This is a genomic window from Streptomyces katrae (genome assembly GCF_000717655.1).
Lineage (GTDB): Bacteria > Actinomycetota > Actinomycetes > Streptomycetales > Streptomycetaceae > Streptomyces > Streptomyces katrae_B.
In genome coordinates this window covers 1-55998 of record NZ_JNZY01000023.1, presented here as the reverse complement: position 1 = coordinate 55998, position 55998 = coordinate 1, and the positions used below count along the sequence as shown (strand labels likewise).

Below are 55998 nucleotides of genomic sequence, written 5' to 3'. Positions count from 1 at the left end.
GAGGAGTCGTACCGCGTGGAGGAGATGTTCGGGAGCCCCCTGGACCCGCAGACGGGCAGGGGCATGACGGACCACCCAGGTGGTGAGTTCCACCCGTGCCTTCTCCTTGTCCTCTTCCTCCCAGTAATCGGTATGCAGGGGAAGTGTGTCCTGCAGCAGGTCGTACTCCCAGAAGTCCAGTGCCGTGGCCAGGTGCTGGTTGGCCGTGGGATCGTCCTGCTGTTCCCATACAGCGAGCCATGGGGTCACCGTGCCCGAGGCTCCGGTGCACACTTCGAGAACCTCGTGGGCCGGGAAGGCGGGGCACGCGTCGGCGAGGGTGTGGGCCCACCAGGCGTGCAGGAACTCCCCCACCGCTTCTGACTGCTGGGCAGGCCACTCCTGCCAAGTCCCCTCAGCGAACAGGGATCCGGCCTTCCCCAGCGTTCCAACGGGCTCGACTGAGCCGCTGACGAGGGCTCTGGCGAACTGGGGAAGGATGCGGCGCAAGACGGAGGCGCGGTCCCGCCAGTCGGTTTCCCGCCAGGTGCGGTTGAGGAGGTCGGGGTCCAGCTCCACATCCGCGGTCTTCAACAGTGCGAGCTCCTCCGCGCTGCCCCAGTGGCAGTCGCACTGGACCTCGTCCGGATCAACGACACTCCCGCGGAAGGTCACGGCCAAGCGGTGCAGTGCGGCATCGAGACGCAAGCCGGTTCCACGAACGACCGTCGCCGGTCCAGCCTCCGGGACATCGGCACGGCTATGACTCAAGGGCGATCTCCAGTCCAGCGGCTGGTACACGTCCCCGTGGACCGGCATCTCTCACGCTGATTGCGCGCTCGCTGGGAAGACTGTCACAAGAGCTGCGACAGAGCCGCATTTCCTGGCCGCCGGCCTCGGGCCGGACCCACGCGCGCCGGGCCCAGCGTCGGCGGGTGTGGGTGGCGGCCCCTTCGCGGACGACTGCTACCAGCTTGCCCTCGGTGCTCGAAGGACGCCGCAGACCCGGCGGCCCAGCAACGGGTTCGAAACCAAGGTCTGCGACAAGGTTCCAAGCCCTTAGGCGCCGCCTTGTGCCGTGCCGGACGGCGCCGGGCTGGGGCCGACGGCACCGACGCCTGGAGGGGCCCAGAACGTCCAGAAACCTGGGTGTGCGCGCCTACAGGTGGGCCAACTGCTCGCGCACGCCGGTCCCGCCGCCGACCCACGTCTCTCCGGCGGGATCTGTCAAGGCGGCAAGGGGTCCACTACTCCGTCTGGGGGATATGGGTATATTCACCCGCAGCGAAGATGACGTCCCCCCGAGAGGGCGCCAGAGTGGTGGTGAGCGGGCCGCGACCCGCTCCGTATTCGGGCCGCGGCCACTTCCGACCATCACGGAGGCGGCACATGTCCGAAAATCAGCGGGAAGACCGTCCCGGCACCCTGCCCAGCCCCGACTGCGGCGACGCAACTGACGGCGACCGGCTCTATCTTTGGCTCAAGGTCAAGAACTGGTCGAAACAGCCACTCGTTCCCTGCAACCCCGTCATGAGGCTCTACGAGAATCCGGAGTGCGCCGTAATGAGCGGCGGCCCGGGCAAGGGCCTCCTGTTGGTCCCCACCGCGCGCGTCAAGGGAATCGAGTGCCACGATGTATGGAGCAATCCCGCCCTGCACTATTGGAACACCGCGTGGGGTTATGTGGATCTCAAGATGAACACCACCCGGACGGGGCTCGGCATCAACTCGGCACTCAAACGAAGCGAGGACCAGCTGCACATCCACATGGCCGACTTCAACCCGCCCGTGCAGGCCTACCTGGATGCGAACGTGGGAAAACTCGCCACCAGCCCGGACGACTGGGCGAAGAAAGTCCTCATCGTTCCAGGCCATGACTCGACGGAAGACCGCACCTATCGGGGGCTCTACGCCAAGGAGCCCACCCTCGAAAAGGTAAACCTCTTCTACCTCGTGGCGAAATACACAGCGTTTGCCTCCTCCGACCGCATGGCCAATCAAACAATAATCGTAGTTCCGGCGGGGAAGTATCCAGGATTCTACATTTTGAACAGCGAGCCGACTCTGAGTCCCAGCCCCGGCACCGGCACTTGCGATTTCATCCTCAACTGCACATAGCCTGACCGTGCCGGCCTGCGCATGCGCTCCTGGCTGGAGTATCTCCGCAGGTGTCGAGGCCGAGACGAGAGCCCTGGGCCGGGACTGTGACGTCACGGTCCAGAGGTCGAGTCCGATGTGGAGCCGATTCTTTTGGTGTCGGTGGTCGGGGCCTCGAGTTCTCCGTTTAGTCGGCGGAGCTCTCGTTGAGGAGTGTGGCGAGGCCGTCGAGGAGGCGCTGGAGGCCGAACTCGAAGAGGGCGTCGAGGTCGAGGTCGTAACCGGCCTTGGCAAGGCGTGAGAGCTCGGGGAACCGGCCGGTGGCCAGGATCGCCAGGAGCGCGGGCTCCTGAGTGTCCATCCACTCCTCGCTGTCCAGGCCGCTGTGCGCCTCGGCCTCCTGCTCCGACTCCAGGTGGACTGCGACACCACGGGCGTAATTGAGCATCATGAGGTGCGCGGTGAAGGCGGACTGCAAGTCGAGGCCGTGGGCGTGCAAGGTGGCAAGCATCCACTCGCTGTACGGCAGCGCCGAGGTGATCATCTGAGGGCGGGTCACCGACAGGGCCGGCGCGAACCACGGGTGACGCCGGAACAGGTCCCAGAGCTGCCGGGCCGCCAGCTCGACGGCCTCGCGCCAGCCGTCCGGCGGGTCGGCGGGCAACGGGTACTCCGCGATGGCCGTGTCCATCATCCGCGTCAGCAGATCGTCCTTGTCGGCCACGTGCCGGTATAGCGACATGGTCGCCACTCCGAGTTCGGAGGCCACCCGACGCATCGAGACCGCGGCCAGCCCCTCCGTGTCGGCGACCGTGACAGCGGCACCGACGATCCGTCCGAGCGTGAGCGCCGTCTGGACCGATGACGCATCAGACGGCCTGCCCGGGCGTGAGGCGGCCGCGGGGCGGGCGGCCCGCGCCGGGCGGCTCGGGGCCGCCACAACCGTCCCGACGCCGGGGACGGCACGGACCATCCCCTCGTGGCGCAGCTCGGTGAGTACCTTCGTCGCGGTCGCCATCGCGACGCCCCATTGCTTGGTGATCTCGCGGGTCGAGGGCACGCGATCGCCCGGCGCCAGTTCACCCGTCTCGATCCGCCGCCGCAGTTCGCCGACGATCTGGCTGTAGCGCGGTACCGCCTGTCCGCTCATCGACACCCCTCTGCACTAGTGCACCTGGATGGGTGCCATCCTAGCTGTCGACGCCGGACGATCCCCGCACACGAGCGCCTTCCCAGCCCCACAGCACTAGTGCACTACAGTTCAACACGCCGTATTGTAAAGGGATTTCATGCTTGTGTACTGGCTTGCGTACGGCGTACCTTCGCTTCATGTCGAACAGCGAGATACTCATCTGCGGTGCTGGCATCGCCGGGCCCGCACTGGCGTACTGGCTGCGCAAGGGCGGCTCCGGGGTCACGATCGTGGAACGCGCGCCGGAACCCCGGCCGGGCGGGCAGACCGTGGATCTGCGCGGCGCCGGCCGCACCGTGATCGAGCGGATGTGCCTGATGGACCGGGCCAGGGCGGAGAGCGTGGACCAGCGCGGCCTCGCACTCGTCGACGCCTACGGCCGGACCACCGCGCGGGTGCCCGCCGACAGCTTCGGCGGCGAGGGGATCGTCTCCGAGATCGAGATCCTCCGCGGCGATCTCGCTCACCTGCTGTACGAGGCCACTCTGCCGGACACGGAGTACCTGTTCGACGACACCGTCACCGGCATCGATCAGGACGCTGACGCGGTCACCGTCACCTTCGAGAAAGCCGCGCCGCGCCGGTTTGGGCTGGTCGTCGGCGCGGACGGACCCCACTCCGTGGTACGCGCGCTGGCCTTCGGCCCAGAGCAGGAGTTCGTCCACCCGCTCGGCCTCTACACAGCCTGGTTCACCGCCACCGACGACCTGGAGCTCGACGGCTGGTACCTGATGCACAACGCGCCCGGCGGACTGGTCGCCTCCGCACGGCCGGGCCGCCTCGCCGGCGAGATCAAGGCCGGCCTCAGCTTCCGCTCGGTACCGATCGCCTACGACCGCCGGGACGTCGCCGCCCAGCAGGAACTCGTGGCCCAGCGCTTCGCAAGCGTCGGTTGGGAGACCCCACGCCTGCTGCGGGCCATGCGCACTGCCCCGGACTTCTTCTTCGACTCAATGGGCCAAGTCCGCCTCGACCACTGGTCGCGCGGCCGTGTGGCGCTGCTCGGCGACGCCGGATACTGCGCGACCCCGCTGACCGGCCTGGGGACCAGCATGGCTCTGGTCGGCGCCTACGTGCTGGCCGGTGAACTCGCTGCCGCCGAGGGCGACCACCGCATGGCCTTCCGCCGCTACGACGAGGTGATGCGCCCGTACGTGAGCCAGGCTCAGCAGCTCCCGCCGGGCGGCGCCTCGGGATTCGCGCCTTCGGGCCGGCTCGGCATCCGCCTGCGGGACCTCTCCATGCGCCAGATGACCCGCTGGCCGATGCGGAACCTGCTCGCCGCACAGTTCGCCAAGGCCGGGGACATCGCACTGCCGGAGTACAGTCTCGCCGCGGACATGCGGTGAGCGGCCCCAGCCACGGGGCAGCGAACGTAGAGACAGGATCGGGCGCACACCAGACGGCCTCGACGAGCCTCAGTGAGCACCAGGTCAGGAACGGTGATCGTTGCCACGCGCCCACCCGCGACCACGGCAGCATGGCGAGCCAGGACTGGTCGCCTGTGGTGCCGCTGATCGTCGAGGCGGCGACGTGGCTGGTGGAGAACGTCGGATGACGACGTGGTGGGACCGGACGGACGGCAGGCTCAGCACTGAGCCCGGCCGGGTATCAGTCGGCAGGCTCAGCGCTAGCCCGCCCAGCTCGCCTCTCGGCTGTGTTCCTCCACGTCGGCTCCCTCCGGTTTCCGAGGTCCGTGAACCGACTCACGGACCTTCATCCTGGGCACGTCGGCCCGCCGTGGGCGAGGACGCGAAGTGCCAGCGTCACGGGCGTCGACATGAGGATCAGGTACGACAGCAGCCGCGATCCTCCGTTCACCGTCATGACGTCCATGCCCTGCAAGTGAGAAAGGCCCTTCGAAGATGTCCATCGACCAGGCGTCCTGGGAAGCGGCGGTACGGCACCTCTACGAGGACGCGTTCACGTTCAGCGCCACCGGTCCGCGCAAGCACGAGGACTGGCGGACCGACGTGCTCGCCGTCATGGAACGCGCCGTCCCCGACCCGCGGGGCTGGGCCGGGCTCGACGACACCGCGAACGAGCGCACGACAGAAGTGCCGGCCTTCCCCTTCCGACCGCCCCATGAGGCCGACCCCCAGCGTCCGCTCACCCCGGCCGACGTCGGGGAACGGTTGCACGAGATCGACCGTGCGAGCGCCGAGAACCTTCTCCTCGCACTCACCGACGGCGGCTGCACCCTCCGGAACCTCGAACGGTTCACCGAGAGCTTCGACGAGCTGCAGGCCATGGCCCGCACCATTCTCGCCCGCTACGGGAACACGTTCACGTGCTACACCAACGTCACCGTCGGTGCGGGCAGGAACGGCACGCTGGACTTCGGGGCGTCCCACTGGGGCTATAGCCCGATGACGTTCTACTGGGAGGACGCCGGCCTGGTCATCCTCTCCGACACTGAGGTCGGGCTGTTCTGGATGTTCGACTGCTGAGCCCGAGAGGAGGAAACCATGCCGACGCGATCCACCGAGGCCGTCACCTGGGAAGCTGCGCTGCTACGGCTCCTGGAGGACGTCTTCACCTTCGCCGGGAGCGGTCCCCGACTGCACGAGGACTGGGCCGAGGACGTCCGCGCCGTCATGGAGCGGTCGGTCGCCGACCCACGGGGCTGGTCCGCCCTGGATCCGGAGACGTTCAAGGAGGGACGGGAGGCCGGCTTCCCCTCCTACCCGTTCCGTGCGACGGCCGCCGAGGACCTGCGCGCCGGGCTCCGGCCGATCACGGCCGGCGCCGCCGTCGAGCTGCTCGCCTCGCTCGCGCAGGAGTGGTTCTTCGAGGGTTCCCCGGTCCGGTCCCGGGAGGACCGGGACGCGGTGCTCGCGGACGCCCGGACCCTGCTGGACCGCTTCGGCCCCGATGCGGCGTTCTGGACCTCCTCCGACCTCGCCCGCAGCTCCGACGCGCCCGACTTCCTGGCGCGGGACCTCGAAGGCGGCCACCCCTTCACCGACTACATGATGGACCTCGGCCTGATCGCGGTGTCGGCGGACGAGGTCGGCATCTTCTGGTCGTTCAACGCGAATTGAGACAATGATCCGAGGCTGACCCGATCCGCGACGCACTCGCACAACGGATCCGTCATCGATTCCCAGTCCGTGAAGGGGTGCAGCGGTTGCCGGTGTCCCAGCAGTCCCCGGTGTGTACCAGGCCGGAAGCCGGCCGCCTCCGATCCTGCGCTCGGCCGGCCACGCGGGCGTCTCCTTCGGCGGCCGTCCGGACGCGGCGAGGGCCTCGCGTTCCTCGCCGTGGCCAGGGCCGCCTCGGCCAGGTCGAGCTCGCCGCCCAGGTAGGTGACCAGTGTCCGCAGCCGAGGCAGGTCGGGCGGCAGGACGGACACGGTTCACCTCCCTACTGCGCCCGCCTCATCGCAAGGCGGAAGGGTGCCCCCATACTGGGCGTATTCGGGTGTTCCGAGGCAGCGAGGTGCCGTAGCCGGCGTCGTGCGCCCGCCAGGCCGGTGCTTTCTCTGGATCACCTGGTGGTCCGGGAGAAGATGGCGCGGAATGAAGTGCGGCGAGGTGCCAGCAGCCGTGGTGATCCAAGGGGGCGGCCTAAACCCTGCTGTGTCGGCCCCGGTTGAGTCTCCCGTAGGGGGAGACGAAAGGCTGGAGGCATGCACAGCGACACGCAATATTCCATCGGGGAGTTGTCCCGCCGGACCGGACTGACGGTGAAGACGATCCGGTTCTACTCCGACCGGGACATCGTCCCGCCGACCGGCCGGAGCCCGGCGGGCTACCGGCTCTACGATCCGGACGCGCTTACCCGCCTCGAGCTGGCCCGCACGATGCGCGAACTGGGGCTCGACCTGGCGACGGTGCGCAGGGTACTGGACCGGGAGGCGTCCTTGTCGGAGATCGTGCAAGCGCACGCCAACGCCTTGGACGTGCAGATCCGTACCCTGCGCCTACCCCGCGCCCTTCTTCGAGCGGTCGCCGGACGCGGCCGCGCGACTCCTCTGGAGATGGACCTCGTGCACCGACTTGCCACGCCCTCCCGGACCGAACGCCACCGCCCTGTGGCCGACGTCATCGAGGAAGCCTTCACGGGCCTCCACATCAATGCCGAGTTCGTAAGCCTGATGCAATCCGTTCTGCCTGAACTACCCGAAGACCCAACGTCCGAGCGGGTCGATGCCTGGGTGGAACTTGGCGGACTCTGCCAGACCGCGGACTTCCGTGGTGCGATCCGGCGGACAGCCGAGGACCAGGCGGAAGAGCTCTCCCGGAAGGACGGCATGGCGCTGCAAGAGTCCCTCAACCTGGCGATGCGCGAACGGATCAACGAGGCTGTGTCCGCCGGGCTGTTTCCGGCCTCCACCGCGGACGCATCCCCGGCCGACGCACTGGGAGAGCTCTACGCCCAAGCGTTCGAGCGTGCCGAGGAGAGCGATCTGGGCCGCTGGCTCCTCGCCCGCCTGCGAACGAGCACCGACCCGCTCGTGGAGCGCTACTGGCAGCTACTGGCGACGGTCAACGGATGGCCGCCGTCATCCACCCTCGCGCCGGTTCACTCCTGGTGCACGGGGGCAGCGGCATGAGGACGCGCGACCTCACGTTCGGCTTGTACGCGGATACGGAGGGGCTGGCCTGGGTCAAAACGCTTGTCGAGGACGCCGTGGGCTCCCGCGGTGCCCGGATCGTCAGTGTGAGCGAGACCTCACCCGCCGACGCGTACGACTTCCTGGCGCAGCAGTGGGCGGTGGAACATCCCGCCCGCAGCAGTGGCGCTCGACAGCCGATCGAGTTGCGTGTCCGCTTGGTGTGTTCCCTTCGGAGGCACAGAACCATCCGCAACGCGGTGATCGCGGCCCTGTGCCCGGAGGGAACGGCCTCCCACCGCTGCCGCGTCCCGTGGATGGCCCTCTGAAAGGGGAACGCAGGAGGCGCGGTGCCAGACGTCACAGCGCGCGTTATCCGCAAGACACGGGAGCGTGGAGCAGCTCGCTCCGGAATCGGAGTCACTGGCGCAGTTAACGTGCCACCGCGCGCATGACCGGTCTGCGAGGGGGACCAGGTGGCGACCTGTGGTCTCGATGTGGGGGACGGGGCGGGGGAGGTCATGGCGCTGCTCCTGGGGCGGGGATCCCTCTATTCAATCGCTAGGGTGCGCCGCAGGTCAGCGACAGGTCAGGTGGCACAGCGAGGCGACGGCGGGGCTGGTGACGCCGTAGGCCGCGCGGCACAGCTCCCTCATGTCCCCGGCTCCAGGTGCGGGCCGGGTCGGGCGGTGCGGCGGGTCAGGGAGGTTCGGCCGCACCCCTCTACCACCGCGTACGGCCCTTCCGGGCAGCGGCAATCCCGCGCGACCGAAGGCTCAGCCAGCCCAACGTGGTTTCACGGCGCCGGTACGGCACCGATCTGCTGCATCACCCCGAGGAGGTCGGGCTGGCCCCGTTCGCCGACGATCCGGCCGTCGGCCAGGTAGTAGAAGTTCATGGCCTGCACCGAGATCTTGTTGCCGCTCGCCGGGATCCCGAAGAATTCACCGTCGTGGGTTCCCCGCATGGTGAACCGCGCGGCCACGGTGTCGCCTTCGGTGACCGTCTCCTCCAGCGTCCACTGGACGTCGGGGAAGGCGCTGCGCATCATCCCGATGACTTCCATGTACCCATCGGGCCCCCGCAGTGGTTCCGGGTGGCTTGGCGCGTGGAACACCGCGTCCGGAGAAATGACCTCGCGAGCGAGATCCTCGTTGCCCGTGTTGATGAACTCGACGAAGCGGTTCATCACGGACTCGGTGGACTGCGACGGCATCTTGCTGTGCCTCTCCAGAGACGTTTCGGCGGATACCTACGAGCGTAACATCGAATCGATGTTCACATCGATTCGATGTCCGCGTGCAAAGATGGACTCATGCTGGAACTCGCGATACTCGGCTTCCTCGCCGAGGCCCTCTTGCCCGGACACGAGCTGCGCCGCCGTGTCTCACAGCTGACCGGCTATACGCGGCCGGTCAGTGACGGCAGCCTGTACCCGGCGATCAATCGTCTGACCAAGGCGGGCTTGATCGAGCGGCGCGCCGACCCGGCCGCGGGGGCGGCCCGGTACGTGCTCAGCCTGACCGCGGCCGGGCGGGCCGACATGCTTCAGCGCCTGCGCAAGCCCGCCGACCACGAGATCACCGACTTCACCCGGTTCTACATCGTCCTGGCCTTCCTCTCCCACCTGCCCGACGTGGCCGAACAGCACGCGGTGCTGCGCAGGCGGCTGGAGTTCCTGGAAGAGTCGGCGAGCTTCTTCTACGACAACCAGCGGCCCCTGCGTGCCGAGGAGGTCGCCGACCCCTACCGGCGCGGCATGCTGCTCACCGCCCGCGCCACCAGCCGCGCCGAACGGACCTGGCTGCGCGAGACCCTCGGGGAGAAGCCGCCCGTATTCGACACCGCATGCACCGACAGTGATCCGCATGCGCCCGCCGTTCCCGCGAGCTGACCGCCCACGGAGGTACTTCCATGCTTGCTTCCTGGTACGACGACCAGGGCCCCGCCGCCGATGTCCTGCACGTCGGTGAACTACCTGACCCTGTTCCCGGTCCCGGTGAGGTCCGCGTCCGTGTCACCGTCTCGGGCGTCAACCCCGGCGACACCAAGAAGCGGCGTGGCTGGCTCGGCTCGTCCATGCCCTATCCACGCGTGATCCCGCACAGCGACGCCGCCGGGGTCATCGACGCCGTGGGCGCCCAAGTCGACGCCCGCCGCGTCGGACAGCGGGTCTGGGTATACGGCGCCCAGTCCTACCGCCCTTTCGGCACAGCTGCTCAGTACACCGTCGTACCTGACCACCAAGCCGTACCTCTGCCAGATCATCTGAGTGATGAGCTGGGGGCGAGCCTCGGCATCCCCGGCATCACGGCCCACCGCACCGTCTTCGCCGACGGCCCGGTCGACGGCCAACTGGTCCTGGTCCACGGAGTCCTCGGCGGCATCGGCTCCCTGGCCGCCCAGCTCGCCCACTGGGCCGGCGCCACCGTGATCGCCACCGTCCGCCGCACCGCGGACCTCGACCGCGTCAACCCGGCCGTCGTCTCCCACGCCATCGCCCTGGACACCGGCGACCCCGCCGCGGCCATTCGCTCGCACGCGCCGCGGGGCGTCGACCGGATCATCGAGGTCGCACTGTCCGACAACGCCGACCTCGACAACGCCGTAGCCGCCAACAACGCCGTCATCGCCGCCTACGCCACCCGCAGGGACCGCACCGAGATCCCCTTCTGGCCCCTGCTGTTCAACAACGTCACTCTGCGGCTGCTCGGCAGCGACGACTTCCCGCCCGAAGCCAAGCGCCAGGCCGCCCGCGACCTCACATCCACCGCCGCCGTCGGCGCCCTCACCGTCGCCGTCGGCGACCGTCAGTCGCTGGAAGACGTCGCCAAGGCCCACGACCACGTCGACGCCGGCGGTGGCCACGGCCGCATCCTGGTCACCATCCCCCAATAGCGCAGACTCGGAACACACCGCGCAGAAGTCCGCGGTGCGACCGAGGGATGCGGTTCGCATCGACGTGGGGGAGCCTTGACGTCCTGGACGTGGTGCTGGTCCGCCTGGAGCTGGTGGCGGAGGTCAGCGCAGACCGGGCCGTGGACCGAGGCGGCGTCTTCCGGCACCGATGCGGTTCAAGCGGCTGCGCCTGGACGTCACGGCGCAGGACGTGCCGGGGTTCGGGGCGGGGCCGGTCGGCCGGTTCCGTGACCTTCGTTCCGCTGGCAGGGATGATCAGCCCGTCGGGCGCCTGTGCGTCCGGTCGCAGAACGTGATTCAAGGGAGCGGTTATGTCTGAGCGCCAGTCCGGCATGGTGAAGTGGTTCAACGATGAGAAGGGGTTCGGCTTCATCACCCCCGACAGTGGCCCTGACCTGTTCGTGCACTTCAGGGCGATCCAGGGCACCGGCTTCAAGGCCCTCAAGGAAGGCCAGAAGGTGACCTTCGTTGCGGTGCAGGGACAGAAGGGCATGCAGGCGGACGAGGTCATCGCGGAGTCCTGATTTCCTGACCACGGATCCGCGAGCCGTTCCCCACCCGGCACCACATCGGCTGCCGGGTCGGTAGAGCACGGGCGCGTGCTTGCGACGGTGGTCAAACCGCGTCGTTCAGTGGGAAGCGTCAGTGCGCACCAGACATTCGTACCCTCACAGGGTTTGCCCGTCCGCAACAGCTCTTGCCCGTCGAGCTGCAGGACGTCGAAGGCGACGAAGTAGGCCGGCCACCGGCCGACCAGACCGGCGGCGGCGCGGCCGCGAGCGGCGGCCCGGCGCTGCGACGCCTCGAAGGACAACCGGTCGGCCTCGGTGTCCCATACGACCAGTTCGCCACCGAGGACCAGGCCGCGCGGCACCTGCTGCTCGGCGGCCGCCACCAGGTCGGGCCACCGGTCCTGGAACAGCGAACCGCGCCGGGTCTGCACCAGCACCCGCCCGCCGGGCGCGTGTCCGACAGGCGTGGTGGCTGTTCGCCTGCGAGGATCGTTCGGCTGGAGTCGGGGGATCCGCTGTGAAGTGAGGGCCCTTGCGACTCCGCCCGCATGCCCCCGGCTGGCCCCCCCCGCTGGCCGGGCCTGCCCCGGCCAGCCCACCCCCCCGGCTGGTCGGGGCTCTTTGGCTCGGAGCGGCCGTTCTCCCGGTTCTTCACCGTCCGCGGCCTCTTCAACGCGGCCGCGAGCCGCGCCTGCGTGACACCGGCCCGCCCCTCATGCAGCCGCGCCCGTTCCGCCGGAGACGGCAACCGCGGCTCAACCCTCCAGCAGCGCTGTGTTGCCGGGGCCGGTGTCCAACCGCGCTGGTTGTTGGGCCCTTCCTGGTGTCGGCACCCGCGCGGATGGGGCAGTCGCAGACGGGATCCGGCCGGCCTGCCGGCAGGGACGCGGGAGAGGGCGGTGTGCTGGTGGACTGGGACTGGTGGACGGTGGACTTCGGCGACGCGCACGCGGACGCGGCGGGTGTGCTCGTCGGCGGCCGCGAACCCGGTCCGGTCTACTTCGATGTCGGGAGCGGTCCGAACGTGCCGTCGACCTCGCACTGGTCGGCCTACGACGGCCGGCACGGCCGCCCGTGCGCCGAGGTCCTCCGGGCCGTGTGCGCGCGGATGGCGCAGCGCCGCCCCGTACCCCCTGGACTGGGACACGATCGGCGACCGACCCCTGTACGAAGCGGACGCCGACCTCGCGGGACCGTGCGCGGGCTGGACCGCGCACCTGTCCGTTGTCCGCGACGCCACCGTGCCGCTGCCCGAACGGCTGGCCGCGCTCCTGGTCGAGACGGCCGAGCAGCTGACCGCCACGGGTCGCGGACGCACCGTTGGCCGCGCTGCGCGCCGCGGGTGTGCTGGAGCGGATCGCCGCCTGGGTAAGCCGGGAGGCTGCCAGCAGCCTGTGCGACGACGGTTTGCCGGCCGAAGAGGTGGCCACCGCGCTCGGGACCACCCCCTCCCAGGCCCTTGGTCCTGCTCCTGACCGCGCAGGACAGGTAAGGGCACGGGCGGCACGCACTTCTATCGCCATGGCGGTGTGGGGGATCCGTCCGGGTCGAGGCCGTGCGGCCACTGCCCCTCGGACGGATCGAGCAGTCGGGCACCGGCGAGCTGGCGATAGAGGCGGCCCGCGCTCTCGTGGAGGCGGGCGGCCTTCCGTGTCTCTGCCATCTCCATCAAGGCGAAGTAGGGCATGAGCCGGGTGCTTGCCATGCCAGGGCTTCGGCACCTGCAGGATCGCCGGCCCGTTCCTTCAACAACGCCCAGAAGACCAGCGCCAGTGCCTCCTCGCCACCCTCCGGGCAGTTGGCAGCCCTGGCACCTTGCACCGTCCGGGCCCTCGCGCCTGCCCGCCGCATCCGCCGCCAGATAGGGGCCCAGTCAAGGCAAGCCGAAATCCCGTGGAGCCCACCTGCATGGCGTGGAATGATCTTGGCGACTGCTGACGAAAGGGAAGGCTGAAAACGTGTACGTACCGTCATCTGCACGAGCTCTCGATGATGACGAGCGTGAGCTCGTGGAGCTGGCACGCCGCACCATAGACGCGCATACGGACGCCGGGCCCGACGAAGACGGGGTCCACACGATGGGGGCTGCGGTCATGGCCGCCGACTACCGGATGTTCGCCGGCGTGAATCTCTACCACTTCACCGGCGGACCCTGCGCCGAACTCGTGGCTCTGGGAGCCGCACGAGCCCAGGGTGCCCGCCAGATGCGCTGCATCGTTGCCGTGGGAAACCACGGGCGGGGGGTCATCGGGCCGTGCGGGCGCGATCGGCAGGTCTTCGTGGACTACTACCCCACCATGCGCGTCATCGTGCCCACGCCCGCGGGGCCCAGGTCCGTTCTCGCCGCCGACCTGATGCCGCTGACTCAGCGATGGACCCCGGAAGGCATGAACGGTCTCGACCCATCGCTCTACCAAGACCCCGAGACGGCCGGTCCCCCGATCATCCGGTTCAACCCCCGCTACCTTGAAGACGTCCGCTCTGGCGCCAAGACCAAGACCACCCGCTTCCGGGACCCGGCCCAGCTCGGGCCGGCACGGCTGGTGTTTGAAAGCGACCCCGAAGTCGTCCTGCCGGCAGAGGTGACCGGCATCAGGCACTGCCTGGTCAGCGACCTCACCAACCAGGACGCCCAAGCCGAGGGGCTGACGACCGCAACCGAACTCCGGGAAGGCCTCAAGGGCCACTACCCAGATCTGGCGGGAACCGACGAAGTCGACGTAATCACCTTCCAGATCAACGACAAGACAGGCGCCGCCTAAACCGCGGAGGCACCAGCGACGACTGGGACGACCGCGGCAGCGAAGAAGACGGCGCCAGCCAAGAAGACGAAGAGGACTCTGAAGCTGGTCGACGCATGATGACGCCCGACCGGTCGGGGTGGGATGCGGCCGGTCTCTGCCAGCAATGCGGCCGCTCGCCCGCACCGGCGCCGGACGCCTCCGCGATCCGCTCCGCCGCGGCCCGCATCCAGCACGTCGGTGATCCGGTGCTGCGCGGGATCTGCGTACCGGACCGCGTTCGTCAGCACCGCACGGGCACCGAGCTGATCGGCGAGGCCGACGGTACAGGCGGCAAGCCGCAGCGAGCCAGGCCCTGTGCCGGGCACGCCCCAGCACAGCCGGCCGCACCGGCATGAGCAGCCGACACCAGACGGCAGAGCCGCGCCCACCCCGCGGCGTTCCGCGCGAGCAGCGTGACCCGCAGCGGCGGCCAGACCACGTGTGCTCCACCGCGTACCGGCGTGCGGGGTCGGATGGCGGATCCAGGGCGGGCGGGGGCGTGGGGAGCGACTGCGACGTCTACGCCGAAGACGGGGCGGATGCCGGCGGCGGTGGCCTCGTTCGCGAAGCGCACGGCGCCGGTCACGGTGTCGCGGTCGGTCAGCGCGAGCGGGGCTGCGGCGAACGGCCCGCAGTCCCGCAGCAGGAGGCCGATGCCTCAGCGCCGGATACGGACGGTCACCTGGATGCCGCCAGCGGCGCTCACCCCGCCACCGATGACCCCGACTGTGGTGGCTGCGGCAGCGTGACCGGTCAAGGTCAGGATGGCCACGGCAACGATGGACACCAGCCCGGTCACAGCGGTCAGCCAACCGAGATGACCGGCAGGGGGCTGAGATCGGGTTGCAGGATCAAGTGACGTCATGGTTCTGCTTCTCCTCACAGGAACGCGTGCTGACAACCAGCGCGGACATTTGCTGCTCAGTCGCCTTCAGGCGATCGACCCTCGCCGAGGTCCTTCATCGACCCGTCCAGGCGCCTTGCCGCATCGGCGAGATCGTGCTTCACCCCGGCCGTGACGACCAACAGCTTCCGGGACAGCGCCGTCCTTACGCCCTCCGGGACTTGCAGTGTGCGCACCTTTGTGTGCGCTTCCGTCAGCCGATCAGCAGGCCTCACTTCGGCGAGCTGCCACGGAAGGTGTCGCCGAACCGGGAACGGATGACCGTTTTGAACCATTGGCTCTGTAGGGCCCAGACGGCGTACTCGTGCGAGGAGCCGGGCCTCCGGGCCTTTGCGCCAGGCCTCGAAGAGTCCGTCCTCGACCCCGTCACGGCCTCAGACTCCCGCGGTCGCGTTGGCGTCGGACTGGGAGTCGGGTGAGGTCAAGTGGCGCCACGGTGGCGGCGCCACTCTTCAGGGAGGCCAAGTGAGTACCGCCGCCCTTGCCCTGGCGGCCCTCGAAGTTGCGGTGCAGAACCGTTCGCAGACGGACGTTCAGCCGTCCCCGCACCGCCCATGCCCACGACCTGGGCCCGGCTGGCGCCACCATTACCCTCCACGACGAGGGGCTCCGCCGGGGCTGCTTGCCCCACGAGATCCCGCTGTGGGCACGGCCCTTGCTGATGGCGGCCCGCCGCGTCTGGGATATCGCCACTGGTACCAGCGGTCCTCTGCATGGGGAAATGCCACGATGCTGTAGGCGAACCGTCGCGACCAGGAGCCCTGGACGGCTGCCGCGGCGCTGCGCACACATCCAGAGCCGGCCCACCGGTTGTTCGGCGCCGAGGTGCGACGGCTGACCCCATCTCTCCGACGACAGTGACGAGGACGCGTTCGCCGGCCTCGCCCTGGACCTCTTCACCGACTGGTCGGCCAGGGAAGCGGACTTCGCCGTGCTTGCCGAGGTGCTGGTCGCGCGCGGAGAGCACGCCGCGCCGGAGGCCTCTTCCGCTCTCAGCGCCAGGAGGGATGCCCCTCGGCACCGCCGCCGGTGGTGAGCGTACGCTCTCCGGTCTTGTCCGCGCGCACGGCCCAGATCACGGGCTTCTCGTACGGGCCGCGGACGAAGGCAACCCACGTGCCGTCGACGGACCAGACGGGGTCCATCTCGTGGGCGCCGGTGGTGACCAGTTCACGATCGTTACTGCCGTCGGCGTCCACGAGGCGGATGTCGCCCTGAGTGCCCGTGCCGTAGGTCCCCGCCGTGTAGGCGAAGGTGGAGCCGTCGGGTGACCACACCGGGTCGAGTGCCGGATGGGGCAGCCGGGTCACCTGCTGTGGGGCGCGGCTCGGGGCGGCGGGGTCGACCAGGTGGATCTGCCAGTTCTCGGGAGCCGTCTGGAGACAGACCGCGATGCTCTTGCCGTCCGGCGACCACGAGGGATCCTCGACCTGGCTCCCGCCCGAGGTGAGCTGGCGGGCCGTGCCGTCGGCGACGCCGACCACGAAGAGCTGCTGGACACCGTCCTTCTTGCGGAGCACGGCGAGCTGGCTGCCGTCCGGCGACCAGGACACCCTGCCGCCGGCGATGGAGGTGATCCGCCGAGCGTTCGAACCGTCGGCATTGGCGGTCCAGACGGCCGTGCCCTCGGGTGTGCTGCGGGTGAACGCGAACGACCCGCGGTCAGGGGACCACTGGGGCAGGGTGTCGCATGTGCCTGCGCCCCCTGCGATGAGCCCCACGGGCTTCTCCGTCGCGGCGTCCCGGCGGGCGATGACGCTGTGGCAGGTCCCGGGCCAGCCCGGGGCGGTGTCCTGCCGGATCAGCAAGGGATCGGCCGGGAACGGGGCAGGGGCGAGGGCGGATCCGGTGGGCGTGGCGGCGCCGGGCTTGGAATTGTCCTGGGTGGAGTCGCTCCAGGGCTGCCACGCGTACAGGCCGCCGACGACCGCGAGAGAAGCCACGAGCACCGCCGCCACCACCGCGCGGCGCCGCCGGGGCCTCTCTGTATCCGCCTGCGGCACCTGCGCAGGGGCGGGGGCGGGGGCGGGGGAGAGCCGCGCCGCGGGTCCCGTGACGGTGCGCGGCTGTTCCGTACGGGGCTCCGCGACGACGGGCGGGACGGCGTCCGGTACCGCGAGGTCCTGCGCCGTGTCCGACGGGCCGTCCGGCACGGTGGGACGCACCGCCGGTTCCGGGGGCGGGAGCAGTTGCGTTGCCGCCTCCGGCAGCCAGGAGCCACCGTCCGGGTGGCGGACGGTGAGAGTGTCGAGGAAGGCGGCCGGGGTGGGCCGCACCGCCGGGTCCTTGGCCAGGCAGGCGCCGATGGCTTCGCGGAGTTCACCGGGCACCGCGGTCAGGTCCGGCTCCTCGTAGACCACCTTGAAGTGCCTGGCCGCGGAGGGGCCGTCACCGAAGGGGGCGCCGCCCGCCGCCTGGGTGAGCACCACCCCCAGAGCGAACATGTCGACCGCAGGGGTGACCGCGCCACCACCGGTGAGCTGCTCGGGTGCCAGGAATCCCGGCGTGCCGACCTGCAGCCCGGTCTGTGTCAGGGACGTTCCGTCCAGGGCGCGCGCGATGCCGAAATCGATGACACGCGGCCCGTCCTCCGCGACGATGATGTTCGCGGGCTTGAGATCGCGGTGGATGACCCCCGCTCGGTGGATCGCCTCGAGTGCCTCGGCCAGGCCGGCCGCCAGGACGGTGAGCGTGTCCAGAGGCAGCGATCCGACGCGCGCGAGTACCGCTTGCAGGGTGGGACCGGGCACGAAGGCCGTCACCAGCCAGGCCGGCTCCCCGTCTGGGTCGGCGTCGACCACCGGCGCGGTGTGGAAGCCGCCGACCCGCCGCGCGGCCGCGACCTCGTCGGCGAACCTGCGCTTGAACCCGGGCTCGGTGCTCAACTCGGGACGTACGACCTTGACGGCGACCGCACGGCCGGACTGGGAACGGCCCAGGTAGACCACGCCCATGCCCCCCTGGCCGAGCCGTCCCACCAGCCGGTAGCGGCCCTCGCCGAGCGAGGTGGGATCGCCCGTTTCGAGCGGCTTCATATGTCCCCCGTTTCACACCTTGCGCAATGAACAGCCTCTCCCTACCCGTCGCGCCGTCCATCAGTCAAGCGAGGCCCATGCGGGGACCCGACACGGGTGCCCTTGGCAACCAGTGCTCCTGGGCCCCGTACCCGGCCGCCCGCACGGCGTCCGGGGCCGGGGCGGAGGACGGTCGTCCTGTCCGTCACCGACTGCCGCACGAGCTCGTCGAGGCCCTCCGCAATATGTACGGCCACCCGTTTTGGACTACGCCCGGCACATCCCCGACAGGCACGGACGAGATCCGCCGCCAGGCCCGCGCCCGCCTGTGGGTGCCGGCCGCGTAGGGGGCAATTCCCCGTGGCAGCCCCTCGCCCAGGAACCGCGACACCGGCCGCCCCCGGAGCGACCGGCCCGCCGACTTCACCCCGCCCCCTGCAGATGAAAGGGAGGACGGCCCGGGAACTGCTGCCTGACGGAACGATCGGGCGAACGGTATCCCCAGAGGAGATCCGTCCCGACCCGCAGCCCTTCAGGCGCCCGCTGATCTGTGACCTCTGCATGACCGGAGTCCCCCCGTCCGCGGCTACAAGACCGTGCCCAGCCTCTTCCGCTCGGGCCCGGGCCCCAGCACGAAGCCGGGTGCGACCTCAACCCGACCGAGGTCATCGACTCCATCGCCCCCGACTTCCACGGCCTGGCCCACGTCGACCAGCCGCCCACCAGTACATCGGCGAGATTATGCACGATGTCCACCAGCGGTGGGAGATGCCGGCGGAGGAGACCATCCGCACCCTCCGCACGGCCGTCTCCATGGACGGCAAGATGAGTGTCGAGGACCGCATGACCTTCTTCGCCCTCCTCGCCCCGCCGGCGCAAACCGCCTGCCCGTACAGACCCACGTAAAGCAGGGGCCCGGAGCCGCTTGCACTGGCTCCGGGCCCCGCCCGTGACTGTAGCCGGAACGCGCCGCAGGCCGCCCTGCTCCCTATCAGACGCGGCCTCGGTGTGGACTTCGGGGGGCGAGCCGGGTCTGCACTGCCCATCTGGCGCTGGGCGTATGGGGTCCGACAGGTCTACCGGGGCCCCGATCACAAGCTGCACTTCGTTCCGCAGCTGCTGGCGCTCGGTCTGATTTTCGGTGGTGCCGACCGCGGCGCCGTAGTCGAGCAGGGGAAGTCGAGCAGGGGATAGTAGCGGGAGATCGCGGCCTCGGAGACGAGGCGGCCCGGGCCGGCCGCTTCGGCCAGGGTCGACAGCCGGTCAGCCGTGCGTAGCCATGGTCGGCGACAACAACATCCCTGACGACTCCAACTGGGTAAGGAGCACCGCCGTGCCCCTGGTTTCTGTGGTGATGCCGGTACACAATTCGGCGGCCACGCTCGGGCCCGCAGTCCGGTTGGTGCTGGCGCAGACCCACCCCGATCTCGAACTGCTGATCACCGACGACGCGTCCTCGGACGACTCGATGGATCTGCTGAGGGAGCTGGCCCGGCAGGACGAGCGGGTCCTGCCAGAGGCAGCGGCCCAGCAGGGCGGCGCGGCCCGGGCCCGCAACCTGGCCATCGCGCGGGCCAGGGGTGACTACATCGCCTTCCTCGACAGCGACGACATGTGGCTTCCGACGAAGCTGGAGAAACAGCTCGCCTTCGCCGCGGCGGCCGGGACGCCCCTCACGTTCACCTCCTACTACAAGATCGATGCCTTGTACGCGGGCGAGGCCGCCGACTTCGTCCCGAACGGGCGTGTGGTGTGGGCGCCGGAGCGCGTGGACTACAGCGCGATGCTGGTCCAGGACCACATCGGCGCCCTGACCGCCATGTACGACCGCAGGGTGGTCGGGACGAGGCTGATGCCCGACATGCCGAAGAGGCAGGACTACGCGCTCTGGTTGTCGATCATGCGAGATGGGACTCCCGCCCGTGCTCTGCGGGAACCATTGGCGGTGTACCGGTCTCAGCGGGCCGGGTCGCTCTCATCGAACAAGCTGTCGCTCGTCCCGTACAACTGGGCCCTGTACCGCCGGCACGAACAGCTCTCGGTGTTCCGGTCGATGCGGGCTCTGGGCGGGGCGGCGTGGCACTCGTTGCGGAAGTCGCGGATCTAGCAACCGTTCACGCGCTTGGGGAGCCGGTGCGCGACCGTTTCCGGATGATGCCTGACCGGGCCGCGACCCGTGGCTGTGCCGCGTGGCGATTCGGTGCGGCGGCAGCCGGCTCCCCGTTGGCTTGGTCAGACGGTCAACACCTTGAGCCTGCTTGGCCCTGGTGAGTGCCCGGCGTCCAAGCGAGTGAAGAACTCCGTCGCCACGATCGCCTCCCGTTCAGGCTTCGGGAGTCGGGCGAGGAGACCCGGGAGGGACCCTTCACGAGCCACTTCGCTGGCGTGCGCCATGATCGCGGCGAGCTTGCGGTCCAGCCAGGGGCGGATATCGACGGCCGCGTGAACCATCTCGTCCGGCACGGTGTGGATGCGCTTTCCGACGGTGGACAGGAGACCGGCCAGGGCGTCGCTCTCCGAGCGAGGGTGCGATGCGCCATATACCGCTCTGGGACGCCAGGAGGGCCCGGCTTGAGGGCAGAGCCCCTCGATGCCAGCGGTGCGCACAGCTTGGAGGACCACTTCGTGGGTGCGGACATGGTCGGGGTGCCCGGACCCGAACGCGTCGTGCGTCACGATCACCTGAGGCCTGAATGCGCGCACGTGTGACACGAGCCGTTCCACCGCTTCTTCCTGGGGAACGTCACAGAGGCGGGGCTGGCCGGGAGCGGAGCCGGGGACGTGGAGGTCGGCGAATCCGAGCATGCGGGGCTTCCCCGCTCCAAGAAGGTGCAGGGCGTCTGCGAGCTCGGCGGCGCGAAGGCTGTCTGGAGCCCAGGTAGCTGTGACGACGGCAGTGCGCGCCCCGGCCGCCGCGTGCTGGGCGAGGACTCCGCCGGCAACGAGCGCCTCATCGTCTGGGTGTGCGAAGACAGCCAGCAGGGACGGTGAGGGGGACGGTGTCATGGGCGGACCCTTCTTGAGACCTGAGGGGGGTGGGTTCGGGCGGGGGTGGTCGATCACGGGGCGACTGCCAGGAGAAGTCCTGCTCCGGCCTCCAGGAGGCGCTGACCGGCTTCTTGGCCGAGTTCGGCGGCGGTGTCGAGGGGGCCGGAGACGGTGGTACGCAGGGAGGGCCCGCCGTTGGGGTCGAGGACGGCTGCCTGCAGGGTGATCTGAAGGGTGGCCGGGTCGAGGATCGCGTGGACGGAAGCGGCGGTCAGACACCCGCCCTTCAGTGTGGCCAGGGTGACGCGTTCGGCATCGAAGAGGGCCCGGGTGGGGGCGTGGGTGAGCGGTGCGAGGAGGTCGCGGGTGCGGATGTCTTCGATGCGGTGCTCGATGACGACGATTCCCGCGCCGGCGGCGGGCATCCACTCGGACGGATCCAGGATCACCGACGCCCGGTCTTCCAAGCCCAGGCGGCGCAGGCCCGCCAGGGCCGCGATCATGGCGTCCGCACCGAGGTCACCTCGATCAAGCCGGTCCAATCGCCGGTCGGCGTTTCCCCGGATCGGAACGGGGACGAGCTGGGGGTACAGGGCGGCGAGGAGGGCTGCCCGGCGGGGAGCGCTGGTGCCGACCCGGGTGCCGGGTGGCAGCTCGGCGAGTGCGACGGCTCGGTGTCCGGCGGGCAGGACGAGAACGTCGCGGACGTCCTCGCGGGGCAGGACTGCGGCCACGGCCATGCCGGGGGCCCGGTCGTGGGGGCCTGGTAGATCCTTGGCGCAGGCGATCGTTGCGTCGACCCGGCCGTCGAGGAGGCACGCGTCGCCGCGGCGGGTGAATGCTCCTTTGCCGCCGATTTGGGACAGGGGCCCGAAGTGGGCATCACCCTCGGAGGTGATCTTCAGGATGTCGAGGGTGAGCTGCGGGTGGCGGGCGCGGAACGCTTCGGCGAATCGGCCGGTCTGCTCCATGGCCATGGGGCTGGGCCGGGTCCCGAGTCGGACAACAGCCTGGGTAGCGGGGGTGGTCACTGGAGGGGTCTCCGATCTGCTCAGGTGCGGGCGAGGGCCGCCTGGAGGGCCTGGCCGGGGGAGAGGTTGCTGGTGTCGATCACCTGGGCGGCGCGCGGCCACGCCTCGGCGGCCCTCGGCGATACGGCGGTGCCGGCGGGCCCGAACGGCTTCGCTGCGCAGCGCGTCCTGCAAGTACTCGCAGCTCGCTCCGATCCGGGCACTGAGGGGCGCAGGATCCGCGTGGAGCACCAGGCGGTGGAAGGCTGTGCCGAGCACGGCGAGAGTGACGTCGGTAAACGCGGACTCGGCGAGGTCCTCCTCGAAACGGCGGCCGGGTTCGGTGTAGGTCCCGGTGGTGCCGGCGCGGCGGCCCGATCCAAGATCGGACTGGATCAGGCCCTTGAGCGCACGGGTCCAATCGGCCTGGCGGGTCCAGAGGCTGCCGTCACCCATGATTGCGACGGCACCCGGAGGCCCGGTCAGCCGGTCGGCCATCGCGAGGACGGCCGGCCTGTCCATCCAGTGGAAGGCCCTGCAACACGTGATCAAGTCCGCCTGGTAGCCGGGCACTAGCGGGTCGAAGCCCTCGGCGGGGACAGGGTGGAAGACCACAGTGCGTTGCCTGAAGTCAGGGCGCAGGAGGTCGAACGCGGTGCGGAGCATGCCCTCGTCCCGGTCCACGTGGTCGAGGTGCGCGCCGGGAGGCAGCAGCGGGAGCAGCGCGTGCGCGACTTGACCGGTCCCGGCGCCGAGTTCGGCCACCGTGGGCTCAGGGATTCGGGTCAGGGCCGTGGCCCGGAGCTGTACCGCGTCCTCGGGCACGCCGGGCCGGTACCGGCTGTGGTCGGCGGCCACCGACTCGAACACGTTCACCGGATCTCCTGGATACGGGGCCGTTTGGTCAGGACGGGGGCGGAGGCTGACGCTCCTCACTGGGCACGTGTGTCTGGGACTTGTGGAAGCCAGGTGACCGCGGTGTCTCGGAAGCTCTGCGTGACCGGTACGAGGTCGGCAGGGTTGCCCAGGGCGGAGAGGGTGATCGCGATGCTGCTCGCCCCGTCGTCCAGGGCGCAGAGCTGACTCCCGCAGGTCCGCCAGAACCCCCTTCGGGAGTCCGGCCACGTGTAGTACCAGGTCGGCTCGCCACCGGCACCGCTCCACGTCAGGCCGTCGAGCGGGAAGGAGACCCAGGACATCATCGGACCACCGGACAGCCGAAGGCAGTCCTTGCAGCTGCAGATTTCCCTGTCAAGTCCTTGTGTTCACGGATTGTGCCTCCTCGGCATGGTGGCGCGCGGTGGTGACTGAGGAAGGGATGGGACGACCACCCAAAGGTCCAGAGGAGCGGTTCCTGTCAGGTCGACTGTGCCTTGTTCACCGGCGTGATGTGGGCCGCTTCGATGAAACTGATGAACCTGCCCGCGTTCCGGTCGCCGAGCATGCTCCCGATGCAGAAGAACATGTGGCGGGCGGCTCTCAATTCATCGCTGATGACCCGATGTTCCACTCACCCAGATTCTTCGCAGCCGCCCGGACTTCTCAAGGTCCTGGAATGTGGTCTCACGCCTTCGTCTCGGCAGGCGTCGACGGCCAGAATTCGTGTAGGAAGTAGCCCAGCGCCTTTTTGGTCCCTCCGGTTCAGCATCCTCTTGGGCTGCCGCACGGCGCTCGCAGCGTTCTCCGTCGGCCTGGCTAAGCGTGTCCCGCTGCGGGCCCCGGCCCGGGAGTTGGCGCCCTACTCGCGGGCGAGAGCGGGGTGCCTGCCGGGGCCATTGATGGCGTGGGTGACGTCGCCGATCAGTGGACGAGCGGTCAACCGGCCGTGCTGTGCCCGGTCTTCGGCACTGGGGGCAACCAGTACACGGCGTTGTCGTGGAAGGACGCGTGGATCGGCACGAGATCCGGTCCGCTGGTGTCGTCGAGGGCGGTGACGTTGATGCCGATCTCCGGGATGTCGCTGTCGATCGCCGCGACGCGACTGCCGCAGGTCGGGCAGAAGCCGCGCTTCGCCTCGCCTTCGAAGGTCTCATACCAGGTCGGCTCGCTCTCTCCGGTCCAGGTGACCGTCTCGAATCCCACCCACCACATCACCGGGGAGCCTCCGAGTTTTTGGCAGTGTCCACATGCACAGGTGTGAGGGAACACTGCCGGCCCCCGGGCGGTGAAGCGGATGCGGCCGCAGAGGCAGCGGCCGGTACGGTCCCCGGCGTCTCCGGCTCCCTGGGCGTCGGCGGCGGGAGTGGCGTTCATCAGGTGATCTCCTGGGGTCGGTAGGTTAGTTGAGTCCACCAATGTGCCACCCCTTCCATGATCGTCAGGACACCATCGGCGGGCCGCGGAGGCGCCGCGGGTCGGGCGACTGAAGTTCAACTGTTCGATATTTAGGGCGCTTTCACAGATGCACGTCACGACACCACTCGGCCCCGCCCCTGGCCCGAGAAGGCCGCCGCCGACATGGCGGACGCGGCCGCTCGACACCTCGGCACGCAAGGGCAAGCACGGCGGACGGCCGCCAGTCATCACCGACGACATGCTCCACACCGTGCTGCGCCGCCGAGCGGGCGGTGAGACGGTCGAGCAGATTCAGCCCGACCTGTTCATCCCCACCGGCCGGCGCAAGGGCAACAACCCGAGTCTGTCCAGCGTCTACCGGGCGCTGGCCGAGCACGAGAAGCGGGCGGCGTATCCGGAAGCCGTCAAAGCGGCGCACGCCGACTTCGTCGCCCTCCGGAGTGCTGGACGCATTCCCGGACAGGCAGAGGGGGTCATGACCTCATGATCTACGGCTCCCACCGCGCAAAGGGCGCCCCCCATGTCGGTGCCCTTCCCTGCCAGGAAGGCCCCTTCGGACGGCGGCCCGACCCGGTCGGCGACACCGCCCGCCATGACGGGCCGGAAGTGCCTGGACCGAGGACGCAGACTCTCCTGTGCCCGTACTGCGCGGCGGGACCATCCGACGGCCAGGCCCGCACTCTCGCCGCGGCCTCCGATCGCCTCACGGTGACCTGGCATGTGCTGTCCTGTCCGCACTACGCGGCCGATCGCGTTCTGGCGGGAGAGGAGGAGCAGGTCCGCCCAATGCCGGTCGTCCGGCAGGCGCCTGACTGCCTCATCCGGGTGGAATCTTTCCTCCTGTCGGGGATCGGTGCTGGTCACATGGGGTGAAAGGGGCGCGTTGCTCGTTTCCCGGCGCCGGGTGGGAGGTGTTGATGGGGATGTGAGTACCTCAAGCACCCTCCCGATACTGTCCGCCACCCTCAGGTCGCCAGCCCCTCCTGCCGTGCACGACTCGGGCGCGGACACCGCGCCCGGCGTCATAGTCGTCCACTCCTGCACCACCCTCGGCGCCACGCTGGTCGTCCACCTCACTGGGGAGATCGACCACTTCAGCGCCGGCCCGCTGCGGGCGCTGCTGGCCTCGGCGGCCGCCGACGGCTACACCGGCCTCGTGCTGGACACCGAGCAGGTCACCTTCGCCGACTCCGGCTTCCTGGCTGTCCTGGACTGGTGGCCCCGGCACGGACGCCGCCTCAGGCTCGCGAACTGCTCCCGGGCCGTGAAACGCCTCCTGCACGCGGCCGCCGCAGCGACACACAAGCAGACTCAGGTCGTCTCACTGACGGCGGCGGCGTCATGACGTTCATACTCCTGACCTGCGCCCCGATGCTCGCGGCGGTCCTCCTGCTGCGCTGGGAACCCCGAGAGCCGCGGCACTGCCGGCCTGCCCGGCCGCCTGGGCGAACACCCCGCAGGAACCTGATCCACTGCCCCCTGGCGCCCCCGTTCCTCGGCGCGATGGCATAACCGCGGACAAGGGTGGGCCCGCGACGGTCGCGGGCCCACCCCCTTGTCCTGCCTCGTCCCCGAATGCGGGAACCTGGCCTCGCCTGCCCCGAGCCGCCCTGGCGTCACCGGCGACGGTAACCAGCAAAAGGGGCGGGCCGGGGTGCAGGCTGCCGGTCAGCCGAAGCTCCGCCTGCGGTCCCCGGCCTGCTGCGGTGGAATGCTGTGCAGCCGGCGGGCAGGACGTCTGCGCGGGCCGGTCCTGCGTGCTGAGGCCTGGGTGGATTGCGTGGGTTCCACCGCCGGGGCGAGCGCGATCGCAGCGATGACCGCCGTCACCGCGACGAGGATGATTCCGATGCTCACGGACATGAGTCCCGCCTTTCGCCTTGACCTTTACACCTTGTGGCTACTCAGCGTTTCCAATATGCGCCGCATTAAACACGGTGAGTGATATTCTGGGTGGTCAGCGGGGCAGGGTCGCGGTGATCGCCTTGCCGCCGGGCCGGGGCTCCACCCTCACGCTGTGGGCCAGTCGTTGGATCATGGGCCAGCCGAAACCGCCGGTTCGGCCGGTGAGGTCGGGGGATCGGTCCTGCGGCTGAGCGGGACTGGGATCCGCCATGATCACCTGGATGCTGCGGCGGTCCGCCCGCAGGGTCATCGCGCTGACCCCGCCCGCATGGCGCACGGCGTTGGTGACGAGTTCGGACACCAGCAGCACCAGGTCCTGCACGGTGGACACGGGCGGAGATGGCCGCAGGTCGAGAAGGAACTCGGCCGCGGCATCGCGGGCCTGCGCGGGCCGCTCGGGCCGCCAGGTGCACTCCAGCAGATGCTCGGCAAGACTGCCGGCCAGTTTTGACTGCTGCATGTCCTTCACCCCGTTCCGAGATCCCGCGCGGTCGATGTCGTTCACCGCGTCTACCCACTCGGTCACACTCCACAGCGATCAGCGACAAAGGCTGCACCGATGGCCCAAGGCCGGCGTGAGGACACCTGTGCAGACTCCCGCCCGGCCTCTCGGTACCGTCGGCGGACGGGCATGATCGCAGTACGGCCCCGCCGCGCAGCGTGGGCAGTGCCGTGACCTGCGAGGGGGCGACCGGGTGGGGATGACATGACGGCAGCACCGGGCACCCCGGCGGGAGCCGAGTCGGGCGATCCCGCCGGACCCGGCCGGCTTTGACCTCTCCTCGGCCTCTCCGGCAGGCATCGCTCCGTCCGTACGTGAGACGGTCGAGTAAATCGTGCAGGCGGTCCGCGACGGCAACGACCCTGCCATCCGCACCCTGCTGACCGGCCTGGCGAAAGTCGCGGACACCACGGCCCCGCTCTATCTGCGTGAGCGGCTGTACGTACCACGGTGAACGAGACGGCCGCGCCCTACGCCCGAAGGAACAGGTCGCCGGTGATCACCGGGCCCCGGGCCGACCAGGTCGCCGGGGCGCGGGGCACTTCGCGGCCCCAGGCGAGCCACTCGCGCTCGACAGCGTCATAGATCGGGGTGTCGGTCATCGCCCAAACCCCTCCGGAGGTCTGGACGATCCGGCCCGCTGCGGAGGCGAAACGGTTTCCTGCTCCATGCGGGTCCAACGACGCGAGGCCTGCCAGCGTGGCGGCTCGTGACCGCTTCGACACCGACCAGCCAAGGCATGCCGGGCCTGGAACACGACGACGGCCCCTACTGCCGGGCGCGGCAGCAGGGGCCGTCACACGGATCCGGCCCTCGATGGTGGGGGCCGGGGGCACGTGTCACTCACTCCAACGCCCGCGCCCGGCACCGGTCACGCCGGGCTCGGCCGTTCAGGTCAGAGCCGGGCCGCACGGCGCGCCGTACGGTCCAGGCTGGTGCGGGCGGGCTTGGCGGGGCAGGCTGGAAAGTGCAACGCCCACCGATACACCGTCGCGGGAAGGGGCGCTCGGGATGATCCAGCTAGCGGACATACGGGAGTGGCGCACCCACGACGTCCTCGACTCGGGCGGCCGCAAGATCGGCGTGCTGGAGGCCATCTACGTCGACACCACCACCGACGAGCCCGCCATGGCCACCGTCCAGGTCGGCTTGCCCACCCGCCACCACCTGGTCTTCGTCCCGCTGAACGGGGTGATCGCGGGACCGGGCTACGTGAAGGTCGACTACGACCGGTCGCTGGTGAAGAAGTCCCCGGCGATCGGCACGGACGACGTCCTGCCCGCCGAGGACGAGGCCGCGGTCTTCGCGCATGCGTCGTGGCCGCGGCGAGAGGTGCCCCAAACGCACGGCGCGCCGCGAGACGGCCGCGGTCGGCAACGACCGCGAAGACGTCGTAGACCAGCGCGGCATCTCCCGCCCGCAGACGACGAGCGCGCGAGATCCCAACCCGGAAGGCGAGCGCCGCAGGGGGCTCAACGCGTTCAAGCACCGACCCGAGCCTCGGTAGGTCGGCAGGTCGATCGCCGGCCAGCCAAACCGCCGGGGGATGCCCCTGGACGGGGCATCCCCCGGCAGAAGAACGAAGGGTGGCGACCCGTGAGTATCGGCAAGAAGATCGCGCACAAGGCCGAGGCGGTCAAGGGCGGCGCCAAGAAGACCGTCGGCCGTGTCACCGGCAGCTGGCACCTGCGGGCCGAAGGCCGTGGTGACCAGGTCAAAGGCAACGCCAAGCAGGCTGGGGCGAAGATCAAGGACGTTTTCAAGCACTGACCACCGCGCCCGCCCTGCCGGCCTCACGGCAGGGCCCTGGAGGTGCCAGGTATGGCCATAAGGAACGGCAGTGCCGCCCAGGCCGGATCCCGGGGGCGGCGTGTGTCCAACAGCCGTGTCATGGAGGTCCTGTCCAGGGTCGGACTCTCCGCGCGGGGTGTGATCTACGTACTGGTGGGGCTGCTGGCCGTGCAGATGGGGTTCGGCGGCGACAGCGGCAAGGAGGCCGACCGGTCCGGTGCGGTGCGGACCATTGGCGAGCAGCCGTTCGGCCGGGTGCTGCTGTGGGCGCTGGTGGTGGGGCTGGCGGCGATGGCGCTGTGGCGGCTGTCCGAGGCCGCTTTCGGACAGGCGGTGACGGGCGGTGACAGGTGGACCCGGCGCTTGGGCTCTGCAGGGCTGGCGGTCTTTTACGCCGTGATCTGTATTGGGGTGGTGCAGACCGCGCTGGTCGGCGGGTCCGCCGGGGGCCGTCCCGGCGATGAGACGTCGAAGGATTACACCGCGAGGGTGCTGACCTGGCCCTTCGGGCGGGTGCTCGTCGGTGTGGTCGGAGCCGTCCTGGTCATCGTCGGCGTGGTGATCGTGGTCCGGAGCCTGATGCGGAAGTTCGAGGAGAATCTCCGGACGGGCGAGATGAGCCCGGCGACGCGGCGGGTCGTCGCGGGGCTGGGCATCGTCGGCGGCGTGGCGACCGGCGTGGTCGCGGCGGTGTCCGGGCTGTTCGTCGTGCTGGCCGCGGTGCGATTCGATCCCGGCGAAGCCAAGGGCATGGACGAGACGCTGCGTTCGTTCGCCGCCACGCCCGCCGGGCCCGTGCTGCTGATCGCCGCGGCGGTGGGCCTCCTGCTGTTCGGCCTCTACTCGTTCTGCGAAGCCCGCTGGCGCAAAGCCCCCGAGCACGGCGCCTCGGCAGAGCAGCCGACCGAGGCCCCGGGCTCGGAGACGCGCCCAAGTGCGCCCTAGGGAGGGCATTTGGTCCGATGCCGTGGGCCGCTTGTCTCCGTTCGGGCGCTTGCGCAGCGCGATCCGCCGCTCGCGGGCCGGGCGCAGGTGGGGGTGGGGCAGCGGTATCGACCTGTCGCAGCGTTCGCTGGGTTTCGCGGCGCTCGGGTTCCTGACACTGGTGCCGCTGCTGATCGTCGTGTCCGCGGCCGATCCGGCGAGCGGTCGGGGGTTCGCGCAGTGGCTGGGAGACGGGCTCGGCGTCTCGGCGGCCGCCAGAGGGGAGATCGAGCGGTTGTTCGCCCTGCCGGGTCAGGCTTGGCGGACCACGACGGCGTTCGGCCTCGCCGTCCTCGCCGTATTCGGTCTGTCGTTCGGGGCGGCGGTGCAGAGCGGCTACGAGAAGATCTGGGATCTGCCCCCGGCCCGGTGGTGGGCCAGGTGGCGGCACGTGCTGTGGCTCGCCGTCCTCATCGGGGTCCTCTTCCTGTCCGCGCTCACACCCCTGTGGCGGGATTCGTCGGTCCGCGGGGTGGTTACGGTGGTCAGCGGCACCCTGTTCTTCTGGTGGTCCCAGCGGCTCCTGCTCGGCGGCGGGGTCGCCTGGGTCACTCTGCTGCCCGGGGCGGTCGCCACCATGCTCGGGCTGCTCGGCCTCAGGCTCTTCTCCCGGCTCGTGTTCTCACCGCTGATCGCATCCAGCGCCGTCGCGTACGGCCCGTTCGGAACCGTCCTGGTCATCCAGTCCTGGCTGGTCGGCGTCGGAGTCGTCGTGTTCGGCGGCGCTTTGGCCGGCCGACTGCTCCACGACGAACTCCCCCGCCTGGCAAGAGCGCTGAAACGGCGAGGGTGAGGCTCCGATCTCCCGCAATCTTCTCCGCTCAGGGTGGTGCGGACCGTTCCGGACTCCGGTCGTCCCACGGGAGCAACGTGTGCCGCCTGACATGTCGTCCGGGAGACAGCCGTGGGAACAGCAACCCGCCTTGGGCACGGCGCCGGTCAGCCGCTGGATCGCTCTGAGCGATCCCGACGGGCCAGGGCTTGGCACGGCTCCGCCCGGGTGTAGTGATCAACACCGCCGAGTCGTGACGTCGACGGCGTGTGCGGCTGTCTGCCTCAAGGCCGGCGTCGGGAGGGACCCCAACTCCAGGAAGACCGGCGGGAAGACGACGTTGCGTGGCGGGGTGCAGCGGAGCTGCAGGTGCTCGCTGGAGGTGAGGGTGAGGAGCCGTGTGGGCTGCCGCTGGAATCCGCTGATGGTCAACGATGCCTGACGCCGCTGGAAGTCGTGCTGGAGGTCGAGCAGCAGGTGCAGTGCGAAGACGTCCATGAAGGGCACACCGACGAGGTCCAGGTGCAAGGGGGCGCCATTGGCTGCCGCGGCGGCAGTGGCCTGGTGGAGGGTCGGGCAGGTGTCCATGTCCAGTTCGCCGGCCACCGTGATGACTGTGCCTTCTGGATCGTGGCTCATGGTGACGCGGATGCCGTCGTTCATGGTTCGCCCCCGTTCAGGGGTCGAGCCCATCACGGTCGCCCGCAGATGCGGGAGAGAAGGCCGCTGAGCGCGTGGCGTAGGGCCGCGCGCAGCCGAGCGAGACCACCCGTACCAGGCCTTGGCCACTGATATGGCCGTAGGGCGGCGCGGGGTCTCCCACCAGACCAGGCTGGTTGTCCCCCTTACAGTCCCAGAAGCCATGGCCGCAGTCCAGACGACGCCCAGCCGTTCCCAGAGCCCGGCCGGGGCGAGTGTGAACCGGCTGGGCTCTGCGTGCGCGTGCGAGTGGTGCCTGCCCCCGTGCGGACCTCCCGCCCGGCCGCTCGGTACCGTCGGCGGGCCGGGCATGATCGCAGCGCGGCCCGCCTGTCGCGCGGGCAGTGACCTGCGACGGGGACGATCCGTTAGGGGATGACATGACGCCAGCGCCAGGCACCCCGCCGGGCGAAACTACCGGCCCTGGTCGGTCCGGCAGGCATCGATCCGGCCGTACGCGAGACGTCTGGCCGACGGCAGTGCACAGCTCGTCGCCTCGCGCGGCCTCGATGCGGCGGTCCCTGCCGCGTCCTGACCGCCCCGGCCGTGGCTGCCCCTACGTGATGTGCCCCGGTCGCAGGAGACCCGTACATGTGCAGGGGGGCGCCCACCGGGTTCACCGCTCGATCACCCCCGAAGGGCGCCACCCGATGGCTCACCGAGCCGACCACGCCCCCAGCACCGCGCCCCGCGCCGACCTGGCGCAGGGCGCGGGCTGCGAGGTGTGCCCGGGAGGGGGAACCGGTCGTCACCGACCACGAGCGCATGAGCTGTTTCCAGCCTGCCAGCAGGCGGAAGCTCAGCCGAATCCGCCCTGAATCCGCCGGGTCCCCGCACCCGGGAGCAGTAAGGGCAGGGCGTCGGCGCCGGTCACACGGTGGTCCGGGGCCCCGCGGCGCGGCGGAGCCGGTTGGCGATCGCCAGCCCCAGCCCCTCCTCCACCGGCAAAGAGGCGACGATGAGGTCGCACCCCCGCTGGTCGAGGTCGCGCAGGAACCCGTACAGCCCGCGAGCATAGGCGGCCATCGAACCGGGGACCGCCACGACCGCGTGCGCCTTCACCTCAGCGCCAGTGAATGCGGTAGGAAGAAAGACGCCGACCCGGTGCCCCAGCTCCTGCGCCAACTCCGCCTCGGCGACGACCTTCTCCGGCTCGACCAGGACGACCCGAGCACGCGGCGCGTAGTGCGACGGATGCTGGCCCGGCACCCGGATGCGGCTGGTCGCAGGGACCGCGAGCGGGCACCCCAGCACTGCTTCGAGGTCCTCGCGCGTCACGCCGCCGGGCCGCAGGATGGTCGGGATCTCGCCCGTGACGTCGACGATGGTCGACTCGACACCGACCTCACAGGGGCCGCCGTCCAGCACGAAGTCGACGCCATCGCCGAGCTCGGCACGGACGTCGTCCGCGGTCGTGGGGCTCACCGAGCCGAAGCGGTTTGCGGACGGGGCCGTGACACCACCACCGAAGGCCGACAGCAGCGCGAGTGCGACGGGGTGGTCGGGCACGCGCACGGCCACCGTCTCCAAGCCTCCAGTCGCTTCCAAAGGCACCCGCTGGCCACGCCGCAGGACCAGCGTGAGCGGCCCCGGCCAGAAACGTTCGGCCAGCAGACGGGCCGTCGCGGGTACCTCCTGGACCCAGTCGTCCAGGTGCTCCGCGCCGCCGATGTGGACGATCAGCGGGTGCGAGGGCGGGCGTCCCTTGACCTGGAAGATGCGCGAGACGGCGGCGGGGTCCTCCGCGTTGGCGCCCAGACCGTAAACAGTCTCGGTCGGGAGAGCCACCAGACCGCCGGCGCGCAGCACACCGGCCGCTTTCTCGATGTCACTGGTTCTTGCCATCACCCTCGCAATCCTAAGTGCGTCAGGGACCGGCGACGGCCTTGATCAATCTCAGCACCAACCACGGTTCCATTGATTCCCGGAGCTGTTCGCCTTCCCAAGATCACCCACGACCACGGCAACGATCGCCTCACGGCGACCCCCACGGTGAGCTGCACCGCCTTCATCAACGCCGACGGCTACCTCGAATGCGATCTCGCACCAGGAGACTGTGTCGTGTTCGATGGAGCGCTCACGCCGCACGGCCGGACGCCGCTGGGCGCCGGAGAGAGCGTCATCCTCGTCCTCTTCGGCTTCCGCGCACGCGATCATGCTCCGCGTACGCTCGCCGACCTCCCAGGTCCCGCTCCACGAACGCCAACCACCCCTCGTGTGCCGTCAGTGCATCCGACGACTTGCGGATATGAGACCAGAAACCGGCACTAATCACCGGACGGGCGGAGCGGGATGACGTTGTCGGGCACGGGATGGTCCTGGTTGTCGGGTCTCCGGAGGATGAGGACGGCGGCGGCTAGTGCCATCTGCTCCGCTCGATGCCGGGACTTGGCCTCGGCATCCCGGGAGTCCTTGAGAGCTTCCTTCAAACGGACCACCTCTTTGCGAAGCCGCTTTTCGACTTCCGGCGTCTGGTGCGTTTCCGAACGCACCCGCGCGTAGAACTCCTCCTTGAGGTCGGCGTGGAGCTTTTGCAGAGCCATGCGGTGGACACCGGCCTCTGCGGCGAGCGCGACCGCTGTGAGGCTGCCGTTGGAGCAGGTGGGCTGGCCGGCCAGGAGGCGGTCTATGGCCGCGCGGATGCGGGAGCGTTCGTCCTCGTGCTGCTGGTTCATGCGATGGCCTCCTCGACGGCCTGGGCGGCGGAGTCGTGCGCGTCGGCGAGAGCACGGAAGCGGTTGGCAGTCAGGTGAAACCGGTCGCCCAAGGGCTGGGGCACGAGGGCTGCCTTTGCGTCGAGTCGATCAGCGTGCTCGCGTGCCGCCTGCGCGTGACTGTCGGTGCGGACCGCGTTGCCGCAGCCGAGCTGGCAGGCGAACTGGTTGGGTGCCGTCGCCCCGGGGTCCGGGTCGCACAGGGCGGTGTCGCGCTTGAAGGCGCAGATGAGGAACGCGTCCGGGTTGTCGAAGAGTACGAGGCCATCGCGCGCGAGGAACTTGGCGGCGGCCTTCGGGGTGGTTAGGGCACCTTCGAAGGCGGGGATCGAGGTTGCCCCGACGACAGCCCGCCGAGCAGCGGGCCCGGATATCCTCTCGCCGGCCGCAGCAGCGTCGCGAAGCCGCGCTGCGGTCTGCGCCGCGGCCAGAGCAGTCTCGACGTCGAGCTCCCCGTGGAATCCCCGACGGGCGCGACTGCCGTAGCCGGTGGACGTGCGGGTGTCCAGGGCGGTGCGCATGTGTCCGTACTGGATGGCGAGCGCCACCAGGCCGCCGGGCCGGCGGGCGATGTGCCAAGCCAGGGTGCGGCGCAGACGGCTCAGTCCAAGGTTGCCGTGCGGGTCCGGCGGCACCTGTTGGGCGGGCAGGCCCTGGGCGATGGCCTCCTGGTTGATCCACGAGACGAGGGCCTCGACGCGCCGACCCAGACTGCTGCGCTTCAGCGCACCGTGGTGCTTGCGCTGGCTGACGACGTCGTGATGGTTGGAGCTGAACAACAGCTCGCCCTCGGGGACGATCCGCTCCAGCACCCGGATGGCGTTCACCACCGGCGTGATCGCGACCCACGGGACTGCGCGCTCTTCCCCACCGGAGACGTGGTGGCCGTCGGAGTCGCGGACGTTCTTGTAGTGGTGGGATCGGATCAGATGCCGCGGCATGGAGCCGTCCTCGTTGGGTTCCGGATCGGGGCAGCACCCGGACCGCAGCGACTGGGCCTCCTGGGGACGCATTCCGGTGAGATACAGGATCACGATTGCGGCCGCCGTGGCCAGGTGCCGCACCAGGATCGGCGTCTCCTCACAGTCCATGAACTCGCGCCAGGGCCGCCCCTCGATCCGGCCCGTCACCGGCACCTGCATCGGGCTGGGGCCAGGCCGCCGGGCGGCGAGCGCACGGAGCCCGCGCCGAGTAGCGAAGTCGTGGACCTGGTTCCAGCTGGCTCCTGTGACCGCTGCGACGTAGTGATGGGCCAGGGTAATGCCGTGCTTTCGGCTTACGGTGGCGGGCAGGAGAGCTCCGGAATCGACCAGCGGCTGAAGGTAGTTTTTGACGGCCGCCAGACCCCCTCGGGTGCTCGGGGTGGCCGTCACGCGGGCGTGCATGCGGCGGCGCTCGGCCCAGGCGGCCAGGATGTCGTCGGAGAAGTCCTCGACCATGCGGATCGACCAGGTCAGCAAGGGACCGATCACAGTCGGATCCAGCGGCTCGGTCTTGTTCTCCCCGCCCGCCTCTCCCGTCTCGGCCGGCAGGTAGTCGTCGATGCCCTCGCTCTCCCAGGGCGGCTGCGTAACGCCGCAGGGGCTGACGGACAGCTGGTCGAAGGCCCACAGGTCCGAGAGCCAGTTAAGAACCGTCTGGGCATGAACGCGCGTGCAGCCGCTGCTGGCGATCTTGGCGGCGTACGCCTTCCAGTGCTCCATGGTGCAGTGACTGACCTGGGACACATCTTGCCGGTCGAGCCAGCGCGCGAACTTCAGCCACTGCAGGATGTTGTCGCGCATGCTGAGCACGCCGTCGCGTGTCCGGTTCTGAAAGCCCCGTTCCCGTATGTAGGTGGGTCGTAGTTCGCCGTTGATCAGGACCCAGACGATGCGCCGGAACTCGCTCCGTAGGGTGGCGGGGCACCTCCGCAGGTTGATCTTGTGAATGCTGTCCCCGGGGTTGTCGGTCAGCGGTCCCATCGACCAGACGTCGTCGCTGTACCGGGAGTTGGCGTGGGAGTTGCCGGCGCTGATCCACCGGTCCAGCACCACCGGGCTGGCCGGCACCGGCAGGGGAAGGATGTAGGGATCGGCCTCGAGGGTCAGAGCTGTCGTCACGGGGCGAGGTCTCCCTTGAGCAGATGGTCGATGATCATTTGGTCGCGGTCGGTGATCCGGGCCAGAGCGGCGTCCCAGGTGCCCTCGTTGACCTTGGTCCGCAGGTCATCGAGTCGCTGGAGGTGTTCGTCCCATCGCTTGCGCCAGAGTTTCTCCGGCCAGCCGGAGCGGAGCGAAATCAACTGGCGGCGCGGAGCGCGAGGCGCGGGTGGTGGCCGGTGTGGACCCGGGAGTTCTCGCAGGACAGGCAGAGCAGGAAGTCGGCTCCGCAGCCGCCGCTCGGGTCCGGCCAGGGGCTGGTCTCCTCGTCCGCGCAGTCCGCGGTCGCGGTCTCCTGGTGGGCCGCGTCGCCCACGTCCGTGAGCCGCCCCTTGAAGGTGTAGTCGCGGGCCTGTTCGAGGGCTTCCTCGGCGCCGGCCGCGATCACGGCCACGGCGGCTTGCTAGACGTTCTCGTCGGGCAGGACGTAGACGCTCTCGTGGGTGCCACGTTTGTGCTGCAGCGGCTTGCCCGTGGTGGTGACGGTGGTCCTGCGGGCGCGTTGGAAGGGCGAACCGATCTCGTGAGTTCTCGCCCATACTCGTGCATCGGCCTTGGACACCCCGAAGCACAGCGCGCCGACGTTCCGGGGCCGGTCCAGATTGGAGTCCACGTCCGTACGGCGCCGGTTGCGGGCGACCATCAGCAGGTCGTGGCCGGGTGACAGGGAGGCGGCCAGGGCTCGCCCGTGCTGCGTGGCTTCAAGGGCCTGGGTGATGAGCCGGCCGGGCGAGTCCGCGCCGGAGTCGGTGTAGTTCTCCGTGTCGAACCAGCGCCCCTCTCCCGAGCGGCGCTTCTCCACCAGGACCTCGTAGGTGACCGTGGCGGTCTCTCCTGCGGACGGGGTGATGACGGGCACGTGCAGACGGTCGTAGACGGACAGATTCCAGCCGTAGCGGTCCGTCATCATCACGGCCAGGGCCGTAAGTTCCGCCCGGCTCAGGAACAGTCGACCGGTCGTCTTCCCGCGCTTCTTTCCGTGTAGCAGCCTTTCGGCTCGGGTGTAGACCTTCCCGTCCTTGTCCGGATATCCGGGCAACTCGCCCGTGGCGGCGATGTGCTCGAGGGCCGCCCCGATCCTCCAGTCACGGCTGGCCGGGTCCAGTGCACCCGCCCAGTAGCGGGCCAGCAGCGTGGTGTTCTCCCGGATCCGCAGCAGCGCGGTACGGAACTGCCGTTCGGCGACCAGCAGCACCTGGTCGCGCTCCGACGGCCGGTAGGACTGCATGGACGGCTTGCCCTTCTTCGGAACGGGACGGGCCAGTTCCTCCGCAGCCAGGCCCTGCGCCAGCCGCGGCTCGCGTTTCAGCAACGTACGCATCTTGGCCAGAGACTCGCGCCCGCCGGGGGTGTCCTTGTGGTTGTTGCGCCAGAGCCGGAGCGTGGCGGAGGTGAGGTCGCCCAGGTCCTCGGCCGGCTGGCCCTGGTCCTTGAGGAACCGGGCGAAGACCTCGATGGATCGCCAATATGACTCACCGCTCGCGTGGCTGTTCCACCCCATGGACTGCTCGGCGAACGCTCGCGCAAGGGAGCAGCGCATCGGCTGGGGCACGCCGATCGCGGCGAAGTCGAAGACGCGCTCGAAGCCTTCCTTGTTCAGCACCGTGACCTGCAGTCCGTCGGCGGCTATCCGCTCTGTTGCTTGGAAGTCCGGCGGCGGCAGGACGGCTTTGCGTCCCCGCCCGCTCACGATGCCGCCGCGACGGGCAGGGCGTCGACCAGCAGCTCGATGTCCTGGATCCCGGAGGTTTCCCGGGCCAACTGGGCGAACAGGCCGTTCAGATCCTTCGTCTCATCCGTCTCGCCGTGCTCGTCCTCAGTGTCGAAGGCGAGGATCGACTCCAGCTGCAGATGCATGACCGGGCTGAGGTAGTGCTCCTTCGTCGTCTCGACGTCCCGGTGCCCCAACAAGGTCTTCACCAGCCACCACGGATCCCCGTAGAGCTGAGCGAAGTCGCGCCGGTCCGCGGCGGTCAGCCCGTACTTCTTGTCCATGACCTCGTTCAGCACGATCAGCATGTAGAGCGCCATGGAGTGGCGCGCGGCATGCGGGGTCGCGTACGGGACCTTCCCCCGTACCGCAGCCGACCTCAGCGGGCGCGGGATCTCCCGCTCCTCCGGCGTCAGCAGAGCCTCCTCGCACCGCTGGTTGGCCTGCCAGAACACCGTGTTCCATCGATCCGGAAGCATCGGCATGCCCTGCTCGGTCAACCACAGCCACGCCGGCTCCGGACCGTGCGACCCCTCGACGAACAGCCACTGCCGCTCGCGCCAATCCATCAGGCTCAACTCCCGCCGGCCTGCCACTCCGTCCTGGTCCACCCAGTGCACGACCGGAGCCCGGCCGTGCGTCACGTTCGTGACCAGCCTCATCAGCGACAGCTTCTCGTAACGGCCCTCCTGCTGGGCACGCTGGATAGCCCACGTCCGCTCGGACTCGCTGTAGGCACCGGGCTGGCGCACCGACTCGACCGAGGTGTAGTACGTGCGGTCACGCTTCGACCGCGACAGCGCTCTGGCCACCTGGCCATGGCAGTAACGTCCAGACCGAAGGCGCCGGGTCGGCACCTCGAACGTCAGCATCGCCCCGGCTTCCTGCCGCCGCAGGCCCGAGCTAAGCCCCAGCCCAACGAACGAGGTGTTCCGCAGTTCGGTTCGCCCGTCCCAACCGGGCAACGGTGCCCCATCGCGGCCAAGTCCTCGCAGCCCCAGGTGCTGCCACAGACCCCAGGTCCGCGGCGTCAGCCACGACACCCGAGAGCTACGCGCACTTGCCTCACGGTCCGCGCGACGCCCCACGTCCAACGGGAGAGGACTCACCTTCGCCCATTTGTAGAGCTGGGTCAGAGCAGCAGCCTCACGGTTCCACTTCGCACCGCCGACTCGCTGCGGATTCAACGGCGAATCGACGCGGAATTCCTTGTACGCCCGCAAGTCCGCCTCGGTCGCCGCCCGCCAGTGAACGCCCCGCCGCCAAAGCCACGACAGCAGCAGACGGATATCCGTCGCGTAATTCCGACGTGATTCTCTCTCCAGGTCGCGGAAATCGGGCGAGAGAGCGAACTGCAGCAACTCTGCGTCCACGACGTAATCAGGCCGTACAAATACCGGGTCGCCCGCCCGAAGTCCCACCGCCTCCAAGGCGCCGGGCAGGTCGCGGACCCCCAGCACCCCCTCCTCCGGCAGCGGTCCCCACCGCTCCGGATCCGGCACGAACACCAGCCACCACTCGTCCATCCGCCACCCCTGTGAGTCCCTTGAACTCACTCAATCATCAGGGAAACAGGTATGGGGAAAATCGGCTTCGCCGGTCACCGTGAACTCGATGGCCCGGCACACGCAGCGGCCAGGGCGGGGCGTGGAAGAGGGGGTCGTCATGTGAGGGTCTCCTGGGGAGAGTGGATGGCGCTCTCGCGGGACTTCGCCTTTGGGAGCGTTGTCGGCGCGGGAGAGGCAGCAAGCGGCCAGGACAGCTGCGCCGCTTCCGGGCCGGCGCCGATCGTCTGCGCACCATCGGGGTTGAAGTGGATCCGGTAGAAGTCGGGGCATCCGGCGGCTCGCCAGCGGGTGGCGGTGTTCTGGATCTCGGACCAGATGTCCCGTGGTCCGCAGTTCGTCACCGTCCATGCCCCGCCTGTGGCGGGCTCGGCGGACATCCAGGATCTGCAGGCCGGTGCTCCGATGACGAGCTGGTCATCGGCGGCGCCGCGACGGACCGCCCCGGGATGCAGGGCGTCGTACATGATCCAGAAGCCCGACGCGGTGCTCGGCGGAGGTGCTGGCCTGCTGTGGGTGCGGGGGCGTTCTCGGCAGCGTCGATCTGGTCCCGGAACGGCTTGGAGAGGTAGAGGCGGGGCAGGCCGTGGCCGGCCCGGTGACCGTAGCGCGCCGGCCGCAGTTCTCCGGTCGTCGCGCCGGTAGCAGTCTTGGTGATGACCGCGAGAGCGGGCCAGGACGGGGACCCGGACGTGATGTGGGCCAGAACCAGACCGCCGGGTGCGAGTTGCTCGAGCCACGGCAGGGGCACGCTCGGGACCGCATACGAGGCGAGGATCCGGTCGAACGGTGCCAGGTCCGGCCAGCCGTCCTCGCCTTGGCCCGTGACCAGCGTCGGAAACAGCCCGAGCCGGGCCAGGTGCACGCGGGCCGCCTCGGTGACGTGGATGCTGCTGTCGAGTGAGACGACGTTGTGCCCTCCGCAGATCCTGGCGCCGATCGCGCATGTGACTGCGGCGCCGGTGCCGACGTCCAGCATCCGCAGGCCAGACCGAAGATCGAGCTCCTCCATCACACCGGCGGTCATCGTCATGCCGCTCGACAGCGACGTGATCTCGCCGCCCTTGCGCCGGCTCCCCGGCTCGCGGCCCAGCATCGGTTCGCCGTCGTGCTGGATCAGCACGCTCTCCCCGCAGTAGAGGATGTCGAGGAGCTCCTGCCGGTCCGCGGGCTGCGCCCAGTCCAGCAGCGTCCACTGGGGCGGGGTCATGTCGTCCTCGGTACGCCGTACGTAGCGCTGCGGCATGAGGACTTCCCGGGGGATGGCCAGCAGGGCCTCTCGCACGGCTCCCCGGTGCAGGGCGCCTTCCTCTTCCAGGCGGTCCACCATCGCGGCCCGCGCCGCTGCCGGATCCGGGCCCGCGCTCTGGCGGGGCACGGCTGCCGTGCGGCCGCTGGAGAGGGAGTGGTCGGGCATGGGCAGCTCCTTGGCATCGGGGGACGGTACGTGGCGGGGCGGCAGGTCTACGGAGTCAGGTCCAGCCGAGCTCGGAGTAGGCGACGCCGCGGCCGATCGCCTCGATCGCGTTCCGGGTGTAGGCGACGATCGGCTCGGGAAGCGCAGTCGGATCGACCCAAACCCATTCGAGGCACTTGTCCGGCTCCCGCACCTCGGGGGTTCCGCTCCACGTGCGGGCACGGAAGAAGAGGCCTAGCCGGGGCTGCCCGTCACCGCCCTCGTCGAGCATGTGCACCGTGTGCACCAGCTCAAGGTCCTCCGGGGCGATCACAAGACCTGCCTCCTCCTCGGCCTCCCGGATCAACCCGGCCACCGCGTTCTCGGTCTCCAGATGGCCGGCGAGGGCGTGGAACTGGTTCCCGGCAAAGGCGACATCGGGGTGACGCCGGCCGAGCAGGATCCGGCCATCTTCACGTTCCAGGTAGAGGTGGACGCCGATCACGTTCAGCCGGGCCCGACTGCCCCCGACCCGCGCGGGCGGGCTCGGCGACCGGGGCGCCGGGACGGGGGCGGTCGTCTGGTGCAGGGCGATGACCTCGGCTGTCCACGGGCACATGGTCAGCCAGGCCGTTGTCTTGGCGTCGAACCAGCGGAACATGATCCCCTCAGGGCACGGCAGCGTGCTGTCGTCGCCGTCCCAGGCGCCGACGTACACCTGGATCTGGCCCTTGTCGCCGGTGGGACCGTGGGCGTCGACGATGGTGAGGGGCAAAAGCGGTACCCTCAGGCCCGTTTCTTCCAACAGTTCGCGCTCGATGGCCTGGCGGCAGCTCTCCTCGCCCTCGCGGTCACCACCCGGGATCGACCACGTACCCGGGTCACAGATGTACGGCTTGTTGGCGTCCCGCAGATGCAGCAGGTACTGACCGGCGGTGTTGACCAGAAGTGCTGCGGTGCCGCGCGGCTCGGTGGACAGGCTCGCCATGTGGACTCCTCAGGATCGGTGGTTGGTGACGCCGGTGGGCGCCGTGGACGCGGGGACGGGCATGGAGGTGAGGCGGTAGACCGGGGAGCGCCACAGGACAAATGCGGGCACGACGAGGACGAGAGCCCCGACCAGCAGGACCGTCCACACGTTCGTGGCGGCCGCCAGGGCGCCGGCGCTCAGGGCGGCGAAGGGGCGGCTGCCGGAGACGAGCCAGGTCGAGGTCTGCTGGGCGCGGGCCTGCAGTTCGGGCGGACAAATCTGCTGTCTTAGGGACCGCTGGGTGGTCCCGGCGCAAGCAGCCGCCGCGAACTGGAGAGCGCCCGCCACCGCGAGGACCAGCAGCCAGAGCGGGCCGGGCCCGGCGAAGAGCAGCGGCAGGCTCATCAGCGGGTACATCGCGAAACCGGTGACCAAGACCGGTCCAGGCCCGAAGAGGCCGACCATCCGCGGCGCGGCCAGCGCCCCGGCCAGGCATCCGGCGCCGGATACCCCCAAGATCACGCCGAGCCCCGTCGTACCGGTTCGCACCGTGGTCAATAGGTGAAAGGCCCAGAAGGTAGAAGTCAGTGCCGACCCGAAGCCCGTCCCCGCCAGGCAGAGCACGAGCGGCCTGACGAGCGGTGTTCGGGCCACGTACACCAGGCCCTCCCAGACCTCCGCGACCATCTTCCGTCGGACCTTGGGGGATACCGGAGCGGACGCCGTGCGGATCCTGCTCGCGCACCAGGCCGAGACCAGGTAGGAGACGGTGTCCAGGGCCATGGCCCGGCCGGCGCCCACCACGGCCACCACGGCGGTCCCCAGGTAGGTGCCGGCCGTGTCGGCGGCGCCGAACGCCGCCCCGATCCGCGAGTTGGCCTGTTGGAGCAGACCCGGTTCGACGAGCTGCGGGACGATGGAGATGGCGGCCGCCTGGTGCAGGACCGTCACGGCCCCCAGCACCAGCGCCACGCCGTACAGCACCGGCATGGACAGGGTCCCGAGGACTGCGGTGGCCGGGATCACTGCTACCACGGCGGCCGCCACAAGGTCTGTTGCGACCAGCACCGTCTTCTTGTCGTGCCGGTCGATGAGTGCTCCGGCTGGCAGCGCCAGCACGAACGCCGGAACCTGGAGCAGGAAGAACAGGAGCGCGATCTGCCCCGGAGTGGCCTTGAGGTGGAGGACCGCGAGCGAGGGCAGCGCCACCGCGTGCACGGCCGTCCCGATCAAGCTCGCGCTCTCACCGCTCAGGTATGCGGTGAAGGACCGGTGGCCACGCAGCGACGCCTCGGCGTCCGACGTGGAGGCGGCGGCCGAAGTGGCGGGCAGGTTCACCACAGGCCGGCCGCCTTCATCAGGACTGCGGCAGGGGTCAGTTCGGGCGTGACCGCCCCGGCGACGATGCCCTGCGGGATGGGTAGGCCGCAGTTCAGACGCAGGAGGGACCGCTCGCGCAGAACGTCGCCCCAGGGCTCCCGAATGAGGCCCAGGGGCTCCGCGAGTCGGCCCGGCGCGGTGGCGGGGAGGTGTTCGAGCCGACGGCCGCCGGCCAGGAGCCGGGCGGCGGTCACGGGCCCGACGCCCCCCACACCGGCGAGGTTGTCCGAGGGGTCCCCGGTCAGGGAGCGGAAGTCGGCCCACTGCGCCGGCGTCATCCCGTACCGGTCGGGAAGGCTGCGGGCGGTGACGAACTGGCGGCCGGGAGGGGCCTGCAAGTTGAGGATTCGGACCCCGTCGGCGGACAGCAGGCTGTAGAAGTCGCGGTCCCCTGAAAGCACCACCACGGCACGACCGTCAGCGGCCGTACGCGTGGCGATCGTGGTCAGCACATCGTCACCCTCGGCGCCGGGCCGCTCCAGCCACCGCACCCCGCCCTGGTCGAGCATCTCCTTCAGCGGAGCCAGAGCCTGGATCGGGCTGGGGTCGGCCGCCGCCCGGTTCGCCTTGTAGCCGCCATCGGTCTGCGCCCGGTCGGCGGCGCCGCCCTCGGCGTCGAAGACGACCAGGACCTCATGGCCGGTGCAGTGCTCGCGGTGCGCCTTACGCAGGAGCGCCACGAACCCGAACGCACCGGTCACATCGGTGCCGTCCAGGGAATGGAAGCCCTTGGGGAACCCGAAGTGCGCGCGGTAGAGGAGGTGGTGGCCGTCGACGAAAATCAGCGGCACCGTGGCAGAGGGCATGGTGGGTCCTCCCGGCATCCCGGGCGCCTGCGGCCGCGACGCCCGGACACCCCGGAGCGGAGAACACACCAGGCTATCGGTCTGCACCTGGACCCGCAGGCCCAACGCGGCGTTCACGAGCGCTCCTCCGCATTGGTGTCCGCGGCGGGGTCACGCTGGGCAGGGACGGTGTCCGCGAACGCGGCTGCCTGGATCAGGTAGGCGTCCCGGAACTCCCCTGTGCCGGTTTCCTCGTCCATGAGCTGGGAGAAGGTCCCGGACTCGGCGAGCCGGCCGTCCTTCATGACGTGGATGACGTCGGCGTGCCGCACCGAATGCAGGCGGTGCGTGATGAAAATAATCGTCTGGCCGGTCGCGGCGAGCGCGCGAATCTGATCAAAAACCCGCTGCTCGGCGACCGCGTCCAGCGCACTCGTCGGCTCGTCGACCACCAAGATCCCCGCACGCTTGTACCAGGCGCGGCTGATACCCATCAGCTGCCATTCGCCGCCGGACGCCTCGCGCCCGCCCTTGTAACCCCGACCCAGGAGGGTGCCGAAGCCCCGCGGCAGGGCGGCGATGAACTTGGCGGCGCCGGAAAATGCCGCCGCGTCCTGCACCGCCTCGTCCTCGATGGGCGTGGTGGGCCGGCCGATGCCGATATTGACCCTCACCGTGAAGGGCCACCGGAAGAAGGACTGCGACATGAGGGCGATGCGCGCGAAGATCTGGCCGCGGTCGGCCTTAGCGGCATCCACGTCGTCCCACCAGATCGTGCCACCGCCTTCGTCGGGTAGGTGCAGGCCGGCCAGCAGCTTGATGAGGGTGGACTTGCCCGAACCATTCGCCCCGACCAAGGCGATGACCTTGCCCATCGGAAAGGACAGCGACACCTCGCGCAGAGTCGGCTCGGGCGTCTCGCCGCCGGAGCCCGGGTAGGTGAACGTGACCTTCTCAAAGCGGACTTCCCGCACCTGCTCGGGCAGAGCTTCCCCTGTCTCCGGGATCGCGCGGGCCTCAGCCTCCGCGCACAGCCGCTCGTAGTCGGCGACGAAGAGCGACTCCTGGTGCAGATCTGCCATCTGCAGGACCAGGCCGTCGAGGCTGGAGGCGCCGGCGCGGATGGCTAGCACCGCCGTGCCCGCGACCGCGAGGTCCATCCGACCGCTCCACAGCAGCAGTCCCAGCGCCCCGTACGTCAGGAGGGTCGCGGCCCCGGACGCTCCGTCCGCGATCAGCCCGATCTTGGCTGCGTTGCGGGCCAGGCGGGTCTGCTCGCGCTCGCTGGTCTCGGCCATCTGCCGGAAGTGCCCGAGGAGGAACGGCCCGACCTCGTGGACCCGGACCTCGGCCGCGGCCTCCCGCTGGGTCAGTAGCTGCCCCAGCAGGTGACCGGCCCGCGCGTGCTGCACGAAGGTGTGGAAGGAGACGTAGCGCTGCTTGGAGATCGTCAGCGAACTCCAGGCACTCGGCAGGGTCATCAGGACCAGAAGAGGCAAGAGCGCAACGTGGAGCACCGTGAGCACGCCCGCGGCCGCGATCAGGGAGATCCCCGAGTTCAGCGTGTTGGTGCAGTACCGGATCATCCGGCGGGCGGAATCGGCCCCATAGCGGGCGGCGTCCAGCAGCCGGTGGAATTCATCGTCCTCGATCGCCGCGAGCTCCACCCGGTGCACCAGCCCCAAGTACCGCTCGGTCGCGACCCGCTGGACCTTCGGCTCGAGCTCGCCGGTCGCCGCCGTGGACGCCGACCGCAGGAGCGAACCCAGCAGCGCGGTGACCGCGACCACCACGAGAGCCGGAACCGCCCTCGCCAGCCGCTCGTTCGTCGTGCCACCGGCCAGGATGTGCCCCAGGACGCCGTTGACTGCGACCAGCCCGATCGCCTGCGTGATGCCCCGTCCGATCTCGGCGCCGAGGACCACGCGCAGGGCGCGGGCGTCAGCGAGATGGGCGAGCTTCAACCCAGTCGTGACCATGCGGGGTAAACCCCTGGCCATGGTCCACAGGCCGAGCTTCAGCCAGGCCCCTTCGTGCGCGTCCCAGCCGACGTCGTACGCGAGCTCGCCGCCGAACAGCAGCCGCTCCGACTCCGACACCGCAGACTCCCCGCAATCACCGCTGGCCATCTGGCTCACTTCGTCCCCCTCATATCCGGTCGTACTCCGGTGTTCTTCTCGCTGTGAATTGCCGCCATGCCCGAGCCGGAGGGACCCATCCGGATCTCGCGTCCGTACCCCGTTGCCCGGATCGCCACCGTTTCGGCCGAGGTTGTCCGAGCGTCGGGCATGGCGACGGCGGCGTACAGGGTGCCGGCGACGTACTGGTTGAGGACGGCATGGGTGAGCGGCCGACAGTCGGCCGGAGGACCCCCCGGATCCGCCCACACCACCTCGCTGTACTCGCACGGCGCGGAGTTGCTGGGCTCCCCGGACCAGCGCTGCGTGGCGAAGACGACGCACAGGCGGCCCGCGCCCCGCTCGCTGCGGTAGTGCAGGAGCCCGCTGAGCTCGATGTCCTGCAGGCCCACCCCGATACCCAGCGCCTGGGAGGCCCCCCGGCAGGCCGCCTCGTCCAGCCACTCCGCCGGCTCCAACCGTCCGCCCACCAAGGCCAACTGGCCCCGCTCGGGGCATCGGGCCCGGCGGACCAGCGCCACCTTCCCGTCCGAGCGCAGCACGAGCAGCACCACCTTCGTCAGCGGCCGGTAGCCCGGCCCCACCTGTTCGATTCGGGCAGCAGCCATACGGGGGTGGTGCGCTGTCGGCACTGGTCCTCCCTGAATTGACGTGGAACCGAGCGATGATCGAACAACCCCCCGCGCCCGGGTGTCGTAACGGACCCGGGAGGGGGAATTCTTCGAACTGAGATGCGGTGAAGGCGTGTAGGGCAGTTCCTCTGGGGGTGGGGACGTTTGAACTCACACGTTCGAGTGGAGAAGGAGCAACGGCACCCGATCAGGGTCTTGCGCGAAGGGGCTGCGGCCTCCGTTACGGGGCGGACTGCGGGACGTCGGGGCGGGGGCGGCTGCAGAGCTTCATCCGGAGGGTGTGGGCATGGCTGAGGGGGCAGCAGCGGCGCGGCTGCCCGATGTCCGACGGCGGTCACGGGGGTGGTGTCCGCCAGTCGTCGATGCCGTTGGGTGGCAGGAGGGGGCGGGTGGGGCGTCGAGGTACTCGTGCTCGACGAGCGAGAGGGCGGCGGTGCCGGCGTGCCCGGGGAAGAGCTCGCTCATCCGGCGCGTGATCGGCGTCCACAGCATCGAAGATGCGGCGGGCGAGGATCTTGCGGTTCCAGACGTCGATGCTGAAGACCGAGGGGTCACGGGAGGCATGGGAGGCCGGTCGCCGACGGCACCACTACGACCGCCTCAAGGACGCCGGGCGGCTAAGCAGCCGCGAGGTGTTGGCCGTCCAGCGGGAGAATCTCGCTACGGCGCGGCCCGCCTCGTCCACACCGGCCGAGGGTGAGTGCGAGACCCAGTGGTCCGACCTTCGGCTGAAGGATGAGACGCCGGGCGCGGAGACTCTTCGTCTCCCACTGCTCGGAGTTCCCCATAGTGGGGCGTGACCGACGTCATGCTCCGCCGCCTCACCCGCACCTCCACCCCGACCTGGCGCGACCCGCCCGCCTGGCACCCAACACCCCCGGACAGCGGGAGAACCGAGGCGGGAACTCCTGGACAAGATCGAGACCCGACAGCGGATCGTGACCGGGACGGCCGAGCAACTGCGTGAACAGATCCGCCGGCTCACCGAGCAACTCGCCGCCGCAGAGCGCACCCTGGAACGCCTGAACATCACTCGCGAGACCGTGCTGGAACTGGCCTCCGAGGACGGGACCGAGCCTCCCGAGCAGCTGCCACCCGGTTACCGCGACATCCTCAACCTCTTCGAACAGGACGAGGCGGGACTACGCGCCAGGGACGTCTGCCAGGCACTCGGCACCGGGCTGGAGCCACGGCACACCGAAGGCACCTGCGCCAAGCTGAAACGCCCGGTCAACCGCGGCATCCTCACCGAGGCGGAACCCGGCCTGTTCACCCTGCCCCGGCCCACACTGCCCGCGCCGGACACCGACTCAACCTGAAACATGGCGAATCAGCGCAGAACGCCCTCTCAAGACGGCAAGCGGATACAGGTTTCCGGTCAGCGCCGACTGGTGCACCCCGGCCATGGCCCCAACAGCGATCAGCGCCTCGAGCGCGCCGGGCAGAGCCCGCCCATACACGGCCAGGTCGTCGGCTCGGACACTGAGTCCCGTGACGATCAGCTCCAGGAACGTGTCAAGCAGCGCGCCACAGGGCTCCAAGCGGTGGGCCCGCAACGCCTGTCCGGCGGCAGCCAGTTCAGTACGGCCGTCGAACGTCCAAGGAACGGCCAGGAGACGCCCTGTCGCCTTTGGAAGGCGGCGGCGTAAGCCTGCCGCGCGGTGCCACCGCACTCGACCAACGCATGGTCGATATCCCAGAGCACCAACCGGGGCGCCGACGCGCCAGCATCGCCGTAGCGTCCGGCGTCATGACGCTATCCTTCATCGCCGAGTCCTTCCAGGCGCGCGGTCAAGCGTTCCTTGGCCGTAGGCCAGTCCCGGGCGAGGATCGAGAAATACACCGTGTCGCGCCAGGTGCCGTCCGGCCGACGGAGATGTCGGCGCAAGACCCCTTCGCGATACGCACCGAGCCTCGTGATGGCCGCCTGCGAGCGGTGGTTGAGGTGATCGGTCTTCAGCTGCACGCGTCCCATGCCCAGGTCTTCAAAAGCATGGGTGAGGAGAAGCAGCTTCGACTCGGTATTGACCGCGGTGCGCCAGTACGCGCGCCCGTACCACGTCCAGCCGATCTCCAGCCGTTCGTTGGCCGCGTCAATGTCCATGTACGTGGTCCAGCCGACGGCCTTGCCGCTCGCACGGTCGATGACCGTGAAGGGTACGCACTCACCACGCCGGGCGGACTCCAGCAGCACGGCGAGCTTCCCGCCCAGCTCCTCCTGGGTTTGCGGTGCCGGCCCACCCTGCCACCTCCACACCTCCTCATCGCGGCCTCCCGCCGCAAACAGCTGGCCGAGATGCTCCATTGCCAACGGCTGCAGGCGCACGTGGCGGCCGGTGAGGGTGACGGGGAGGGGAACTGAAGCAGGCATGACGTGGAATGTAGCCGAGCAACGCACTAGAAGTAAATGTGATTTGCGCTAGTGCAAAACGTTCGGTAGGCAAGTCTGTCAGGGTTCGGGGTGGCTGGGCGCCCGACCGACGGAGCGCCAGTGATCCGCCCTCGGGTACGCGTAGGCGGCTTGTGCGGTGCGCTCCTAACTCGCCCCAGAATCAGGGCTATTGCCAGCAGGCGGGAACTTTCGACATGTTTCCGGCGCGGCCCGATGGTCGAGCCGCCGATGTGCGATCGGAGTGCGATTCATGGCGCGTTCGGTGCCGGAGATTCACGACGAGAACCAGGCCGCGGGCCGGCTGCGGGTGCCCTTGGCGGCCTGACGGTGGGCAGCGGGTTCGGGCCTGGTCCCGTCGGCGGATGTCGGCCCGGGATTGTGGTCGAGGCGGTGGTGGAGGCCGCCGACCCCGAGGCCGTGCGCGCGGCGCTGCGGGGCCCGATCGGTGCGGGGGTGGCGGCGGACCGGCTGACGGAGGCCTTGGGGTGCCGCTCCCGATCCTCCGGCCGAGGGTGACCGCCTCGGCGGTCGGCCCGAGCGAATGCGGCCGCCACGTGCGGGCCACCTCCGAGGTCCCGGAAGTTGGGGACCGTTCCTCTCTTGATCTGCTTCCCGGGACGGTCCGTGGTGCCGCTCATGGGATGCCTCGAGCCGCTCGTGCGCGGGATCCTGCCTATCCGGTCCCGGCGCGGCCCCCGCAGGCGACGGCCGCGATACTGCACGCCGACAAGGGCTACGACTACGACCACCTGCGCCGATGGCGCCGCAAACGCGGCATCCGCCACCGCATCGCCCGCAGATGCATCGAGTCCTCACAACGACTCGGCCGCCACCGCAGGGTCGTCGAGCGGACCGTGTCCTGGCTCGCCGGCTGCCGTCGGCTGCACCGCCGCTACGAACGCAAGGCAGAACACTTCCTTGCCTTCGTCGGCATAGCCGCAGCCCTTATCTGCCACCGCCGCCTCACCGAGTGAAACGACGTCTGTGGAAGAGCCTCTCCCGACCGCCTCTTACCCCGCTTCAGCTTGGACAGGCTGCCTGAAGACTCTCCGGAGCCACTCCGGTGAACCACGCGGCCAAGCGTTCCTGAGTTCAACTCACGAGATCGCGCCAGAATGCGACGGTCGCCTTGGGGTCCCATGCCTCGTCCTGACGATCCAAACCGGGGCCACCGAACTCCTGGTGGACATAATCAACCAAATCGGTGCCGTAGTAGATGATGTCGGTCTGATACATCGACAAGACGCGGTGGCCATACGTGCCACGTCCCGCAGGCAAGTACCGGTGCGAACAGACAGGCACCATCGTCGGCACCTCAGCCAGACACGTACGGGCCACCATGAGGACGTCGGCCAGCACTCCAGGCTTGGCCCCCCAGTCTTCCGACCAGAAGCTGTTGTGCTCGACATCAAAGAGCACGCCGTCGGCTGGCCAGACAAGCCGTTCGCGGAGCTCGTCAGGGTCACCGTTGCGCCAATCAGGCCAGGGCTGTCGCCGCCCCGGACTGGACGGCCGACCAGTCGGCAAGCCGGCCGCCAAGAACGCACGGTGATCGTCACTGAACTCGAAGCCGAATTCCGCTTCGACCCGTGCGAACTCGGCGTCCGACAGACCTGGCAAAACTTCGACACGCCCAAGTTGAGACAAGCGGCGGGCGGCTTCCGCCCCCAACTGGGAACCTTCATTCGTTATCACCCCCCGATGGTAGCGACGGCTCGACGCGGCCCTCCATGGAGTTTGAGGTGAGCCCTACAAAGAGGCTGCAACCGTCGCACTCGCTCCAACACCCACGCTTCCTAATGTCATGCACGCCTCATTAATACGTACCTACTGGTGCCCGTAGAGGTGCAGCGGCATCGTCAGGTCGGCCTTCTTGCCGTCGTTCATCGCGCGGCTGACCATTTCGGCTGCGATCCGTGTCATCGTCGCGGACGGTGTCGGCAGCCCGCCGGCCTGGGGTCCGATGAAGAACCCCTTGACGGCGGTTGGCACCACCGCGTCCCACGATGAGCGGGCGAGGCCGAAGGCATCGGCATGGGTGTCCCCGATCATGTAGCGCACCAAGGCCGTCGTGAGGGGAACGGTCGTCTCCTTCGGGCCGGCCAAGGACGCGAAGTACTCGATCGTCGCCTTCACGTACGTCGCTGACTTCGGCGTTATCCGCGCGTACAGCGTGTCCACTGCCGCAGCCCGCGTCCGCGCCGCGTCCATGGTCTCGGGCATGCTGTCCTCCTGCATCCCCAGCAATTGTCCCGCCACCCGCCACGAGTGCAGGTAGTCGGCCGCTTCCTACTCGGTGGGGTGCACGTTGAGCCTGTACAGATGGTCGGCCAGGTAGCTGCTGAACAGGTTCCACTCCGCGAGCATGTCCAGCTGGCTCAGCGGTGCTCCCCACTGCGCGGTGTCCCAGTTCCCCTCGGTCTGTAGGAGGTGTCGCACTGCAGAGTGCGCCATGCGGATCCGCGCCGAGGTGACGAACGCCGCCCGGTGGGACCGTACGGGTCCTCAACAAGCGTGTCGCCCACGCCGCGCAGTGCCTTGGCGAAGCCCTTCTTGTTGTCGTGCGGGCCCTCGATGCCGAAGACGGCCTCGGCCTCGGCCGGGTACTTCATCCGCACGGGCGTCACGTCCAGCACCGCGGAGAACGAGATCCGCTGCGCATTGGCCAGCACAAACCTCTGACCGCTCGCCAGCATTGCTGGATCGGCCCAGGACGGCAGACTGCGTGCCGACTCCTACGTGAGGTGAGTCTGCTGCCTGATGCTGTCCGGAGAGAAGCGTTCGCGGAGGCGTCACGCTTCCGGGGCGAGTTCTACGGTCGGCGACGTGGCACCCGGCTCCAGCACGGCCACGGCACCCATGCATCGTGGCTGCGACCAGGTCTGCGCCCTGCGCGTCGCATCCGTCCAGCTTCGCGTTGCTGAGGTCCGCGTAACGGAAGCAGGTTCCACTAGGTCGGCCTCTCTCAGGTCGGCTCGCTCGAGCATGGCCCCTCGCAGGTCGGCCGCTCGCAGGCCGGTGCCGCGCAGGTCTGGCCTCGCAAAGGTCAGCCCGGGCAAGGCAACGTCCGCTGAGGTCCATGCCTGGTGTGGGGGTACGGCCTAGGACGGTCAAAGCAAGCTGAACGTCAGGCTGCGGCGGATCCGGCAACGGACGCCGAACGTAACTGGCTGCTTTGGGCATACGTGGCGGGCCCTTCCGCACGGCAACAGAGGCTGTGCGTTGCCGTACCAGGGAGGTGAGGACCTGAGCAGCGTCGGCGGTGTGGCCGGCATCGTCCTTGAGGACTTGCTCCATGGCCAGAACCCCACCGCTGCGCACGTACTCCTCGGTGTGGCCGATGCGCTCGAGGGCCTTGATGAATCGGTCGGTGACCTGGCCGCGACGCGGAAGCCGATCGTTCCGGGCGGTGTACAGAAGTGCGACAGCGGCCCCGAGGGCCGCGATGCGCTGAATAAGGAACAGCCGCCACTGCCCGATGAGCTGAGCGCGGTCGCCTGCGGGGAGAGACGACCAGGAACCGTCCATCATCGGCAACAGAGCGTGCAATATCGGTTCGTACCACAGCCCGAGTACGACAGCCGTGCCCCGCAGCACAGTGCCCGGCAGCACAACGCGTGGCCTCAGCCGCCGAAAGCGACCGTCGGGCGAGCTCGAGCGTTGGGGACGATGAACCAGCATGAGCCGATTGCACCCCAGCCTCGCGGCACGTGCGGGGGATCTCGGGTTCTTCAAGAGCAAACACCCACCGGCGGTCCAACTTCGATGGCGCTGCAGAGGACACCGGTCCGCCCGCCTGATGATCACAGCCCGCCCGACGAGCGGGGATGGCGCTGGGTGCGCTACGACGGCGTCGCCATCGGGGTCGCCCCCCGGTCCGGCCGACATCCGTGTCTTCCTCGCTACCGGCGGGCTGGAGAACGCCGAGGACGTGGAGCTTACCGAGCCTGACTTCGTGGAGTGGCGCGGCGCTAGCCCCGAGGAGTGGGAACTCTCCCCCTGAGCACCGACTGCCTTCTGCGCCGGGACGGATCCTCAGGACACAGGTGCTCCGCGCGCTGGTGGGTGAGTGGGCAAGCCAGTCACCCACCAGTCGCTCAAACGGGCCATCGTCCGGGGCTGGGAAGTGTTCCGCTGCCTCACCACCACGGTCACGGTCCCGGAGATCGCCGACCTACGCCCCGCACGCGCAGGGCCCGGTAGCGGGCGCGGATCGCTTCGGGGGCGCTGATGAGGATGTGCCCGATCTGGTTCATGGCGGCGGTGCGGGCCTTGACCGTGGAGCGGGCGGCGTTGTGGAGGGCGCGTATGCCGGTGACGGTCTCGTCCTTGGGTGCGCTGGAGGCGCGTCCGGAGAGTGCGGCTCGGGCGGCGGCGTAGGCGTCGATGGGGTCCGACTTGCCGCTGCGGCGACGTTCGGCACGGTCGGGCCGGTTGACCTCGACCACGGTCTCAGGCCCTCGGCGCGGGCGGAGCGGGTGAACCCGGTTCCGTACGACGCGGTGCCTTCCACGCCGATCGCGATCACGTCCCCATGGGCACTGAGGAACGCGAGAGTTGCCGTGTATCCGGCGGTGGTGGTGGGGAACCCGGCGTCGGCGAGATGGCCGCCGTTGTCGGTGACGACCGCGACATGAAGGGTGTCGGAATGGGAGTCCACACCGCCGAACACCCACTGGGCAACCGTGCCCGCTATGCCTGCTGCTGTCATGCTGGAGGCGCCTTCCTAGCCGGAGGCGGCGCCGGCCGGGTGGGGCAGACAGGACATTGAGGGGGCTTCTGGCCAAGCTCCTATCAGGTCATGTTCCACCTGGCCGGGGCCATGAAGAACGGGCCCCGGCAGCCGGACGGTACAACGGGAAGACAGCCCAGCACGGGCGTCAGTCAGTGGCAGAGCCACGACCACCGGAACCCGCTACGAGTATCAATGTCAGTGGTGGGCGGCAGGATGGATGCGTACCGCTGATCCGAGCTCATCACGAGGGGTTCCCATGTCCGTTGCCGTATCCGACGCCGCGTCCGTCCGCTTTCCCACCGGCTGGTGCGCCACCGACCTGGGCCGGTTCCGACCCTGCGACTTCACCTATGAGGTCTACCCTCTGGACAGCCTGCCGCCGCTGGACGCCGTGGGGCTCGACGGCGGGTTCGGGTGGATGGGCGGTGGGAGCACCGGGCCGTCGGAGCACGTGGCGCACCTGGCGGCCCTCGAACGGGAGCTGGTGGCGGTCGGGCTCGCGCTGCCTTCGGACTTCGCCGCGTTCTACGGCAGCGAGAGACTCTGCAGCGCCTTCGACCAGGTGTCGGTGACAGCCTGTTGGACCGATCTGTCCGCGGCGCTGCGCAGCCCGGCCGAGGAGGGCGCCCGTCTCGTGCGGTTCATGCGGGACCAGCAGGACTGCGTCATCTGGTATCTGTACCTGCGACCCTCGGGGGAGGCGTTCGTGGTGTGTTCGCACCTGGAGCTGGAGTCCGCCGAGGCCTGGGCGGCCGGGGAGCGGGCGGATGAGTTCCGGGAGGCCGCCGCCGACTCGCTGATACGGTGCGCCGGTTCCTTCGAGGAGTTCGCGTACCGCTTCGTCGTGGAGAACGAGCTGTGGATGCAGCTCAACTCCGCCGGCACGGAAGGGCAACTCGCTCCCCGCCTTCAGGCATACGCCGATCACTACGCGGCCGCCGTCGCCTGACCCGGCAGCCGGCGGTCAGGCGAGTGGTGTGGAGCGGTTGAGCGCGGTGATGACGGCGGCAGCCATGCCGTCCTGCGGGTCGACGCTGCCAGGACGGTCGCCTGGTGGGCGGCGCTATCACGGGGGAGGCCTGGCAGGCCGTTGACCTCCAAGAGGGTCGGCTCGGGCCATGTACAGAAGGCCCAGCGCGTCGAGGCCAGGCTCGTCGGCGGTCCCGTTCGGTGTTCGCACTCGCGGGACGGCTCGGGGAACGGGTCCGCCGTGCTCGGCGCCGGGCACACAAGGGGGAAACATCGGGGGAATCAAGGGGGAACCCAGAGGGCAAACATAGGTAACAGCATCCCGGTTCCGCTCTGCGTTCATGAAGGTCATGCCCCATTTCCAGACCGGTGAGTTCCCAGACTTATATATCTGGAGGGGGTGGGCGTTGGTTGTGGAGGCTGTTGCTGGGCGTCGGGCGGGGTGGGGCTGGGGCTGAAGCCGTCGCGTCACCGTGTGGGAGGTGGCAGCCCGGAGTCGGCCGACACCACCGCGTCGGCCGTACACCGGAGTCATGAGACGAAACAAGCAGGACAAGAGCGTGGACTTCGACGTCGCGGCTGCGGCGGCTTGGCCGTACGGCCCGGGCGACTACATGTGGCACGCGGTGGCCCGGCTCGCCGGCACACCGCGACTACATGTGGCACGCGGTGGCCCGGCTCGCCGGCACACATCGCGACCCGGTCGTCACCAGCGGGCCGTTCGCCCGGCCTGCGGGCATCCTGTCCTTCGCCCAGGCAACGGACGTCACTCTCGCGTCGCGGGTACAGCTGACCGGGGCGCAGACCGCGAGCGAAATGCACGAATTGATCGCACTGCCACCCGCGGCATCAGTTGGGACTCCCGGACTCTAGGCCCGGACATCGCCCTGGACGTCATGGTCGGCAAGCGCCAGGACCTGGCCCTGCACGATGGCCACCTGAGGGGGCTGACCAGGCTCCTGCTCGACGCTGACGAAACCACCGGCGCGTCCGGCATCGCCCGCCCGGGACGCTGCGCCCACTGCGGTGGGAGTGGCCAGGGCCGACCGCTGTGGACGCGCCGGGCCTGAGCAAGCCTTAGGGGAGCCTGGGCAAGCCTGCAGCCGCAGCCGCCTTCTAGTAGTGCTTTGTTAGCCGGTCTTGTCATGTCGGGTGGTTGGTAGTTCGCTGGTTGTATGAGGGCTGGGGAGCTTGCGGCGGTGCGGGTCCGGTTGGAGGAGTTCGCTTCCGAGGTGTTCGCGCCGCTGGTGCGGCGGGACTGGCTGGAGAAGGGCCAGTTGTATCTGCGGGGCCTGTTGCTGGACGGCCGGCGCAAGTCGTTGCTGGACGGCCGGCGCAAGTCGATGCAGCCGATGGCCGAACGCCTCGGAATCGACCATCAGCGGTTGCAGCAGTTCATGACGTCCTCGACCTGGCCAGTCGCCGACGTGCGGGCCCGGCTGGCATGGCGGGCCGTGCGGGCGGTCCGCCCGCAGGTGTGGGTGGTGGACGACACCGGTTTCCCCAAGGACGGCAAGGCCTCACCCGGGGTGGCCCGGCAGTACTCGGGCACCCTGGGCAAGGTCG

At 69.5% G+C, this 55998-nt stretch carries 53 protein-coding genes and 7 pseudogenes (1 of these 60 only partly in view); 22 read left to right on the top strand and 38 right to left on the bottom strand.

What is annotated here, in order from left to right:
* Positions 1-687 carry the 5' portion of a hypothetical protein gene (locus IF09_RS0125400; RefSeq protein WP_030299458.1) on the bottom strand. 63 nt of this gene lie to the left of the window's left edge, so 687 of the gene's 750 nt are visible here — the first part of the coding sequence; the start codon lies at positions 685-687; the stop codon falls past the left edge of the window.
* Between the two features lie 681 nt (positions 688-1368).
* Here IF09_RS0125400 and IF09_RS0125395 point away from each other — a divergent pair.
* Entirely contained in the window at positions 1369-2097 is a 729-nt protein-coding gene (locus tag IF09_RS0125395) for a CDP-diacylglycerol diphosphatase (protein ID WP_030299457.1), read from the top strand.
* 166 nt (positions 2098-2263) lie between these two features.
* Here the strand turns inward: IF09_RS0125395 and IF09_RS0125390 are convergent, their stop codons facing one another.
* Entirely contained in the window at positions 2264-3226 is a 963-nt protein-coding gene (locus IF09_RS0125390; protein WP_030299455.1) for a TetR/AcrR family transcriptional regulator C-terminal domain-containing protein, read from the bottom strand.
* 179 nt (positions 3227-3405) lie between these two features.
* Between IF09_RS0125390 and IF09_RS0125385 the strand changes: the two genes are divergently transcribed.
* The 5 genes from IF09_RS0125385 (at position 3406) to IF09_RS0125365 (ending at position 8155) form a co-directional block, all read left to right on the top strand.
* The gene (locus tag IF09_RS0125385; RefSeq protein ID WP_030299453.1) at positions 3406-4617 is read left to right on the top strand and encodes an FAD-dependent monooxygenase; all 1212 of its coding nucleotides are present in this window, start codon (positions 3406-3408) and stop codon (positions 4615-4617) included.
* 516 nt (positions 4618-5133) lie between these two features.
* On the top strand, positions 5134-5718 hold the full coding sequence (locus tag IF09_RS0125380) for a hypothetical protein (RefSeq protein ID WP_030299451.1): 585 nt from the start codon (positions 5134-5136) through the stop codon (positions 5716-5718).
* Between the two features lie 18 nt (positions 5719-5736).
* Positions 5737-6312: a hypothetical protein gene (locus tag IF09_RS0125375; RefSeq protein WP_051832856.1), complete on the top strand. Its 576-nt coding sequence runs from the start codon at positions 5737-5739 to the stop codon at positions 6310-6312.
* Positions 6313-6899: 587 nt separating this feature from the next.
* Positions 6900-7826 (top strand): MerR family transcriptional regulator, encoded by a 927-nt coding sequence (locus tag IF09_RS0125370; protein WP_030299446.1) that lies wholly within the window; start codon positions 6900-6902, stop codon positions 7824-7826.
* Positions 7823-8155 (top strand): hypothetical protein, encoded by a 333-nt coding sequence (locus IF09_RS0125365; protein ID WP_030299445.1) that lies wholly within the window; start codon positions 7823-7825, stop codon positions 8153-8155. The genes IF09_RS0125370 and IF09_RS0125365 overlap by 4 nt, the downstream gene beginning before the upstream one ends.
* A gap of 467 nt (positions 8156-8622) precedes the next feature.
* On the opposite strand, the gene IF09_RS0125360 is transcribed toward IF09_RS0125365, so the two are convergent.
* A complete protein-coding gene (locus IF09_RS0125360) occupies positions 8623-9042 on the bottom strand; it encodes an ester cyclase (protein WP_030299443.1) in 420 nt (139 codons plus the stop codon).
* Positions 9043-9141: 99 nt separating this feature from the next.
* On the opposite strand from IF09_RS0125360, the gene IF09_RS0125355 reads away from it, so the two are divergent.
* From IF09_RS0125355 to IF09_RS0125340, 3 genes are all read left to right on the top strand, one after another.
* Complete coding sequence (locus IF09_RS0125355; RefSeq protein WP_030299441.1) at positions 9142-9720, top strand: PadR family transcriptional regulator; 579 nt, start codon at positions 9142-9144, stop codon at positions 9718-9720.
* Between the two features lie 20 nt (positions 9721-9740).
* On the top strand, positions 9741-10724 hold the full coding sequence (locus tag IF09_RS0125350) for an NADPH:quinone reductase (protein ID WP_030299439.1): 984 nt from the start codon (positions 9741-9743) through the stop codon (positions 10722-10724).
* Positions 10725-11056: 332 nt separating this feature from the next.
* Complete coding sequence (locus tag IF09_RS0125340) at positions 11057-11269, top strand: cold-shock protein (protein ID WP_030299437.1); 213 nt, start codon at positions 11057-11059, stop codon at positions 11267-11269.
* Between the two features lie 221 nt (positions 11270-11490).
* On the opposite strand, the pseudogene IF09_RS47225 reads toward IF09_RS0125340, so the two are convergent.
* Positions 11491-11688: pseudogene (locus tag IF09_RS47225) on the bottom strand (ATP-dependent DNA ligase); the annotation flags it as partial.
* 1082 nt (positions 11689-12770) lie between these two features.
* Positions 12771-12920, bottom strand: coding sequence for a hypothetical protein (locus IF09_RS0125330; protein ID WP_158710042.1), 150 nt, complete (start codon positions 12918-12920; stop codon positions 12771-12773).
* Positions 12921-13266: 346 nt separating this feature from the next.
* Between IF09_RS0125330 and IF09_RS48275 the strand changes: the two genes are divergently transcribed.
* Positions 13267-14019 carry an ASCH domain-containing protein gene (locus IF09_RS48275; RefSeq protein ID WP_037635956.1) on the top strand — a complete coding sequence of 251 codons (753 nt, stop codon included), beginning with the start codon at positions 13267-13269 and terminating at the stop codon, positions 14017-14019.
* A gap of 197 nt (positions 14020-14216) precedes the next feature.
* Here IF09_RS48275 and IF09_RS43340 read toward each other — a convergent pair.
* From IF09_RS43340 to IF09_RS41955, 4 genes and pseudogenes are all read right to left on the bottom strand, one after another.
* Positions 14217-14695: pseudogene (locus IF09_RS43340) on the bottom strand (PHP domain-containing protein); the annotation flags it as partial.
* A 3-nt stretch (positions 14696-14698) separates the two neighbouring features.
* A complete protein-coding gene (locus tag IF09_RS46400; protein WP_199920480.1) occupies positions 14699-14905 on the bottom strand; it encodes a hypothetical protein in 207 nt (68 codons plus the stop codon).
* 56 nt (positions 14906-14961) lie between these two features.
* Positions 14962-15159 (bottom strand): hypothetical protein, encoded by a 198-nt coding sequence (locus IF09_RS0125310; RefSeq protein ID WP_030299427.1) that lies wholly within the window; start codon positions 15157-15159, stop codon positions 14962-14964.
* Positions 15160-15936: 777 nt separating this feature from the next.
* Positions 15937-17979 (bottom strand): protein kinase domain-containing protein, encoded by a 2043-nt coding sequence (locus IF09_RS41955; protein ID WP_051832855.1) that lies wholly within the window; start codon positions 17977-17979, stop codon positions 15937-15939.
* Between the two features lie 720 nt (positions 17980-18699).
* Between IF09_RS41955 and IF09_RS45805 the strand changes: the two genes are divergently transcribed.
* Together IF09_RS45805 and IF09_RS0125295 are read left to right on the top strand one after the other, a co-directional pair.
* Positions 18700-18864, top strand: coding sequence for a hypothetical protein (locus IF09_RS45805; protein ID WP_158710041.1), 165 nt, complete (start codon positions 18700-18702; stop codon positions 18862-18864).
* A 427-nt stretch (positions 18865-19291) separates the two neighbouring features.
* Positions 19292-20065, top strand: coding sequence for a glycosyltransferase family 2 protein (locus IF09_RS0125295; RefSeq protein WP_030299423.1), 774 nt, complete (start codon positions 19292-19294; stop codon positions 20063-20065).
* 125 nt (positions 20066-20190) lie between these two features.
* Here the strand turns inward: IF09_RS0125295 and IF09_RS0125290 are convergent, their stop codons facing one another.
* The 5 genes from IF09_RS0125290 to IF09_RS0125265 all read right to left on the bottom strand — a co-directional run bounded on the left by IF09_RS0125290 (position 20191) and on the right by IF09_RS0125265 (position 24209).
* Positions 20191-20964, bottom strand: coding sequence for a PIG-L deacetylase family protein (locus IF09_RS0125290; RefSeq protein ID WP_037635955.1), 774 nt, complete (start codon positions 20962-20964; stop codon positions 20191-20193).
* Positions 20965-21017: 53 nt separating this feature from the next.
* On the bottom strand, positions 21018-22832 hold the full coding sequence (gene hemC, locus IF09_RS43330) for a hydroxymethylbilane synthase (RefSeq protein ID WP_051832854.1): 1815 nt from the start codon (positions 22830-22832) through the stop codon (positions 21018-21020).
* Between the two features lie 56 nt (positions 22833-22888).
* A complete protein-coding gene (locus IF09_RS0125275) occupies positions 22889-23200 on the bottom strand; it encodes a GFA family protein (protein ID WP_267882176.1) in 312 nt (103 codons plus the stop codon).
* Positions 23201-23313: 113 nt separating this feature from the next.
* The gene (locus IF09_RS45800) at positions 23314-23466 is read right to left on the bottom strand and encodes a hypothetical protein (protein WP_158710040.1); all 153 of its coding nucleotides are present in this window, start codon (positions 23464-23466) and stop codon (positions 23314-23316) included.
* Between the two features lie 305 nt (positions 23467-23771).
* Complete coding sequence (locus IF09_RS0125265; protein ID WP_030299418.1) at positions 23772-24209, bottom strand: GFA family protein; 438 nt, start codon at positions 24207-24209, stop codon at positions 23772-23774.
* Positions 24210-24489: 280 nt separating this feature from the next.
* Here IF09_RS0125265 and IF09_RS40580 point away from each other — a divergent pair, with 280 nt between their 5' ends.
* Positions 24490-24738 (top strand): hypothetical protein, encoded by a 249-nt coding sequence (locus IF09_RS40580; RefSeq protein ID WP_030299417.1) that lies wholly within the window; start codon positions 24490-24492, stop codon positions 24736-24738.
* 501 nt (positions 24739-25239) lie between these two features.
* Entirely contained in the window at positions 25240-25596 is a 357-nt protein-coding gene (locus tag IF09_RS45795; RefSeq protein ID WP_030299413.1) for an STAS domain-containing protein, read from the top strand.
* Between the two features lie 323 nt (positions 25597-25919).
* Here IF09_RS45795 and IF09_RS44840 read toward each other — a convergent pair whose 3' ends face one another.
* The 3 genes from IF09_RS44840 to IF09_RS48020 form a co-directional block, all read right to left on the bottom strand.
* Positions 25920-26114 (bottom strand): hypothetical protein, encoded by a 195-nt coding sequence (locus IF09_RS44840; RefSeq protein ID WP_106975131.1) that lies wholly within the window; start codon positions 26112-26114, stop codon positions 25920-25922.
* Between the two features lie 94 nt (positions 26115-26208).
* Positions 26209-26616 carry an ATP-binding protein gene (locus IF09_RS0125240; protein WP_051832887.1) on the bottom strand — a complete coding sequence of 136 codons (408 nt, stop codon included), beginning with the start codon at positions 26614-26616 and terminating at the stop codon, positions 26209-26211.
* A gap of 512 nt (positions 26617-27128) precedes the next feature.
* Complete coding sequence (locus IF09_RS48020; RefSeq protein ID WP_267882172.1) at positions 27129-27260, bottom strand: hypothetical protein; 132 nt, start codon at positions 27258-27260, stop codon at positions 27129-27131.
* 409 nt (positions 27261-27669) lie between these two features.
* Between IF09_RS48020 and IF09_RS43320 the strand changes: the two are divergent.
* The 4 genes and pseudogenes from IF09_RS43320 (at position 27670) to IF09_RS0125210 (ending at position 30226) form a co-directional block, all read left to right on the top strand.
* Positions 27670-28055 (top strand): annotated as a pseudogene (locus IF09_RS43320) (PRC-barrel domain-containing protein).
* The gene (locus IF09_RS48270; RefSeq protein WP_324606864.1) at positions 27991-28428 is read left to right on the top strand and encodes a CsbD family protein; all 438 of its coding nucleotides are present in this window, start codon (positions 27991-27993) and stop codon (positions 28426-28428) included. Before IF09_RS43320 ends, IF09_RS48270 begins: the two are co-directional and overlap by 65 nt.
* A gap of 51 nt (positions 28429-28479) precedes the next feature.
* Positions 28480-29394 carry a DUF1206 domain-containing protein gene (locus tag IF09_RS40575; RefSeq protein ID WP_030299407.1) on the top strand — a complete coding sequence of 305 codons (915 nt, stop codon included), beginning with the start codon at positions 28480-28482 and terminating at the stop codon, positions 29392-29394.
* Between the two features lie 49 nt (positions 29395-29443).
* Complete coding sequence (locus tag IF09_RS0125210; RefSeq protein ID WP_037635962.1) at positions 29444-30226, top strand: YihY/virulence factor BrkB family protein; 783 nt, start codon at positions 29444-29446, stop codon at positions 30224-30226.
* Between the two features lie 216 nt (positions 30227-30442).
* On the opposite strand, the gene IF09_RS45790 is transcribed toward IF09_RS0125210, so the two are convergent.
* The 14 genes from IF09_RS45790 to IF09_RS41940 form a co-directional block, all read right to left on the bottom strand.
* A complete protein-coding gene (locus tag IF09_RS45790) occupies positions 30443-30868 on the bottom strand; it encodes an STAS domain-containing protein (RefSeq protein ID WP_051832853.1) in 426 nt (141 codons plus the stop codon).
* Between the two features lie 906 nt (positions 30869-31774).
* The gene (locus IF09_RS0125200) at positions 31775-32749 is read right to left on the bottom strand and encodes an L-threonylcarbamoyladenylate synthase (RefSeq protein ID WP_030299401.1); all 975 of its coding nucleotides are present in this window, start codon (positions 32747-32749) and stop codon (positions 31775-31777) included.
* A 422-nt stretch (positions 32750-33171) separates the two neighbouring features.
* Positions 33172-33579 (bottom strand): hypothetical protein, encoded by a 408-nt coding sequence (locus IF09_RS0125195; protein ID WP_030299399.1) that lies wholly within the window; start codon positions 33577-33579, stop codon positions 33172-33174.
* On the bottom strand, positions 33576-35720 hold the full coding sequence (locus IF09_RS0125190; RefSeq protein ID WP_030299396.1) for an integrase: 2145 nt from the start codon (positions 35718-35720) through the stop codon (positions 33576-33578). The genes IF09_RS0125195 and IF09_RS0125190 overlap by 4 nt, the downstream gene beginning before the upstream one ends.
* The gene (locus IF09_RS47205; protein ID WP_234321140.1) at positions 35717-35902 is read right to left on the bottom strand and encodes a hypothetical protein; all 186 of its coding nucleotides are present in this window, start codon (positions 35900-35902) and stop codon (positions 35717-35719) included. Before IF09_RS47205 ends, IF09_RS0125190 begins: the two co-directional genes overlap by 4 nt.
* A complete protein-coding gene (locus IF09_RS47200) occupies positions 35899-36153 on the bottom strand; it encodes a hypothetical protein (protein ID WP_234321139.1) in 255 nt (84 codons plus the stop codon). Before IF09_RS47200 ends, IF09_RS47205 begins: the two co-directional genes overlap by 4 nt.
* Positions 36154-36162: 9 nt before the next feature.
* Complete coding sequence (locus IF09_RS40570) at positions 36163-37449, bottom strand: hypothetical protein (protein WP_234321138.1); 1287 nt, start codon at positions 37447-37449, stop codon at positions 36163-36165.
* Entirely contained in the window at positions 37446-38996 is a 1551-nt protein-coding gene (locus IF09_RS0125180; protein WP_030299394.1) for a site-specific integrase, read from the bottom strand. Before IF09_RS0125180 ends, IF09_RS40570 begins: the two co-directional genes overlap by 4 nt.
* 379 nt (positions 38997-39375) lie before the next feature.
* Positions 39376-40452 carry a protein-L-isoaspartate O-methyltransferase family protein gene (locus IF09_RS40565; protein WP_063607424.1) on the bottom strand — a complete coding sequence of 359 codons (1077 nt, stop codon included), beginning with the start codon at positions 40450-40452 and terminating at the stop codon, positions 39376-39378.
* Positions 40453-40507: 55 nt separating this feature from the next.
* Positions 40508-41419, bottom strand: coding sequence for an NUDIX hydrolase (locus tag IF09_RS0125170; RefSeq protein WP_030299392.1), 912 nt, complete (start codon positions 41417-41419; stop codon positions 40508-40510).
* A gap of 9 nt (positions 41420-41428) precedes the next feature.
* Positions 41429-42742, bottom strand: a complete 1314-nt coding sequence (locus IF09_RS0125165; protein WP_234321137.1) for an MFS transporter — start codon at positions 42740-42742, stop codon at positions 41429-41431.
* Positions 42736-43587, bottom strand: a complete 852-nt coding sequence (locus IF09_RS0125160) for a 5'-3' exonuclease (RefSeq protein WP_030299390.1) — start codon at positions 43585-43587, stop codon at positions 42736-42738. Before IF09_RS0125160 ends, IF09_RS0125165 begins: the two co-directional genes overlap by 7 nt.
* A gap of 113 nt (positions 43588-43700) precedes the next feature.
* A complete protein-coding gene (locus IF09_RS0125155) occupies positions 43701-45695 on the bottom strand; it encodes an ABC transporter ATP-binding protein (RefSeq protein WP_051832883.1) in 1995 nt (664 codons plus the stop codon).
* Positions 45696-45700: 5 nt separating this feature from the next.
* A complete protein-coding gene (locus tag IF09_RS41940; RefSeq protein WP_051832852.1) occupies positions 45701-46312 on the bottom strand; it encodes an NUDIX domain-containing protein in 612 nt (203 codons plus the stop codon).
* Positions 46313-47274: 962 nt separating this feature from the next.
* Between IF09_RS41940 and IF09_RS0125140 the strand changes: the two genes are divergently transcribed.
* Entirely contained in the window at positions 47275-47655 is a 381-nt protein-coding gene (locus tag IF09_RS0125140) for a hypothetical protein (RefSeq protein WP_234321135.1), read from the top strand.
* A 437-nt stretch (positions 47656-48092) separates the two neighbouring features.
* Here the strand turns inward: IF09_RS0125140 and IF09_RS0125130 are convergent, their stop codons facing one another.
* Positions 48093-48707: a GNAT family N-acetyltransferase gene (locus IF09_RS0125130; RefSeq protein ID WP_030299381.1), complete on the bottom strand. Its 615-nt coding sequence runs from the start codon at positions 48705-48707 to the stop codon at positions 48093-48095.
* A gap of 705 nt (positions 48708-49412) precedes the next feature.
* Here IF09_RS0125130 and IF09_RS43305 point away from each other — a divergent pair.
* A pseudogene (locus tag IF09_RS43305) lies at positions 49413-49702 on the top strand (transposase); the annotation flags it as partial.
* Positions 49703-49820: 118 nt separating this feature from the next.
* Here IF09_RS43305 and IF09_RS0125120 read toward each other — a convergent pair.
* The 6 genes and pseudogenes from IF09_RS0125120 to IF09_RS45770 all read right to left on the bottom strand — a co-directional run bounded on the left by IF09_RS0125120 (position 49821) and on the right by IF09_RS45770 (position 53176).
* Positions 49821-50423, bottom strand: a complete 603-nt coding sequence (locus tag IF09_RS0125120) for an SMI1/KNR4 family protein (RefSeq protein WP_030299379.1) — start codon at positions 50421-50423, stop codon at positions 49821-49823.
* Between the two features lie 132 nt (positions 50424-50555).
* A pseudogene (locus tag IF09_RS0125115) lies at positions 50556-51005 on the bottom strand (oxygenase MpaB family protein); the annotation flags it as partial.
* Positions 51006-51106: 101 nt separating this feature from the next.
* On the bottom strand, positions 51107-51424 hold the full coding sequence (locus IF09_RS45785) for a hypothetical protein (protein WP_158710039.1): 318 nt from the start codon (positions 51422-51424) through the stop codon (positions 51107-51109).
* A 169-nt stretch (positions 51425-51593) separates the two neighbouring features.
* Positions 51594-51659, bottom strand: a pseudogene (locus IF09_RS48520) (pentapeptide repeat-containing protein); the annotation flags it as partial.
* Between the two features lie 32 nt (positions 51660-51691).
* A pseudogene (locus IF09_RS48515) lies at positions 51692-51787 on the bottom strand (pentapeptide repeat-containing protein); the annotation flags it as partial.
* A gap of 1092 nt (positions 51788-52879) precedes the next feature.
* The gene (locus tag IF09_RS45770; protein WP_051832850.1) at positions 52880-53176 is read right to left on the bottom strand and encodes an IS110 family transposase; all 297 of its coding nucleotides are present in this window, start codon (positions 53174-53176) and stop codon (positions 52880-52882) included.
* Between the two features lie 543 nt (positions 53177-53719).
* On the opposite strand from IF09_RS45770, the gene IF09_RS0125090 reads away from it, so the two are divergent.
* Together IF09_RS0125090 and IF09_RS0125080 are read left to right on the top strand one after the other, a co-directional pair.
* Positions 53720-54412 carry a hypothetical protein gene (locus IF09_RS0125090; RefSeq protein ID WP_030299365.1) on the top strand — a complete coding sequence of 231 codons (693 nt, stop codon included), beginning with the start codon at positions 53720-53722 and terminating at the stop codon, positions 54410-54412.
* 1195 nt (positions 54413-55607) lie between these two features.
* A partial coding sequence (locus tag IF09_RS0125080) for a transposase (protein WP_030299363.1) occupies positions 55608-55998 on the top strand: 391 nt, incomplete at its 3' end.

What these genes read in the sequence shown, in the direction of transcription:
- IF09_RS0125240 (WP_051832887.1), bottom strand. Translation starts at nt 26,616, where the DNA reads ATGCAGCAGTCAAAACTGGCCGGCAGTCTTGCCGAGCATCTGCTGGAG.
- IF09_RS0125395 (WP_030299457.1), top strand. Translation starts at nt 1,369, where the DNA reads ATGTCCGAAAATCAGCGGGAAGACCGTCCCGGCACCCTGCCCAGCCCC.
- IF09_RS45805 (WP_158710041.1), top strand. Translation starts at nt 18,700, where the DNA reads ATGCACGATGTCCACCAGCGGTGGGAGATGCCGGCGGAGGAGACCATC.
- IF09_RS48020 (WP_267882172.1), bottom strand. Translation starts at nt 27,260, where the DNA reads ATGACCGACACCCCGATCTATGACGCTGTCGAGCGCGAGTGGCTCGCC.
- IF09_RS0125370 (WP_030299446.1), top strand. Translation starts at nt 6,900, where the DNA reads ATGCACAGCGACACGCAATATTCCATCGGGGAGTTGTCCCGCCGGACC.
- IF09_RS0125350 (WP_030299439.1), top strand. Translation starts at nt 9,741, where the DNA reads ATGCTTGCTTCCTGGTACGACGACCAGGGCCCCGCCGCCGATGTCCTG.
- IF09_RS0125340 (WP_030299437.1), top strand. Translation starts at nt 11,057, where the DNA reads ATGTCTGAGCGCCAGTCCGGCATGGTGAAGTGGTTCAACGATGAGAAG.
- IF09_RS0125265 (WP_030299418.1), bottom strand. Translation starts at nt 24,209, where the DNA reads ATGAACGCCACTCCCGCCGCCGACGCCCAGGGAGCCGGAGACGCCGGG.
- IF09_RS0125200 (WP_030299401.1), bottom strand. Translation starts at nt 32,749, where the DNA reads ATGGCAAGAACCAGTGACATCGAGAAAGCGGCCGGTGTGCTGCGCGCC.
- IF09_RS45790 (WP_051832853.1), bottom strand. Translation starts at nt 30,868, where the DNA reads ATGAACGACGGCATCCGCGTCACCATGAGCCACGATCCAGAAGGCACA.
- IF09_RS40580 (WP_030299417.1), top strand. Translation starts at nt 24,490, where the DNA reads ATGCTCCACACCGTGCTGCGCCGCCGAGCGGGCGGTGAGACGGTCGAG.
- IF09_RS41940 (WP_051832852.1), bottom strand. Translation starts at nt 46,312, where the DNA reads ATGGCTGCTGCCCGAATCGAACAGGTGGGGCCGGGCTACCGGCCGCTG.
- IF09_RS41955 (WP_051832855.1), bottom strand. Translation starts at nt 17,979, where the DNA reads ATGAAGCCGCTCGAAACGGGCGATCCCACCTCGCTCGGCGAGGGCCGC.
- IF09_RS0125355 (WP_030299441.1), top strand. Translation starts at nt 9,142, where the DNA reads ATGCTGGAACTCGCGATACTCGGCTTCCTCGCCGAGGCCCTCTTGCCC.
- IF09_RS0125195 (WP_030299399.1), bottom strand. Translation starts at nt 33,579, where the DNA reads ATGAACCAGCAGCACGAGGACGAACGCTCCCGCATCCGCGCGGCCATA.
- IF09_RS0125290 (WP_037635955.1), bottom strand. Translation starts at nt 20,964, where the DNA reads ATGACACCGTCCCCCTCACCGTCCCTGCTGGCTGTCTTCGCACACCCA.
- IF09_RS0125155 (WP_051832883.1), bottom strand. Translation starts at nt 45,695, where the DNA reads ATGGCCAGCGGTGATTGCGGGGAGTCTGCGGTGTCGGAGTCGGAGCGG.
- IF09_RS46400 (WP_199920480.1), bottom strand. Translation starts at nt 14,905, where the DNA reads ATGACGTCACTTGATCCTGCAACCCGATCTCAGCCCCCTGCCGGTCAT.
- IF09_RS0125390 (WP_030299455.1), bottom strand. Translation starts at nt 3,226, where the DNA reads ATGAGCGGACAGGCGGTACCGCGCTACAGCCAGATCGTCGGCGAACTG.
- IF09_RS0125380 (WP_030299451.1), top strand. Translation starts at nt 5,134, where the DNA reads ATGTCCATCGACCAGGCGTCCTGGGAAGCGGCGGTACGGCACCTCTAC.
- IF09_RS44840 (WP_106975131.1), bottom strand. Translation starts at nt 26,114, where the DNA reads ATGTCCGTGAGCATCGGAATCATCCTCGTCGCGGTGACGGCGGTCATC.
- IF09_RS0125330 (WP_158710042.1), bottom strand. Translation starts at nt 12,920, where the DNA reads ATGGCAGAGACACGGAAGGCCGCCCGCCTCCACGAGAGCGCGGGCCGC.
- IF09_RS40565 (WP_063607424.1), bottom strand. Translation starts at nt 40,452, where the DNA reads ATGCCCGACCACTCCCTCTCCAGCGGCCGCACGGCAGCCGTGCCCCGC.
- IF09_RS0125170 (WP_030299392.1), bottom strand. Translation starts at nt 41,419, where the DNA reads ATGGCGAGCCTGTCCACCGAGCCGCGCGGCACCGCAGCACTTCTGGTC.
- IF09_RS45785 (WP_158710039.1), bottom strand. Translation starts at nt 51,424, where the DNA reads ATGCTGGCGAGCGGTCAGAGGTTTGTGCTGGCCAATGCGCAGCGGATC.
- IF09_RS0125385 (WP_030299453.1), top strand. Translation starts at nt 3,406, where the DNA reads ATGTCGAACAGCGAGATACTCATCTGCGGTGCTGGCATCGCCGGGCCC.
- IF09_RS0125130 (WP_030299381.1), bottom strand. Translation starts at nt 48,707, where the DNA reads ATGCCTGCTTCAGTTCCCCTCCCCGTCACCCTCACCGGCCGCCACGTG.
- IF09_RS40575 (WP_030299407.1), top strand. Translation starts at nt 28,480, where the DNA reads ATGGCCATAAGGAACGGCAGTGCCGCCCAGGCCGGATCCCGGGGGCGG.
- IF09_RS0125090 (WP_030299365.1), top strand. Translation starts at nt 53,720, where the DNA reads ATGTCCGTTGCCGTATCCGACGCCGCGTCCGTCCGCTTTCCCACCGGC.
- IF09_RS0125365 (WP_030299445.1), top strand. Translation starts at nt 7,823, where the DNA reads ATGAGGACGCGCGACCTCACGTTCGGCTTGTACGCGGATACGGAGGGG.
- IF09_RS0125180 (WP_030299394.1), bottom strand. Translation starts at nt 38,996, where the DNA reads ATGGACGAGTGGTGGCTGGTGTTCGTGCCGGATCCGGAGCGGTGGGGA.
- IF09_RS0125160 (WP_030299390.1), bottom strand. Translation starts at nt 43,587, where the DNA reads ATGCCCTCTGCCACGGTGCCGCTGATTTTCGTCGACGGCCACCACCTC.
- IF09_RS0125375 (WP_051832856.1), top strand. Translation starts at nt 5,737, where the DNA reads ATGCCGACGCGATCCACCGAGGCCGTCACCTGGGAAGCTGCGCTGCTA.
- IF09_RS0125360 (WP_030299443.1), bottom strand. Translation starts at nt 9,042, where the DNA reads ATGCCGTCGCAGTCCACCGAGTCCGTGATGAACCGCTTCGTCGAGTTC.